Below are 57671 nucleotides of genomic sequence, written 5' to 3'. Positions count from 1 at the left end.
TTCTGAAAGGTTATTGATTGTTATTGTACCTGTGGCAATCGAGACATCTGGCGTGAATATTACATTATCCACTTGGGCCACTATTCTCGATGTGCCGTCAGCACCCACAGCGCTCATAGCGAAAGCCTGGAAGGCCGTTACCATTTGCATAGGAGCGTTTGGTTCGGGCCCAAACCGCGAAAGTATCGCTGTCGGAAGAGATACGTATTCAGTGAGCCGCGCCCGTCCGCGAACGACGACTGCCGCGTTCGTGAGTACGTTCAGCTTGACCTTGTGATCAGCTGTGTCATAACGCTTATACGAGCAATCGAGCTTTACTGTATCGGCTGTGACGATATCGTCCGCGAATAGAGCACTTAGCTCTGCGGGCATTACGTAATCGCATTTGTCATAAATGGCGCACGCTTCAATGCCATTGACGAGCTCAGTGCGTTGCGACCTGAGTGAAATTAAATATTTTGAGTAATAATTTTTATAAATGTCTGGAAAAGAGCTCTTATACCCATCAATTTTATCTAGGGCATAATCGAGCCGCGAGAGTCGAAGATAGTACGTGTTCAATGCATCCAGTTTCGAGGTGTCGGAGAGTTTGTTTTTGACGCCGAATGCCGTGTTGGAGATGAGGAGATACTCGACAGGCGCCGAGTTTTCCTTGGTGAAACTAGCCCCAATCGTACTAATCGCAGCAAGGATTTGATCAATTTTTGTGGGGTCACTCGTTATCGCAAGCTTTGTCGCGTCCGAAATCCCCGCTCCCCCTCTGGATTCGAACGAAACCTTCAATGTACCCATCCTGGCTGCGGCCTCGATGAGGCTATTCCATCGCGTAGAGAAATCTGCGTTTCCTGACACGGTAGCCGCATTGATGGTACCGCTGCCACTAACGCTTGTCTTGTACATGCCTTCGAAGGCTTGCTTCGACGAGGATGTAATGTCGGATAGGGTAATTACGATTGCCACAAGCGCATCGCGATGCTCTGCAACCACTGTGTGAGTTCCACATCGTTGGCGAAATTCGTCAAACTTTCCTTCCGTGATCAGTTCCGCAAGATCCGCTTTGAGGGGGTAGTTGCGAAGGCCCCTTCTACCATAATCACTGGCCGCTTTGATAACGATTGCAGCGGTCCGACTTTCGTCCTTTGCAAAGGAGTCGTATTTCAGATGCAGGTCGAGACTTCCGCCCGCTTTCAGAGCGGCAATACTAACATCCGCTTTTGACTTGTAATCAACTTCAAGCCCTAACGTCCTAGCTAGTGACTTGTAATCGGAAACCAGTTCAATAGAGGCCGAAGTTGATACCGCTCCGTCTGAATCAAGCCACTTTAAGTCCGTATCAACAAAATTAAGGCAACTGAACCTCTGCTGATTGATAAGATCAACGTCAATCCCCGATCCAATTGTGGTCGGAGAACTGTGGCTCCACGGAACGGATAAGGTTCGAAAATCGTCAGATCCTCGGGCATTGACAGTAAGTCCAATCGCGCAAACGACAGCGGCAAGAAGTTTGGCGTTCATTTAGTGGCCCCCTTGCTTTCGTCCACATATCCCCAAACCCAAGTGCCCTTGCGCCCTGCATGTCCGTCTCGGCCGTAGATCCCGGCAGGCCCAGGCTGACCGTCGCGGCCAGTATGCCCAGGTGTCCCTGCTCCGCCGCAACTGCCTGCCCCATTCCACTGCACGGGACCCCAGTTCTTCCCGGCTCCGCCGCAACCTGCGACACCGCCGTTTCCACCCCCCCCTCCGGCACCAGGCGCACCGCCAATTCCTGGCTCTCCGCCTCGACCACCCTCGTTGGCCATTGTCCAGTCGGCAGGAGGATTGCCCGGCTTTGAGGGATCTTTGACAATCAACAGCATCGAGATGTCGCCGCCATCGCCGCCATCGCCGCCGTCACCGCCACGACCGCCATTTCCGCCGTTGCCGCCATCACCTCCATTTCCGCCATCGCCACCACTGCTGGCGGAGTGGACTTCGTTGGCATTTCCCCCATCTCCGCCGGCTCCGCCATTCCCACCTTTCCCGCCGAATCGACCTTGACCGCCACGCTTGCCTGTGCCGCCGTCGCCGCCAGGACTACTAATGGTAACGACGGTTCCCCCGTCGTACGTTCCGGCCTTGAGTGTCACTGTCGCGCCGTTTGTCCCGCGGCGACCGGCGGCGGCATCTGCACCGACTATGCCGTCAGTTCCGCGTCCGCCCGCACCACCGTTTTCGCCGCGGTCGCTACCCCAATCACCTTTGGGATCTGTCTCAGCGTTGCGCCCCTTGCCACCGTTGGAGCCGTTCCCACCATCCGGAGCAATAATAGTGTCGTAAATGCGAGGATCGATCACGCCGTCCGCCCCTTTGGTAGCTCGCGTGGTCTCTATGGTGACGTACCCACTGATGGACGTCTCCGCTCGGATGAACAGAGCAGCCTTCGTGACAATCTTCGAGTCTTTGCTGAACTGGAGCTTGTCGCATCTGATGGAAATCTCTGGCGGAGAAGATGCCGTATCGGAATCGGCCGGATGTCGCAGTTCTATTTGGCCTTGAACCAAAATTAGGGCGACGTTATTCTTGGAACAATCGTAAGACGAGAGCACGTAGGGAGAGCCTTCAGGCCCCCAAGTGATAATGGCTTGTGGCGCTTGGGCGAGGGCGGATGCCGAGATAAGTGACCCACTAAGGCTTGCGAGGGCCGCAATTGCTGATAGCCTGCCTATCGTCTTCATGTCTCGCTCCGGGACGCAGTTGACGCACAAATTCCGCAAGAGCCTCGTGCACAGTTATCCTCTTGGACGTATACCTCCTAACCACGCCTCTGGAAGTCGATTTCGCCTACTGTCCGCTCTCATGGCATGCCACGGCATCGTACGGTCGGCGGCAACATTGCCCAAGATGTCCTCGCTCGTTCACGGGAACCGAGGCTGCAATCTGGAATGGCACTCCCGCTGACCTTGTTCTTTTTGATTGCTCGTGCCGGCTTAGCCATAGCAAAGCCACGACAGGGAAGTGCAGTAGTCTGTCTGAGGAAACCGTCAGACGGATCATGGGATTCCGCTGCACACGTGACTGTGCGCTACCTAACACTTTCTGTTGCAGATTGCCCATGACGTACGGCTGCCACGCGGGGCTGACACGAGGGACGCACAACGTCAACTTATCGCTGTTCGAGGTCCGTGCCGGTTCGAGCAAGACGTGGCATAGCACGCCCGCCACTCATGCCGCCGCACCCTGAGTTCGCTTGTGGCCGCGCAGGAGCCGTTGATGCGCCGACGTTGAAGGTCTAAAAGTGGCCGCACTCAGCCGATTTGGTGACTTCTTCGAGGCCTAGCTACCCTGTCAAGAACACGGTCCAGTAGCGAAGCTCACCGGTGCGCACCCAGAACGATGTATTTCGATGTAGTGATACGTCGAAATACAAACCTACACGAAAGTCTTGCCGCACGAGGCTTTTGCACGTGCAAGCCACAAACTATGCATCGTCAGGGTATAGGTCCACAGCGCGGGGTGAATGTCTTCGGGGTGACGCGGTAGGGCGCTCATGGGGCAAGACAACTGTATAGATATACAGTGTCTAGTGTAGCGCTTATCCCGGAAAAATGTAAAAGGGGCGGTCCGGCGGCCACGGCCGGTTACCGGTCAGCCGTTCCACGCGGTCCGAGCAAGCGAGTGCAGTATCAGATTTCTGCGCTTCCGGTGACAGTTCAGACTGTGTCGACAGGATTGTTCCGGAGCGCCTCGCCAAGCACGCTTCTTAAACTATCGACCCGCACGGGTTTCATCAAGAAATGATGAAGGCTAGCGGTCGCTGATGCCATAGCCGTCTCCGGCACCATGGCGCTGACCCATATGATTGGCGTAAGCTGATTGGGTCCCGGCCTCGCGCGAAGCCTCCGTGCAAGCTCAGGTCCATCCATGCCGGGCATCTGGACATCAAGCAGAAGGACATCGTGGCGAATCTGGGCAAGATTACTCAAAGCCTCATTGCCATCGGCAGCAACGCTGCATTCATAGTCCAGCATCACAAGTAAATCACGGATACCCTCACGAGCGAATTCCTGATCGTCTACGATCATGGCGCGGAGCCGCTTGCCGCCGGTGGTCATCGGAGGGCTACGGTATGGTGTGCTGAGTGTTGGCCCGGCGGGCATGACAGGGAGCGACGCGACAAACGCAGTGCCTCGCCCGACTTCGCTACTTACTCTGATCTCTCCACCCATCAGGTCGACTAGACCCTTGACGATCGCGAGACCCATACCGACACCCTCCTGACGGGCTGCGCCATCAGGCTTGATCTGTGTAAAAGCCTTGAATATGTCCTCAATGCTATCGGCGGGAATACCGACGCCACTGTCGCTGACGCTCACATTTAGGATCGCGCGGCCCCGAGTCGAACTCGATGTCATTGCAACGTCGACAATTCCTTCGTGCGTGTATTTGATGGCATTGGAAATCAGATTAACGATAATTTGGCGCAGGCGTGCCGCATCCGCGATGTACTCGTCTGCGTCAATGTCGACACCAACTGTCAGCTCAAGCCCCTTGCCGGTGGCCAGTGGCAGCATGTCATCGCAGACACTGTAGAGAACTTCGGCCGCATCAAACGTTGCCGGACGAAGCGCCAGTTTTCCCGAATCAAGTCGAGCGTAGTCGGTCAGGTCACGCATCTGTGACTCCAGCTGTCTGGCGGCTCGATCAAGACGGTTCATTACCCGTGCAACCGCCTCATCCTTGTTACTGGCTACCAGCAGTTCTATAGATGACGTGATGGACTGAAGCGGGGTCCGCAACTCATGTCCCACAGCGCCCAGAAAGGCGTTTTTTGCGTTGATGGATTCGGCTGCCGCGTGGTTCGCCCGCTGCTCTGCCGCAAGCGCCGCGGCCTGTTGTGCGACAAACGCGCGGCGTCTCCTGTCGTAGACGAAGACGAGCACACCCATTATTGACGCGAGCACGGATACACCCACGCTGGCGATAAAAATGTTTCGTCGTTTGCGGACGAAGTCCGCGTAGATGCTATCGCGATTCGCGACTTCGAGATCCCCGATTTCGAATGCCAGTTGTCTACTGTCCGCCTTCATGTTTTCGAACAACGGTATAGGGGTCCTCTCAGAATTCGGAAAAAATCGTACGCTAAGCTGCTTGCAGGGGCGTAGCTGTGATCTTCGGCGATAAATGGCGGGAAAATTTCAGCGCTATTTGACGCATAACGTCAGACCGGCTCTGCCTTTCGCCTTACTCGCATGATGGATTGCCGCGTTGTGGCGTAATCGCGCGCGAGCTGAGAGACGGATTCGCCCGCTGCCAAACGCTGCATGACTTCGGCCTGCTGCATAGCCGTCAATGCCGGAGGGCGTCCCATCACCGTTCCTTCTGCACGGGCGCGCGCGATCCCGGCGTGAGTACGTTCGATTAGCAAGTCACGCTCGAACTCTGCAACCGCGATGAGAACGCTCATGGTCATCTTCCCGGCGGCACTTGTTAGGTCCACGCCTCCAAGAGCGAGACAATGGACGCGAACGTCATCAATCGCGAGGCGCTCCACCGTCGAGCGTACGTCCATCGCATTACGGCCGAGGCGATCAAGCTTCGTGACAATGAGCACATCGCCTGGTTCAAGTCGATCCAGCAGACGAGCGAATTGTGGACGCTCGCTGGCCGTGACGCTGCCGCTAATGTTTTCGGTGACGATGCGTCGCTTATCTACCGCAAAGCCAGCCGCCGCTATTTCGCGTACTTGGTTTTCGGTGTTTTGATCTGCGGTGCTGACGCGGGCATAAATGAAATTTCGCGACATCCGGCTCTCTAAGGTGTACGAAACCGACGTACGATTATTGAATGCCGTACGATACTACGAAACACTTACTTTCGTACATATGTGACAAGGGATGTACCGAATCGATCGGTTTCGTACATGTTCACGGGACCGAATTCGGCCACGAAGAGACAATCGTCCGGTGCCACCGAATGGCCGGTCGTGGCGCCACTACAGCCATTTAGAGCGCGATAGCCGATGCCTCTATCGCCGTGTTCGCCCCGCTGCGTCTTGGCGAGTCCCGATAAGTCGAGGTCAGGCATCTAAACCCGTGTTTTCGAGGCTGGTGCGAGCAGCAGCCAGCACGGCCTTTCGCGAAATCCGTTCCTCCTTGACCGGGGCTTCTGGCAGATTTTTCATTCGGAGATCTTGCCCCATCGCGTTATCGCGACAGAACCCGACCGGGCGATCTATTTGGTGGAGAAGTTCGCTCTTTCGAAGTCGGACGTGGATCGCTTGCGCCTCTGCCTGCGCTGTGTTATAACAGACAACATGCAACGGAAAAGGGAATCCAAATGCGTGATCGTGTACTGAATCGAAGGCGTCTCATCCAGCTCGGTGTGCTCGGTGTGCTCGGGCCAATGCTCCCGAGCTATGCGCAAGACCGCGCGACGCTCCTGCGCATCATTGTCCCGTTCAACGCGGGCTCGGGCGCGGATGCGGCGGCGCGTGCGCTCGGCAATGCGTTGACCGAGGCGGCTGGGCTGACGGTCATCGTCGAGAACAGGGCCGGTGGTGCGACCGTGATCGGGTCGCAGGAAGTTGCACGCGCGGCAGCAGACGGCAACACCATCCTATACACAACGGGTGGCCACACCACTAACGCCGTACTCATGAAGAAGCTGCCGTACGACTCGCTCAACGGCTTCACGCCCCTAGCGATGCTCACGCGCACGCCAGGTTGGGTGCTCGTCGTGGGGCCCAACTCGCGGTTCAAGACGCTCAAGCAGTTCTTGGACGCAGCGAAGAAGGATCCGGGGAAGCTGACTTTCGGATCGTCGGGTGTTGGCGGCAGCAGCCACGTCATGGGATCTCTGTTCTGCAAGGCAGCCAACATCGACCTCACGCACGTCCCTTACAAGGGAACGCCTTTCACCGACCTTTTTGCTGGGGTCATCGACTCGTCCTTCCAAGGATCAGGCACCGTCATGCAGTACCTGAAGGACGGTCGGTTGCGCGCACTGGGAATTTCTTCGGCAAAGAGAGTCGCTCAGTTGCCGGACGTCCCCACTTTTGGCGAGTTCGGTATCAATGCAGATCTGCCTGCCTGGAGCGGCATTTTCGGGCCACCGAATCTGCCACCGGCGGTTGTGCAGCGGTTGTCAGAGAGCTTGCACAAGGCGCAACAGGTCCCAAGTTACGTGAAGTTCGTGACCGACAACGGAAGCGAAGTCGTCAACATGGGTCCGCAGCAGTTCCGCACCTACGTCGCCGAGGAGATCGCGCAGTACAGACGTACGCTTCCACCTCTCGGAATTCACATCGAATGAGCTCGGCTGCCAAGAAGACGATTCTCACGGTTGCGGTCACTGGCAACATCACGAAGCTCGAGCAGCATCCGGGCTTGCCGTGTACGCCCCGGCAGATTGCGAAGGAGGTAGTTGCCTCCGCTCGCGCTGGCGCAGCCATTGCACACATCCACGTGCGGCACCCGGATGGGCGCCCAAGCATGGAAGTCGAGCACTACCGTGAGGTGATGGATCGTGTGCGTGACTCTGGATGCGACATCATCATCAACCTGACCACTGGTCCAGGGCAGCGCTACGTGCCAGGTCTTGAAGACCCGGCGATAGCTGGCCCGGGAACAACGCTGATGCTGCCGGAGCGTCGCGTGGAGCACATCCTCGAGTTGCGTCCCGAGGTCTGCACACTCGATCTCAACACCATGTGGTCAGGGGATTCCGCTGTGATCAACGCGCCCGCGAGCGTGGCACGCATGGCGGAGCTCATCCGTTCCGTGGGAACGCGAGCAGAGCTTGAGCTCTTCGACAGCGGCGACATTCACCTGGCCAGCTCCCTCATCCGGTCCGGGGCGATTCCCGAGGACTGCATGGTGCAGATCGTGCTGGGCAGTCGGTGGGGCTTTGATTCGAGCGCACGGACTCTGCTGTATGCACTTGGCATGCTCCCGACGAACGTTGCGTGGGCAGCTTTCGGTATTGGCCGGCACTCGTTCCCGATCGTTGCCCAGTCGTTCCTTCTGGGAGGGCACGTGCGCGTGGGCATGGAAGACAACATCTACGTGGCCAAGGGTGAGTTGACGCGTGGCAATGAAGAACTGGTGGAGAAGGCCGCGCGGATAGTACGTGAGCTCGGCGGACAACTGGCTTCGCCGGACGAAGCGCGAGAAATCATTGGCTTGGGCGTAGTGAGCACGGCCAACTAAATGGGCTAGTCAGAGATACCTATGATCGAATACTTCGAAAGCAACTATGCCTGGAACCTCGCAGCGACCACGCTAGCAGAGGAGGCAGGCAACTTCCCCGAGTTCGAACCAACACTGCGCAGGCTCAAGCCCTATCAGTCCATCGAGGCTGTGGAGGCAAGTCAACGGTGGCACTGCGCGTTCGCCGAACTCGGCGACCACATGGTGGGCCTGGCGCAGACGGAAGAAGCAAAGGGGCACTACTTTTCAGCAGCGCGCCGCTATCACCGGGCGTCGATGTACTATTTGAAAGCGGAGCGGATGCTCAGTCACCGCGATCCACAGCGTCTCGCCACCTACGGTAAGTCGCTGGTCGCCTACAAAAAGGCACGGGTGCTCAACCGAGACCCGGTCGAGTTTGTGGACATCCCCTACAAGGCCAGCTCGATGCCGGCACTCTTCGTGCCTGGCGAGGGGCCGGGACCGCGTCCGATGGTCATTCATCTGCAGGGCTTCGACTCGGTCAAGGAGTCACAGTATCCCTACCTGGAGGGCTACTCGCGCAGGGGGCTGTCGGTATTGATTGTCGACCAGCCTGGCGCAGGGCAGGCGATCCGAGAGCGCGGGCTCACCGCAGAAGTCGAAACGGAGAACTACGTGAGGGCTATCGTCGACTACGCCTGCACGCGTAGCGACGTTGACGCCAATCGTATCGGCCTCGCCGGCATCAGTATGGGCGGCTACTTCGCACCGCGCGCCGCCGCGTACGAGCCTCGCATCCGCGCCGTGGCATGCTGGGGTGCGCTCTACGATTTTGGCGAGCTGTCTGCCAGGCGCGCGAACGCGACGGATGGAGCCGACTCAGTTCCTGCCGTACTCGAGCACGCCCTGTGGTGCTTCGGCGTCCAGACGCCGGAGGAGTGCTTGGCTATTGCCAGGCGCATGAACCTCCGTGACGTGATGCCCCGCGTGACTTGCCCGCTGCTTGTCACCCACGGCGCCGACGACAGGCAAGTGCCGCTGGACCATGCTCAGCGTACGTACGACGAAGCTGCGTCGAAGGTCAAGACGCTCAAGATCTTCACCAAGGAAGACGGTGGCGCTGCTCACTGTCAGTTGGACAACCGCTATCTCGGCTCGGACGTCTTTGGTGACTGGTTCGCCGAGCAACTTGGAGGAACCTGCCGATGAGTATGCGCGGCGGCGATGGATTGAAGGGAAAGGTTGCGCTCGTGACCGGGGGATCGTCCGGCATCGGCCGTGCCATTGCGGAGCGATTCTTGTCGGAAGGCGCGTCGGTCGCGATCGTCGGCAACCAGAACCTGGAGAAGGCCCGCGCGGTTGCGCGCGAGATTGGCACGGCGCAGGCTGCATGTGAAGGCTTCGTGGTGGACGTCAAGTCCGCGAAGGCCGTGGCCTCTCTCGTGGCAGATGTGGGGCAGCGCATGGGACCCGTCGACATCCTGGTCAACTCCGCTGGTGTCTGGTACCCGACACCAATCGGCTCGCTGACACCCGAGCAGATCGACGACATGATCGACGTGAATCTCAAAGGTGTCATTCACACAGTTTCGGCGGTTGTGCCGGGAATGATCGCTCGCAGGTCAGGCCGGATTGTCAACATCGCTTCGATTGCGGCACTTGTCCCAACTGCAGGTTATTCGCTGTATTCGACTACTAAGGCCGCTGTCGTGGCGTTCACCAAGTCCGCTGGCCTGGAGCTCGCTCAGTTCAACGTGGCGATGAACGCGATAGCACCGGGCAATACGGCAACTCCCATGAACGCGGCAATCCGGACCGCGTCCGAGCATCAGGGTCGCCGGGATTGGATTCAGTCAATCACACCGAGCGCCCGGGCGTTCACGCCACCGGAAGAAATCGCCGAGACCGCGTTGTTCCTGTCCGATGGCCGCGTTAGGGGCATCTTCGGCGCAGTGATCTCAGTTGACGAAGGGCGTGCCGCTGGCATCGCCATGAAGGAGGAGTAACACATGAATCAGGGCGAGCTCAGTCGGAAGCGATTCGTCATCTCGACCGATACGGGAGGGACCTTCACAGACCTGGTTATCGAGGAACAAGCAAGCGATGTCCGCATGTTCAAGGCACCGACGGTACCGTCGGATCCAGCGGCGGGGGTGCTGGCGGCGATAGAGCTGGCCGCCAGGAGCTACGAATGCAGCAGCGCACAGCTTCTTCAGGAAACCGAGCTGTTCGTTCACGGAACGACCCATGCAATCAACGCAATCATCACCAGACGCACTGCATTGACGGCAATGCTGACAAGCGCGGGTCACCCTGACGTCCTCACGCTGAGGGAAGGAGGCCGCGCCGACCCCTTTGACCACAACACTCCGTTTCCAGCGCCGTATGTACCGCGTCACCTGACGTTCGAGATTCCCGGTCGCATCGATTGGCGGGGCAGTGAGATCGCGCCCTTCGACGAGGCGCGCGTGCATGAGGTGATTGCCGACCTGCGTGCCGCAGGCGTTGAGGCCGTGGCAGTCTGCCTTCTTTGGTCCGTTGCCAACCCGGCGCATGAGCTGCGGGTCGGAGCCATGTTAAAGGAGATGCTGCCTGGCGTGGCGGTGACACTCTCGCACGAGCTCAATCCGACGATCCGCGAGTTCAGGCGAGCAACCTCCGCCTGCATCGACGCGTCGCTCAAGCCAGTGATGAGCCGGTATCTCGGCGGGATGGAGGAAAGACTGCGAGGAGGCGGCTACACAGGGCCGCTCATGGTGGTGACGTCGCAGGGCGCAATGTGTTCTGCCGAGGAGGTGGCGCAGGCGCCAATTCGGGCAATCAACTCAGGACCCGCGATGGCCCCGGTCGCGGGGCGCTACTTTACCCAGGGCCTTAGCGCCGGGCGCGACGTCATCGTGGCCGACACCGGCGGCACGACCTACGACGTCAGCCTGGTTCGCAAAGGCGAGGTACCGTTTACGCGCGAGGCCTGGATCGGTAAGCCGTTCAGTGGCTTCATGTCGGGCTTTCCGTCGGTCGACGTCAAGAGCGTTGGCGCTGGTGGAGGAAGCGTCGCCTGGGTAGACGAGGGCGGTTTGCTGCATGTCGGTCCGATGAGCGTGGGTGCAGACCCTGGTCCCGTCTGCTACGGACATCAGCAGCACAGCGCCACAGTCACTGACGCAGCACTTGTGCTTGGCTACATCGATGCCAAGTACTTTCTTGGCGGGACGATCGCGCTCGATGAAGCGCGTGCCCGTGAGGTCATCGAGGCTCGCGTGGCCCGGTTGCTGGGTTGCAATGTGGTCGAGGCTGCTTTGGCGATTATGGACGTCGCCACCGAGAACATGGTGCAGGCCATTGCAGACATCAGCGTAGACCAGGGGATTGATCCGGCCGCAGCCATACTCATTGGGGGCGGCGGCGCGGCGGGCCTGAACTCGATCTATATTGCGAAGCGGCTGGGCTGCCGCACGTTGGTGGTTCCGGCGCTTGGCGCGGCGCTCAGCGCGTCGGGTGGTCTGCTGTCAGAGGTTGCCTCCGAGTACCGTGCGGCCTGCTATCTGCGCAGCGACGCGTTCAGCGAGGCTGCCAGCACGAGCGTCTTTGAGCGGCTTCGCAAGCAAGCATCGGCATTCTCCAAGTCCGCGCCGAAGCCCATCAAGTTGCAGTTTTACGCCGAAGTGCGCTACCCGAGCCAGGCTTGGGAACTCGAAGTCCCGGTGTCCTCGCAGACCCTGGATGGCGAGGCCGTGGCTCGTCTCGCGGATGATTTTCACGCGGCCCACATGCGCGTGTACGCGGTCAACGATCCAGGCTCTCCTGTCGAGATTGTTGGGCTGTCAATACGCGCGAGCTACGAGACGCGAACCGCACCGCTGCCGCAGGCACGTTGGCTCGGGCAAGGTGCGCCGCTGGAATGGCGCGACATTGGGCTGATCGGCGTAGGTCGTGTACGTGCTCGCGTCCATCGCATCGAGCAACTCTCAGTGGGGGTCTGCTGCAGCGGCCCTGCCATTGTCGAGTCTCCCTTCACATCTATCGTCGTGGATGACGTCTCGGAGTTCGAACTCCGGGAAGACGGAAATCTTGTGATCCACGTCGACGGCAAAACCGCGACGACAGGAAATCTATGAAAGAAGCACAACTCAACGGCGCGCAGCTGAGTGTCATCAACAGCCGACTCGAAGGAGTCTGCAAGAAGATGGCCAACACACTGTTGCGAACCGGACGTTCAGGCGTCCTCAACCGTGCACGCGACTTTTCCTGCTGCATTGTCACGAGAGACTGTGAGCTCCTGACAGCGGCGGACTGCCTGCCCATCCACGTGCTCTCAGGCCCCGACCTGATGGCGCGTAGCGTGCACGACTTTCACCCGGCTCTGCATCGTGGTGACGCCTTCCTGCACAACTCGCCCTACCACGGCTGCTCTCACCCTGCGGACCACACCATCGTGATGCCGGTAATCGACGGAGACGGCCTGCATCGGTTCACCGTACTCGCCAAGGCGCACCAGGCCGATATCGGCAACGCGGTTCCGACGACCTACTCGGCGACGGCGCGCGATGTCTACGAGGAGGGCGCGCTCATCTTCCCGGCGGTGAAGGTTCAGGACCGGGGCGTCGTCGTAGAGGACATCGTGCGCATGTGTCGTATGCGCATTCGTGTGCCAGACCAATGGTATGGCGACTTCCTGGCGATGCTCGGCGCGGCGCGCATTGGGGCACAGGAGATCGAGAGGCTGGCTGCCGACTTGGGCTGGGCAACGTTGGATGCCTTTTCCAGGCAGTGGCTGGACTACTCAGAGGCGCGAATGGCGGCGGCAGTGCGTCGCCTCGTTACAGGCAATGGCCGAGCGACGACAGTGCACGACCCCATGCCCGGGACGCCACCCAATGGCATCTCGCTGCCCGCCAGCGTGTCCGTGGACTCGTTGAACGGGCGAATCAGCGTTGACCTGACCGAGGCGCCTGATGCGCTGCCGTGTGGGCTCAATCTGTCGGAGGCGTGCTCTCGCACAGCGGCCCTTGCGGGGGTATTCAACTGCCTGCAGGAGAACGTCCCCAAGAACGCGGGAAGCTTCCGGCGGATCGATGTTCGGTTGCGCGAGGGGTCGGTTGCAGGGATTCCACGTCACCCAACGAGTTGCTCCATGGCCACGACCAACGTTGCGGATCGACTGACCGCTGCGGTGCAACTTGCCTTTGCTGATGCTTGTCCTGAGGTAGGCATGGCGGAGGTTGGACCAAACCTGCCGGCCTGCAAGTCGGTCATCGCAGGATTCGATGAGCGATTTGGGCGCTCCTTCGTCAATCAGCTGTTTCTAGGCGCCACTGGTGGTGCGGCGATGGGTTGGGGCGATGCGTGGCTCACATACGGGCACGTCGGCAATGGCGGCATGGCCTTCATCGATAGCGTGGAGCAGGACGAGTTGCTGTATCCGATTCAAGTCTTGGAGAGGCGACTCGTACCGGACACAGAGGGAGCGGGCGAATGGACGGGAGCGAGCAGCCTGCGAGTCGAGTTTCGTGCGACATCGCCGTTCACCGCCACTTACTCGGCCGACGGGTGTGTGAACGCGCCGCAGGGCGTGCGGGGTGGGCTACCCGGAGGACTGGCCGCTCAGTTCCGACGCACTCAACTTGGCCATATTGAGCCATTGCCGCCAAGTGCCTCCATTCGCCTGGACGTGGGCGAGAGCGTCGTCGCGATTACACCGGGCGGAGGGGGATTCAGCTCGCCGCTAGGCCGTGACCCGGAGCGAGTCGCCGAGCAAGTGCGCAGCGGATTGGTCAGCCCCGAACGAGCACGTGACGTCTATGGCGTTTGCATCGACGGGGATGGCCGTGTAGACGTGGAAGAGACCCGTGCAACGCGTCGATGGGCCGCATCGTCATGACTGCAGCGATAGGCCGGGGGGTGTCAAAGCCTACTCTCTTCTTGCAAAGCCTGCACGAGCTCTTGCAAGCCAGTGCGAAGGTCAGCCTCAACGGCCTTGCGCGCAAGGCCGGCATTGCGCTTGCGCATTGCCGAGACGATCTCCTCGTGGTGCGTGACGCCCTGCCGCGTCTGCACGTACTTTGGATAGAGGAGATTGAGCGAGGGGCCAAGCTTGAGCCATACGCCTCGGATGATCTCCAGCAGAAGCTCGTTGTTGGCGCGCTCGTAGATATGAAAGTGAAAGCTCTCGTTGGCCGCGAGCGCCGCCCGGTAGTTCCTGCCATTGACGGCCTTGACGTGGCCCTTGTGGATCGCTTCAAGCTCAGCCACGTCGGTGTCGGTGTAGCGCGGCGCGGCAAGGCTGGCGGCCAGTCCTTCGAGGCTGAGGCGCACTTCGTACGCGTCGCCCAAGCTCTCCTTGGTGAGCTTTGGAACCAGGACCGTCCGAAAAGGCCCGCTTTGCAGTCCACGCTCCCAAAGCAATCGACTGATTGCGTCACGCGCAGGCGTCGCGCTGATGCCAAGGGTGTCAGCCAAGCCGCGAATGCTCAAGGCGTCTCCAGGCTTGTAGGCGCCGGACATCAGGGCTTCACGTAGGCGCTCATACGCCTTGTCCGACAGGGTGTCGCTTCTTTCGATGGGATCCATGGGAGTCATTGTCGCATGTTACCTGTTATTTCGTACAACACGCATAATATCATGAACAACACAACGGCCATCGAGGTGGCTCACGACCTCGAGCGCGCAATCTCCTCTGCTCGCCAACGTCTGATAGACAGCCGTCCGGCCAGCGCCGCGGCTTTCCGACGCGCACAAGCGTCGATGCCTGGTGGCAACACGCGGACTGTCCTGCACTTTGACCCCTTCCCGCTGACCTTCAAGAGGGGAGCTGGCAGCGACCTCTGGGACGTGGATGACGCCTGCTACTCCGACTTCGTGGGCGAATTCTCGGCTGGGCTCTATGGACACTCCGACCCGATCATCAAGCAGGCGATTCGCGACGCGCTTGACCAAGGCATCGTGATGGGCGGGCCTGGTGACCGGGAGGTCGCGCTCGCCGACCTGGTCACCTCGCGCTTCCCGAGCATTGAGCAGCTGCGCTTCTGCAACTCGGGCACGGAAGCAAACATCCTCGCCCTCTCCGCTGCGATCGCGCTGTCGGGCAAGCGCAAGATCCTGGTGTTCGAGGGCGCGTATCACGGGGGCGTACTGGCGTTCTCCACGCCTCCCAGCGTGCTCAACATCCCCTGGGAGTACGTGTACGTCCCCTACAACGACACGCAAGGGGCGATAGAAACTATCGGTCGCCACGCAGACTCGCTCGCTGCAGTGATTGTCGAGCCGATCCTGGGCGCTGCAGGCAACATTCCAGGTACCGCCAGCTTCCTGCGGGCGCTGAGGGAGGCCACCGCGTCCGCAGGCGTGCTCCTCATCTTCGACGAGGTCAAGACCTCGCGCTGCGGCGCCGGCGGCATCCAGGGACGTCTGGGCATCTCGGCCGACTTCACGACCTTGGGAAAGTACCTCGGCGGCGGGCTGCCCTGCGGTGCGCTCGGCGGCCGACAGCACTTCATGCAGAGGTTCGATCCTTCCGCGCCGAACGCTTTCAGGCACGCTGGCACCTTTAACAACAATCCCTGCACGATGTCAGCGGGCCTCGCCGGCCTGTCGCAAATATTCACCGCGAGCCGCGCGGATAAGTTCGACGCCGCCTGCGAGGAAATCAGGCTGGAGTTCAATGCCATGTTTTCCTCGCTTGACGTGCCCATGCGGTGCGTCGGTCAGGGCTCGATGTTCAGCGTCCACTTCGTCCGCTCCGAACCGGCGAACCCTTCAGACATCCCCAGGATCAGCGCGCGCCTGATGCGTCTACTGCATCTGGAACTGTTGCTAGAGGGTGTTGTCGTGGCCAGTAGAGGTGACATCTTCGTATCGCTGCCGGTGGAACAGCGTCATATCGCGGCCTTGAAGTCGGCGCTCAACGGCTTCGCCGCCAGGTGGGCGCCTCTTCTTCGGGCCGCGGTGTGACGGCATTGTGCCGCCGAGGAGTCTCGGGCGGCCGGGGCCTGTCAATGTCCTGATTCGGCTCTGCGCAGGTCGGACCAACTCGGACCGGCGGCGGTCGCCCCCTGCCGTCCGGCATTGAGTTCGATGCGTGGCCGAAAGCCTTTCGTTTCCGATCGAACGCCGGGTGGCGCACGCAAGAGTGCGTAGTTACCTGACTTGCAAGAGCCCACCCAAGACAGTCGATCATAGCCTCCGCAACAATGCTGTTGCATTCTACATGTAATGTGTTATAACAGAGACTCAGCACCGATTGTCTCCAGGTAAAACCATGCACGGACTGCTATCTCGTTGTCGATCGTTGTGTCGCATCCTGGCGTTGGTCCTTGGACCAATGGTGCCACTCACGGGCTGGGCGCAAAGCAACACGCTCCAACCAACCGTTATCTCTTCCTCTCAACCTGGAGAATCCGCGATGAAGAAACTCATCACAAATGTCGCCGTTGCCGCAGTCACCGCTGGTGCCGCCGCCAGCGCCGTGGCGGCCGGCGAGGCGGCGCCTGCGCTGCCTCAACTGCAGTACGAAGCCGAGACACCGGTAACACCGCAGCTTCTGAAGCTGATGAATGCCTACATCTTCTTGTTGGCTCAGAACAAGCTCGATGATTGGATCAAGATATGGGCCGACGACGCAGTACTGGAGTTCCCGTATTCGCCGAAGGGCCGCCAGTCAGTCTACGTGGGCAAGCCCGCCATCCTGGAGTATCACCAGCAGACTACGGGCAAGATCAAGATCACCAGAATCGTGTCTGCAAGGATTCATCAACTGGCCGACCCCAACACCGCGATATCGGAGTTGGAGATCGAGGGGTCCATCATTGGAACGAATGCACCATACGACCAGAAGTACGTGACATTCTTCCAAATGAAGGACGGGAAGCTGTGGCGGTATCGCGAGTACTGGAACCCGCTGATCACGATTGCGGCGTTCGGTGGCGACATCAAGGCCTGGACCGAGGCGTACGGAAAGAAGGAGTAGTGGGCCCGCGCGACCTCGTGCGAATCACCTTCAATCCGAGGGTGCCGCAAGGATAGATCTCGCCTCGTGGGCTGAACGCCCGCGAGGTGCCGCCGCGCGCTGACGGCGGGACGAGCTCGCACGTGTGCTTTGCGCAGCCATGCTAAGCGCATGTTTGTCGAGCTAGTGTCCCGAGTTAGAAGTTCGCAGCAAAACGTTGGGTGCAAAGCCTTCGCGCCGTCGCGGTTCACCAAGGCGCATTCGGATGATTTTGCCGAAGCAGGGCAAACGCTTTTGGGCCAGGCCGTCGCTTGCAAATGGGCATGGCAGAACCGGGGGAACGTAGTCGAAGGAAAGTCAGATGAACACTGCTGAGATGTCCTTACGTTTGATGGTTGAAAAATGGTTTGCCGCAAATTGGACCACAACGCTGCGGGTAACACGGTTCAGCCACGCACGCTGCGCTTACGGACGATACGTGCGGGTCGAAGCGTCGCGGCGGGAGGGTGGTACGTTTGCGCTCTGCTTCTTTCGACACGCAGATGGTGCGTGGCGGGTATTTCCGCCTGATCGAGGCCATGCAAACCCTATGCCTTCTTTAGGTCTATTCAACCAGTACGTCGCCAATTGGTGAAGAGAAATATTGAATCGAATTTCTACCTCGGGACACCAGTGTGGTGCGCCAATCAGCCCTGTACTTATCCCACAGTGCGGCCATGACCGCCCTGGCGCGGGTGACCTTTTCCATGTGAGGGAATGTGTATGAACGACCGAAACCTCGTCCGGGGCCTGTGCCTCGCGGCAGTCTCCCTGGCCTTTGGCCTGGGCTCACTGCGCTACCCAACAGGCGACCTCAGTCATGCGGGAGCGGGTCTGTTTCCCCTGCTGGTGAGCAGTCTTCTATTCGTTATCGCGGTGATCACGATCGTGCGCTCTCGCTTCGTTGGGGTCGAGCCCTTGAACTTCAACCTCAAGAGCATTGCGTTGATCCTGCTTGCGCTGTGCGGCTTCGCGTTGGTCTCCAAGCTGATCAACATGACGGTCGGGATCGTCTTCATGGTCCTCGTCGCGTCGCTGGCGGCAACGTCGTACTCGTGGAAGCGCAACCTGCAGATCTCGGCGGGCCTGATCGCGGTCGCGTTCGGGTTCCAGAAGCTGCTCGGCTTGAACCTGCCGCTGTACTGAACGGAGCCGCCGCCATGATGGAAGTCCTTCACAACCTCTCGTTCGGCTTCGAGCATGCGCTGACCTGGCAGAACCTGATGTTCTGCGCGCTCGGCTGCACGGTGGGCACGCTGGTGGGCCTGCTCCCCGGCCTCGGGCCGCTGGCCACGATCAGCCTGCTCCTGCCGCTGACCTACTCGATCCCCACGACCGGCGCGCTCATCATGCTGGCGGGCATCTACTACGGGGCGCAGTACGGCGACAGCGTCAGCGCCATCACGATGAAGATCCCGCACGCCAGCAGCATCGTGGCCTGCATCGACGGCTACCAAATGACGCTCAAGGGCAAGACCGGCCTGGCGCTGTTCACCGCGGGGGTGTCCAGCTTCATCGGCGGCACGGTGGGCATCGTGGTGCTGTCCTTCCTGGCGCCCAGCCTCGGCGAAGTGGCGTTCCTGTTCGGCCCGGCCGACTACTGCGCTCTGATGCTGGTGGGCTTCGTGTGCGTGAGCTTCGTGACCACCGGTAGCCTGCTCAACGGCATGGCGATGTGCCTGATCGGCGTGCTGCTCGGCCAGATCGGGACCGACGTCACCAGCGGCGTGCAACGCTTCACCTTCGATCTGCCGTTCCTCGCCGATGGCGTCGGGCTGGTGAGCGTGGCACTCGGCTGCTTCGGCATCGCCGAGATCACGAAGAACCTCGACGCCCACGAGGAGCGCTCGCCCTTCAACGGCAAGATCCACCTGATCCCGAGCTGGGCGGAGTTCAAGCGCATCATCCCGAGCGCCCTGCGCGGTAGCGCGATTGGCTCGTTCCTGGGCATCCTGCCCGGCGGCGGCCCGGTGATCGCGCAGTTCGTCGCCTACGCGGTGGACAAGAAGGTCAGCAAGTACAAGGACGAGATCGGCAGCGGCGCGATTGAGGGCGTGGCCGGCCAGGCGGCCGCCGACGAGGCTGCCGCGCGCACCAGCTTCATCCCGCTGATGAGCATCGGCATCCCGGAGAACCCGGTGATGGCGCTGATGATGGCGGCCTTCATCATCAAGGGCATCCAGCCGGGGCCTAACATGATCGCCGGACACCCGGACCTGTTCTGGGGGCTGGTGGCCAGCATGTGGATCGGCAACTGCTTCCTGATCACGCTCAACGTGCCGCTGGTGCGCTACTGGCTGTCGGTGTTCAAGATCCCGTACAACGTGCTATTCCCGGCGATCCTGTTCTTCTGCTGCATCGGCACCTACAGCATCAACAACAACCTCGATGACATCTACATCACGGCCGCGTTCGGCCTGCTGGGCTACGTGTTCATGCGGCTGGACATGGACCCGGCGCCACTGATGCTGGGGTTCATCCTCGGGCCCATGCTGGAAGAGAACTTCCGTCGCGCAATGCTCCTGAGCCGGGGCCACTTCTCAGCGTTCGTCACGCGGCCAATCAGCGGAACGCTGCTCGCCCTGATCGGCCTGTTCGTCGCGTGGCAGGTACTGACCTTCTTCCTCAAGTCGGGCGAGGCGACTCGGAAGACAAAGCCCACTTGAAAGGCGAACTCGCCCGGTCAGGGCACCCGTACGGTGTGAGCGGCTCCCGGATGACAGTTCATATCCTGATCGAGGGTCGTCGCCGTGGCACCAGGCATGTCGTGGTCACCATGTGTGTAGGCGCCGGTCAGGGTGCTGCGGCATTGTTCGAAGTCGTATCGTGAAAGGAATGAGGGAGAACATGATGATGAAGGCCATCGACGGAGAGGGCACGCTCGACATCGACTTGAGGTTGCGCAAGACGGCGTTGTCCAGTCCCGACCGTACAGCTATAGCGGACACATATCGCTCGGTCACGTGGGGCGAACTCGACAGGCGTGTGAACCGGATAGCCCAGGCGTTGTTGACGCGAGGAGTCGCCTTCCAGGACAAGGTCGCGTTGCTCGCGCCGAACTCCGCCGCCTATGTCGAACTCATGTTGGGAATACTGCGCGCGGGCGCCTGCGTCGTGCCGCTTTCGACTTATACGTCCGCCTCCACCTGCGCGAGCATGGTGAGAGACAGCGGCGCGCGCCTGCTGTTCGTCGCGAACGATTACGCGGCGGACGCACTTGCACTTGCCGACGAAATGCGTTTGTGCACTTCGGATATCGTACGGTTCGACGATGCGGCGCTCGACGGCTTCATCGAAGGAGCACCCGATACCCCTCCGCCTGTGTCGATGTCGCTGGACCATGGATTTAACCTGATTTACTCGTCGGGTACGACGGGAACACCGAAGGGGATTTTGCAAAGCCGGGGCTTTCGCGCGCGTGAAGCTGAAGTAATCGAGAACCGCTACGCACTCAACGAGCAAACTCGCACGATCATTTCGACCCCGCTTTGCTCCAACACGACGTTGTTCCTGTTGTTCACGGTGCTGGCATGTGGCGGGACCGTCAAGGTGATGGAAAAATTCGATGCAACCGGGTGGCTGACGCTCGCGCAAACCTGGCGGCCGACGGACGTCATCCTGGTTCCGGTGCAGTACACGAGACTCCTCCGCCATCCGGATTTCTCGCGTTTCGATCTCTCGTCGTTGCGTAACAAATTCTCCACCAGCGCGCCGTTGTCCGCTGTGATAAAACGCGACATTCTCACCCGCTGGCCAGCGGGCGGCCTGACTGAGTTTTATGGCATGACCGAAGGTGGCGTCACCTGCGAGTTGCGTGCGCATGAACGCCTCGACAAACTCGACACGGTTGGCATCCCGCCTGCATATGTCGATTTGCGCGTCATCGACGATGACAAGGTGCTTCCTCAAGGACAAGTCGGCGAGATCGTCGGGCGATCGCCGTCGATGATGTCCGGCTATCACAATCGCGAACAGGCGACGCTGGACGCCAGCTGGTTCGACGGCGAAGGCAGGCGCTTCCAGCGCAGCGGCGATATCGGTTGGATTGACGAAGACGGTTTCGTCCACCTGCTCGATCGCAAGAAGGACGTAATCATTTCAGGAGGCTTCAACGTCTATGCGTCGGATCTCGAGAACGTCATCTTGCAGCATCGCGAAGTGGTCGACGTCGCCGTTGTCGCCGCTCCCAGCATCAGCTGGGGCGAAACGCCTGTGGCTTGCGTGGTCCTGAGCAGCGACGTGGACCCGGAAATCATCCAGCAGTGGGCCAACGAGAAGCTCGGCAAGGTTCAGCGGATCGCAAAGGTCGTTGTGTTCGACGAGCTTCCGCGCAACCCGATCGGCAAGGTTCTGAAACGCGAGTTGCGCGAACGGATCGCGGAGAATCACGGTGAGACGCTGGCATGAGATCCAGCCGGTGAGTTCCGAATCATTTTTTATACATTAATTAGTAATACTACATACAACAACATTAATCATTGATGTTAGAGAGGAGATCCATGAAAAAAATACTCGTGATCACAGTCTTAACTGTTCTCGCAGGTGCAGCGAACGCGCAATCGAGCGTCACCTTGTTCGGCCGAATTGGTGGCGGCGTCCGATGGGTCAATGGTGTCAAAGGCGGCTCGGTACTGGGATTCGACAGCAATATCATTGCTGGCAATGAGTTCGCTCTTCAGGGAACAGAGGACCTCGGCAGCAATCTGAAGGCAATCTTCAAGCTTGAAAATGATTTCGTGAGCGGCAACGGTGCATTGTCCTATAGAGAAACCTATGTGGGTCTAACGGGGGATGCCGGACGTATCACGCTGGGTCGTCAGAAAAGTGCGTTCGAAGATATGGGGATTGTCCTCGATCCAAGCTATGCTCGCGGAGTGTCGCTGGCGATCGTGCCTGGCGTGGTGTATGGAGCAAATTTCTTCACGTTGGACATCGATTTCAACAACACCATCAAGTATCGAAACAAGATAGGTGGGCTGACGTTCAGCGGCAGCTATTCTTTTGGAGGGGTGGCCGGCAGCACGCGTGCGGGATCCAGTTATTCGGCGGCTAGCTTGTATCAATACCAGACACTGCTTGCCGGCGTCGGATATCAGAAAATCTACAACGCCGATGCAACGCAGTCCGCTGCGGTTCTGCAGGGCGGCGGTGCATGGCAATTAGGAGCCGCCCGTCTTTACCTCACCTATTCCGATTTTAGAGTGACCGGTGCATCCGGGAAAACGCCGGAGCGGCACGACAAGATTCCGGCTGGAGGCATTGTCTACCAAGTCACGCCACAATTTCAGATAACAGTTGCGCTCTACGATGACATTGCGAGCAACCTGCGTAACGTAGGCGGTGCAAGCGGCCGAAAGATTACGACATACGCGATCGCAGAATATTATCTTTCCAAGCGAACCGAACTCTATGCGGAAGTTGATCGAAACGGTTTCTCCGGTGCATACAAAACGGATCCGATCAATGTCGCTGTATTCAATCTAAGACCCGGGGCAAGCTCGACAACAGGTGTCTCCATCGGCATCATGACGCAGTTTTGATTGCGCCACTCTGCGGTGATTCTCTATTGAAGAAGTCAATCTATGCCTATTTCGACCAGGCGGCCCCTGAGTTCGCCAGGCGGTCGGCAAGTTTGCAGAATTCTTGACAACAGGATGGTTAGGATATGAACCAAACAAAAGGTCGTGCACTCGCTTTTATAGCGGCATCTATAGCAATCTCGTCAAGTGTAATGGCACAGCCGGGCGAGGCGAGCGGTAGTAGCGCGTCCACATCGGTTCCTGAAGCGGCCAGCGTGCCGTCTCAAAAGGCCATCAGGGCCGCGGACCGCAAGTTAGTCAGGAAAGTCAGTCAGGCCCTTGCCCGCACAAAGGGACTGAACTCAACGCGCCTGATAGTTAGAGCCAGAAGCGGTGACATTACGCTATTAGGTTCTGTGACTGACGCTGGGCAAATTCCGATCGCAGTTGATGCCGCGCAGCGAGTCGACGGCGTGAAGTCGGTTCGAAATGAGATCCGCGTAGATGAACAAAGGCTTTGACTCAAGTTGCCTCGGATTTAGGGATGGGATCCCAATGCAAACCGAAGTTTTAGTGGTTGCCTAGCGGTTTAACGAGGGATGGGAGTCACCGCTAGATCGGCATGAAGGTCGACGCGGGCCGATTCTAACGTATGCGACGGTTTGGCCGGACTCACTGGCCAAACCGCACTCTGGAGAAGTATTCGAATGACCATTTACAGACTGGACGACCTGACACCGTCCATCGCATCCGATGCCTGGATCTCGGGCGAGAGCACGGTCATTGGCGACGTGACGGTTGCTAGCGAGGTCAGCGTCTGGCCTGGCGCCGCAATCCGTGGCGACAACGACAGGATCACGATCGGAAACCGCGTGAACATTCAGGAAGGCGCAATCCTTCACACTGATCCCGGTTTTGTATTGGAGATCGAAGATAACGTCAGCGTCGGACACCAGGCCATGCTGCACGGATGCAAGGTGGGAAAAGGCTCGCTCATCGGCATCCAGGCCGTCGTACTCAACGGGGTAGTGATCGGTCGCGAGTGTCTGATTGGCGCGGGCGCACTTGTGACGTCGGGAACCGTAGTGCCGGACCGCTCGATGGTGTTGGGCGCGCCTGCGAAGGTTACCCGCCAGCTTGCCGATGAAGAAGTTGCCAGGCTCGCCAAGGTTGCCGATGACTATGCAAAACGTGCCGCGCACTACCGCAACGGACTACGTGCCGTTCAGGCGGTGCCTGCCGTCCTTCCAGAATCCGATCAGGCTCGATAATCAAGGCGTGCGAAGATCGCGGACGCCGTGTTCAGTACGGCGTCTAGATAGAAGGACTCAGGTTTGTTGGGATCGAACGCCGATTCCGGACCTGACACATCGATGGTCGCGACGATTCTGCCTGTGCTTTCGTAGACAGGGGCGTTCACTGACGACCCACCCTGCTCGACTATCCCGTGATTGCAACACCAGGCCGCAACATTAAATCAATCTAATTATTGCCAGAATTGCGCGTTACCAGGTGCATATTCAATTTAAACCGGAACAGGAAAAACTTTAGTATGAACATGGATTTCAGCAGGCGGGTCGCAATCGTCACCGGTGCCGGTGGCGGTCTCGGCCGTCAGTACGCGCTGGCGCTCGCGGCACGTGGCGCGAAAGTGGTCGTCAATGATCTGGGTGGGACGGTCGACGGCTCCGGCTTTTCTCCGGCGGCAGCGCAAATGGTCGTCGACGAGATTCGTAGCGCGGGGGGTGATGCAATTGCCAGCGGCGCGTCCGTCACCGATTTCGACGCGATGCAAACGATGGTTGCTGAGGCCGTCGACAAATGGGGGCGCGTCGACATCCTGATCAACAACGCCGGAGTCTTGCGCGACAGTTCATTTGCGAAAATGGCCCTGGAGGATTTCCGATTGGTGATGGACGTACACCTGATGGGAGCAGTGAACTGCACGAAAGCGGTATGGGACATCATGCGGCACAACAGCTACGGAAGGATCGTGATGACCACCTCCTCGTCCGGGCTGTACGGCAACTTCGGACAATCCGGATATAGCGCGGCAAAAATGGCGCTGGTCGGCTTGATGCAGACGCTGTCGATCGAAGGAAGCAAATACAATATCCACGTGAACTCCATCGCACCGACCGCATTTACACGAATGACCGACGGGCTGATGCCCGATATGGAGAAGTTGCTGACGCCCGAATCCGTCGTGCCCGCGATGCTGGTGCTGGCTCACGAAACCGCACCGACGCGAACGATACTTTGCGCGGGTGCCGGCACGTTCGAGGCTGCGCACATTACGATGACGGACGGCATGCACATTGGTGCGGATGTCGACGCGCCCGAACGACTCGCCGGATTGCTCGCCCAGGTGATGGACCGCACGGGTTCGACGGTTCCATTGGCCGCCATCGAACAAGGACGCAATGAAATCGAAAAGGCCAGTGCCGCGATCCGTCGATAGCGCGAACCGGCTGTCCGGCGGCGGGCCCAATCCGGCCAGCTCCCCGGCGGAGCCAACAAAGATCGTCGCGAGCCGACGGCCGCGGGAGGATCGCGGCGTCAGGCTCGCGGCGCCGGTAACAGGGAGGCCCCCGTTACCGGCTGCGAGTCCCCACAAACTCGTTCTTCAAGAACCTTCCAGGCATAACATGAACGCCGGAATCAAAGGTTTCGGTGAAACCCATCTGGTTGTCGCCGATTTTTCGACTTGTCGCGCCACTCGAGCCTTGCCGTCATGGATTGACGCCCAGACCGGATCAGCAGTTCTCTATGTCTGATCTCAGCCTTACGCTTTCATCGTGCTTCCTCCGCGAGTTCCTTGCCGAAACAGAAGTGGAGCCGTCGAGACAACGACGCCTGCTGAAACTTGCCGGTATTTCATCGGTCACGCTGACTGCCGCAAATGGGCGCATCACGGAGGATCAGTTTTCAACGCTCTATCGACTGATTGCTCGCCAGATGAACGACGAAATGCTGAACCTGCTTTCTTCGCCCGTACCCGGCGGCACGAAATGGATGTGGTGGCGCGACCAGGTTCAGATCACATCGAGGTCGTCATTGGCCGTCTCGAGCATTCGGACAACGTTGACGCGACAGTGCAGCCGTGTGTCGCGATGCAGCCGGAGTACTGGCGAAAACGCCTACGCGCGGTGCCGGCACGTCCTGATACATCACGTCAGACCTCACGTCGACGCACGGCATTGCCAAGCCGGCTGGACCGGATCTCACAGAGCGCATTAAAGTTGTTGCCTATTGAAAGGCTTCCCCACACGCCTATCGGGCAACGTATGTTAGTGGACGAGCTGTGGTAGCCGCCTTTTGAGTCCGTCGTCTTGAATCTCCGTGTTGCTTTCGACACCGGTCGTTGCCTGCACGATGCCTCGATTGGCCGCTACAGGGTCGATCACGGTCCTTGGGGACGTCACCCCGAGAACGCATCGCGCAAAGCCGTCAGCACCGTCCATTCGCACCAAATAGCGCTGAAATTTTCCCGCCATCTATCGCTGAAGATAATACGCCTGGATGAGACGGTGGATCTTCTCGAAAACCTAAGTTTTCAAGAAAAAGGAGACTGCATGCCACGCCGTTCGATCCTGTCCGCCGCCGAGCGGGAAAGCCTGCTGACATTGCCCGATACCGAAGTCGAATTGATCCGGCATTACACGTTCAGCGAGACTGACCTGTCGTTGATTCGCCTGCGGCGCGGCAATGCGAACCGGCTGGGGGTTGCTGTGCAATTGTGCTTGCTGCGCTTTCCAGGCCAAGGGCTGCTGCCCGATACCACGGTGCCGGCGTCCCTGCTGCAATGGATTGGCCGGCAACTGCGTACCGATCCGGCGTGCTGGTCAAAGTATGCCGGGCGCGAGGAAACCCGGCGTGAGCATCTGCTTGAGTTGCGCGCATACCTTGGCATGGAACCGTTCGGCTTGACACACTACCGGCAGACCGTCCATGCTGCCACCGAACAGGCCTTGCAGACGGACAAAGGTATCGTGCTGGCTGCCAGTGTCCTCGACTCGCTTCGCCACCGGCACATTATGATCCCGGCGCTGGATGTCATCGAGCGCATTTGCTCCGAAGCCATCACCCGTGCCAATCGGCGCATCTATGCGTCGTTGTCCGAGCCTTTGTTGGACGCGCACCGCCGTCGCCTCGACGACCTGCTGAAACGTCGCGAAAACGGCAAGACGACCTGGCTGGCCTGGCTGCGTCAGTCACCCGTCAAACCGAATTCGCGCCACATGCTCGAACACATCGAACGCCTCAAAGCTTGGCAGGCACTCGAACTGCCCGCCGGCATCGAGCGGCTGGTTCACCAGAACCGGCTGCTCAAGATCGCCCGAGAGGGCGGCCAGATGACGCCTGCCGACCTAGCTAAGTTCGAGCCGCAGCGACGCTACGCCACTCTCGTGGCGCTGACCATCGAGGGCATGGCTACCGTAACCGACGAAATCATCGACCTGCACGACCGCATCCTGGGCAAGCTGTTCAACGCCGCCAAGAACAAGCATCAGCAGCAATTCCAGGCGTCCGGCAAAGCCATCAACGCCAAGGTGCGCCTGTATGGGCGCATCGGCCAGGCGCTGATAGATGCCAAGCAATCTGGCCGTGACCCGTTCGCCGCCATCGAGGCTGTCATGTCCTGGGATGCCTTCGCCGAGAGCGTCACAGAGGCACAGAAGCTCGCTCAGCCCGAGGACTTCGATTTTCTGCACCGTATCGGCGAGAGCTATGCCACCTTGCGCCGCTATGCGCCGGAATTCCTCGACGTGCTCAAGCTGCGGGCCGCGCCCGCCGCCAAAGACGTGCTCGATGGCATTGAGGTGCTCCGCAGCATGAATGCCGACAACGCCCGCAAGGTGCCCGCCGATGCAACGACCGGCTTCATCAAGAAGCGCTGGGAAAAGTTGGTGAAGACCGATACCGGTATCGACCGGCGCTACTACGAGCTGTGTGCCCTGTCTGAGTTGAAAAACTCGCTGCGCTCAGGTGACATCTGGGTGCAAGGGTCGCGCCAGTTCAAGGACTTCGAGGACTACCTGCTGCCAACCGAGAAGTTCGCCAGCCTCAAGCAGTCCAGCGAATTGCCGCTGGCCGTTGCCACCGACTGCGACCAGTACCTGCATGACCGGCTGGCGCTGCTGAAAGCGCAGCTTGCCACGGTCAACCGCATGGCACTGGCCAACGAACTGCCGGACGCCATCATCACCGAGTCCGGCTTGAAGATCACGCCGCTGGATGCCGCGGTGCCCGACAACGCACAGGCGCTGATCGACCAGACGGCCATGATCCTGCCGCACGTCAAGATCACCGAATTGTTGCTCGAAGTCGATGAGTGGACGGGCTTCACCCGTCACTTTCCGCACCTGAAATCGGGCGACTTGGCCAAGGACAAAAATCTCTTGCTGACCACCATTCTGGCCGATGCGATCAATCTGGGCCTGACTAAAATGGCTGAATCGTGCCCCGGCACGACCTACGCCAAGCTCGCGTGGCTGCAAGGCTGGCACATCCGCGACGAAACCTATTCAACGGCGCTGGCGGAGCTGGTGAATGCCCAATTCCGGCACCCGTTCGCCGGGCACTGGGGTGACGGCACTGCGTCCTCATCGGACGGCCAGAACTTCAGAGCAGGTGGCAAAGCAGAAAGCACTGGTCATATCAACCCGAAGTATGGAAGCAGCCCAGGACGGACTTTCTACACCCACATCTCCGACCAGTACGCGCCGTTTCACACCAAGGTGGTCAATGTCGGCGTGCGCGACTCGACCTATGTGCTCGACGGCCTGCTGTACCACGAGTCCGACTTGCGCATTGAGGAACACTACACCGACACGGCTGGCTTCACCGATCATGTCTTCGCCTTGATGCATCTGCTGGGCTTCCGCTTCGCACCGCGCATCCGTGATCTGGGCGACACCAAGCTCTACATCCCCAAGGGCGAAGCCACCTATGACGCCCTCAAGCCGATGATCGGCGGCACGATCAACATCAAGCACGTCCGCACCCATTGGGACGAAATCCTGCGGCTGGCCACCTCGATCAAGCAGGGCACGGTGACGGCCTCGCTGATGCTGCGCAAGCTCGGCAGCTACCCACGCCAGAACGGCCTGGCTGTCGCCTTGCGCGAGCTGGGCCGCATCGAGCGCACGCTGTTCATCTTGGACTGGCTACAAAGCGTGGAACTGCGCCGCCGCGTCCATGCCGGGCTGAACAAGGGCGAGGCCCGCAACGCGCTAGCCCGCGCCGTGTTCTTCAACCGCCTAGGCGAAATCCGTGATCGCAGTTTCGAGCAGCAGCGCTACCGGGCGAGCGGCCTCAATCTGGTGACGGCGGCCATCGTGTTGTGGAACACGGTCTACTTGGAGCGGGCGGCGAATGCGTTGCGTGGTAACGGCAACGGTGTCGATGACGGACTGTTGCAATACCTGTCACCGCTGGGTTGGGAGCACATCAACCTGACCGGCGATTACCTCTGGCGCGGAAGCATCAGGATCGGAGCGGGCAAGTTCAGGCCGCTACGCCCCCTGCAAGCAGCTTAGCGTACGATTTTTTCCGAATTCTGAGCCGACCCCTGAGTCACCAAGCAGATCCATCAGCGTTTTAGCGTTGCGCTGCCCCTGATCTTCCCAGTTGTTATTAAAAATGCACTGTGTGTGCGCGGCGATCGCCGCAAGCGCATTGATCTGATCCGCCAGTTCAGCGAGTTCTTGTTCCGTGTAGTCGTAGTTGAAGCGATCACTGGCGGCACTCGCGCCCTTGATGTTCCATGTCTCATGATTGCGCCCGTGGAGCCTGACGAGCGCCAACTGGTCATTGGTTACTTCCCATACCGAAGGAATGCTGTTGGCGGAGCCTTGTGGCTCGTCGACGACGACATTTACGAGACCGCGTTCGCGTTCGAAGGCGAGGGTTGACGCAGCATGTCTTTCGTCAAACCAGGATTTGTTGCGGAACTCGACGGCCATCGTGTAGCCGGCCATGACGTCAGCGCAGTGCGCGACGTGTTCCAGATCTTTCGGCGCGCTCGTTATCCACGGCGCGAACTGGAAGTGAACTGCACCCAGTTTCCCTGCTGCGCGTAGCGGTTCAATAGCTCCCAGATAACGACGCCAAAGCTCGGCTCGAATGTCGTCCAGCACATCCTTGTAGTAGAGGTTCTTCTTACCATTCTGTGGCAGGGCGGCCTGCATGTGCTTGGGGAACATGTCGCGGCTCGTCTGGTGACCAGTAAAGAGTCTGAACGCCTTTATATTGAAAAGAAAGTCTGCGGGTGTACGCTCGACCCACAGAGCGGAGTTCGAACCGCTAGGCATCGCGTAGTAGCTCGAGTCAACCTCGACGATCGGAAACTGGCTCGCATAAAATCGAAGCCTCGCCTCGGCGCTTGTGCACCCAGGCGGATAGAAGCGCTTGCTCTTGATCAGCGTCGGGTCTGTCCAGGAAGCCGTACCTACACGAATGTTCATCAGAGTCTCCTTGTTCTTCGGTTCAGCAAAAGTCGCGGCTAGCTGTCCGCAGTTCGCCAAGCAGATCCGAGACATCAACCAGGCGTTGAGCTATGAGGTGACGGACCTCTCCCTCTCGTTGCCACACGCCGTACACGGCGAGCAACGATGCGCCGAGCGCCTCGCGCCGGAATTTCTCCAGCACCGATTCCCAAACGATGATGTTGACGGATCCGCTCTCGTCCTCGAGTGTCATGAACATAACGCCGTTGGCCGTGCCCGGCCGCTGCCGCGCGGTCACGATTCCACACGCACGCGCGAGTTGCCCACTACGATATCGCATCAGAGCGCTCGCTGGCATCAGCCGTTTTTCCAGAAGCCGCGGCCGCAGCAGTGCAAGCGGGTGACGGTTCAGCGTCAGTCCGGTGGAGCGGTAGTCACTGACGATGTCTTCTCCTTCGGTCGGAGCCGTGAGCTCCGGCACGTCTTCATCCCGCTCTGTACCGCGCAGCAGGTCACGATCCGGCACGGCAGCTACAGCACTCCATAGCGCCTGCCGGCGGTTCCTGGCGAATGCGGCGAGCGCATTGGCGTCGGCCAGCACCTGCAGATCGTGTCGATCGAGCTGGGCACGGTTAGCGAGATCTGCCACTGTCGCGAACGCCCGAACAGCCCGAGCCACTTCAATACGCGCGGCCACGTCACATCGCATGCCCCGCACCAGCGACAGGCCAAGGCGAACTGGTGCTCGCGTCCCCTCACCCTCGAGCGTCGAATCCCACCCGCTTACTGTGACGTCGACCGGGAGCACGCGGACCTTGTGCCGTTTTGCGTCCTGCACCAGCTGTGACGCCGAGTAGAATCCCATCGGCTGACTGTTGAGCATCGCGCAGAGAAACGCCGCGGGCTCATGCCGCTTCAGCCAGGCGCTGGCGTAGACCAGTAGCGCGAAACTGGCCGCGTGACTCTCTGGGAATCCGTACTCGCCGAAGCCCTGAATCTGCGCAAAGATCGCTTCAGCGAATTCACGGTCGTATCCCCGCTCAAGCATTCCGGTCACGATCCGGTCGTAGTAGTGCTGCAGGCCTCCCTTGCGTTTCCATGCGGCCATTGCTCGCCGCAGCTGATCGGCCTCGCCGGCAGAGAATCCCGCTGCAAGCATGGCGACCTGCATGACCTGTTCCTGGAAGATCGGCACACCAAGCGTGCGCGCTAGTGCTTTCTCGACATCCCGGCTGGGAAACGACACCGGCTCAAGTCCCTGGCGTCGACGCAGATACGGGTGCACCATGCCGCCTTGTACCGGGCCCGGTCGCACAATTGCGACCTCGATCACCAGATCGTAAAACACACGCGGCTGCAGTCGCGGCAGCATGCTCATCTGCGCGCGCGATTCGATCTGGAAAACGCCAACCGTGTCGGCCCGGCAGATCATCTCGTACGTCGCCGGATCCTCGGCCGGTATGTCCTGCAATTCGAACGGCTCGCCGCGTTGTTGCGCGACCAGATCCAGTGTGCGGCGTATGGCCGAGAGCATGCCGAGCGCCAGAATATCGATTTTCAGGAGCCCAAGCGCATCAAGATCGTCTTTGTCCCACTGGACCACACTCCGATCGGCCATCGACGCGTTTTCAATCGGCACCAGCCGCGAGAGCTTGCCGCGCGCGATCACGAAGCCGCCGCTGTGTTGCGAAAGATGTCGGGGAAAGCCCAGCAACTGCATCGCCAGCGTTGCCCACTGCTGGATCAGTGGGGTGGTAGGATCCAGCCCGCTCTCCGCGAAGCGTTTGAGGAGATCCTGACTGGAATCGAACCAGTGGTGAGCCTTCGCCACGCGATCGACGATCAGCGAATCTACGCCGAGGGCTTTGCCCGATTCGCGGATCGCGCTGCGGGGGCGGTAGGTCGTGACGGCCGCTGCGATCGCAGCGCGCGTGCGCGTGTATTTTGTGTAGATGTACTGGATGACTTCTTCGCGCCGCTGGTGTTCGAAATCGACGTCGATGTCGGGAGGCTCACCACGCTCTTTCGAGATAAAGCGCTCGAACAGCATGCTGCTGCGTGCAGGATCGACTTCAGTCACACCAAGGCAATAGCACACTGCCGAGTTGGCGGCCGAACCACGGCCCTGACAGAGAATTCCTGCGTTGCGAGCGAAACGCACGATGTCATACACCGTGAGAAAATACGGTTCGTATTTCAGGTCGCCGATGAGCGCAAGTTCGTGCTCGAGCTGCGCCTGCACATTGTGTGGAATACCCGCTGGGAACCGTCGATGGGCACCGATGTACGTCTCCTTGCGCAAATAGGCCGCGGGTGTGACGCCGTCGGGTACCAGTTCGTCAGGGTATTCGTAGCGCAATTCATCAAGGGAGAACGAACACCTCCCCGCGATATTCAGTGTTTCAGCAAGCGCCTCGCGTGGGTAGAGATTGGCGAGCCGCAGCCTCGACCGCAGGTGCTGTTCCGCGTTTGGAGCGAGATCAAACCCGCAGTCCGCTATCGGGCGGCCAACGCGGATCGCCGTAAGCGTGTCCTGGAGCGGCTTGCGCGAGCGCACATGCATCACGACGTTGCCAGTGGCGACGACCGGCACGTCACAACGACCGGCAACCCTCTCTACACGGTCGCGATGGATATCGTCCATAGCACGCGCAAGCAATGTCAACCCGACCCATGCACGCCCTGGAAACGTCGCTGCAGCCCACTCTGCCTGAGCGCTGAGTCGGCTCTCGTCGGCTGGGAAGTCTGGTAGCACGATCACCAGACAATCCGGAAGACCGCGCAGATGAGAATAGGGCGGATCAGGATGGTCGAAGTCCCGCGGCGTCAGCAAGTACGTGCCCTTGACGGTTCGTGTGCGTCCGAGGGTGATCAGTTCAGACAGGTTGCCGTAGCCTTCGCGATTCTGGGCAATTGCAATCAGGCTGACGGCGCGGGAGCCGTCGGCGTTCGTGAGGTGGAAATGAGCACCAACAAGCAACCTGATTCCCGTCTCTTTCGCCGCGACGTGCGCGCGTACTACACCTGCCAACGAGCATTCGTCTGTGACCGCGATCGCTGTGTAGCCGAGTTGCGCGGCGCGTGTCGCAAGTTCTTCGGCGTGCGAGGCACCACGGAGAAATGAGAAGTTCGAAGAGCACTGCAGCTCGGCATAACCGGGCAGGCCGAATGACATGGTGTCCATGGTCCCTTAGCCGAACAATCCATGCAGATACCAGCGCGCATCCTCGTCATCGCGGCTGCCGACCCTTTCGCGGTAGATCCAGTAGCAAACGAAGTCGTCCGACTCAGCGACAAAATAATCACGCGTGACGAGCTCGCCCGCAAACCACCCTGCCTCGACACGTTCCCCGGGCGATACCATCCGCAGCGGAGTGCCGTAGAAAGGGCGGTGCGCGCGCATGAGCAGTTTCACCGGTTCATCAAGCAGCCACGAAGGCCGCGGCGTGTCCGCGGGTGGAGGCACCCACTTTGCCGCGTCCGCCAACGGCACCCAGCGGGCGGCCGCCTCGGGGCGATGATCGGCGGCCGGAGCCGGGCGCAGCACGTTCTCTGCGCCCAGTCGCGCGACGAGCAGTTCCATCAGCCTCGCGTGGTCGCCTGGCAATCCGCCAGGTTCTGGGAACAGAGAATCGGATGCCGGTGCTGCCACCCGCACGTCGCGCGCTTCAACCCTGATCGCAATCACCGCGGCCGCCAATTCGACGCGAGATAGTCGCTCACGCAGCAGGCGAACGAGATGTTCCTCGCGCCACGTCGGTTCGCCGAGTGCAATGTCGATGGTCGTCGGCGCCATCGCCGAGCGGCCGCGTTCGTGTTCAAGTTGCACCATGAACCGCACGATCGCCAGTTGCTGATTGACCAGCCAGCCTGTCATCTGCACGATCAGCCTACGCGCAGCAAACAGACATGCCTCTGCGTGTTCAATCCTGTCGGGCATCTCGATACGCGCATCAAATGTCGGCGGCAATTCAAGCCACTCGTATAGTTCCGGCGCCGCGCCGGTCGCCCGATCTATCATGTCCAGCAACGAAGCGCCGCACCGCTTTTTGAGGCCAGCGCGAGGCAGACGCATCAGTTCTCCGATCGTCTGGCACCCTATGCCGGTTAGCCAGTCCGCGTATTTGCGAGCCGGCGGCAACATCAGAGCCGGTAGCCTGGACAAGCCACGCAACAGCGATTGTTGGGAAAGAGCGCGGCCGCCCCTTCGGCGCGCCAGCAACCAAGCCCCTTCGCCGGTCGGTGCGACGCTGATGGTCGTCGTCACGCCGATCGCTTCGCCGGCACGCTTCATCCCTCGAATCACCGCGCGAACGCCTCCGAAGAGCCGTAAGCTGGCGGACACGTCGACAAGTACCGTGCTTTCCTCGCCGAGCGTGACTAGCGGCGAAAATTGCATAAGGGCCGTAGCCAAGGCAATGACCGCTTCGTGCTCACGACCGGCATCGCGCTCGAACATTTGCGTGTTAGGCGCAAGGGAAATAACGCCGCCACGCCGCATGCCCGGACGTATGCCGGCCTCGCGCGCCGTCTGGTCGAGCGCAACCACGCGCTCGCGCTCGATGATCGCGAGGCCGTCCCCGGAATCAGGCGACCACTTCGGTCGATACACTTCGAGGCACAGCAGCGGGAGATGGACGCCGATCCACAATTGCATGGCGATTCACGTTCAGGATGGGCGAAGGGAAAAGCGGTACGAAAAGCGGTTCGTCGCGCCGCGGACCACGCCGTTTGACGAACTCAACGCTCACTCCGTGGCGGACAGGGCGCACGCCGAGCCTGAGCGGCGCTGGTGAGGCGTCGTTCGCTGCAGCCAGCGGCCGAATCATGAAAAAAACCGTGTCCGAGTTCTGCGCAGCAAGATGGAGCCGTCGCAGTGATTCCGGCCGAACGTGGCTCTGCCAGAAAATTAACGCCGAGCAAGTCCCCGCCCGCAGCACTTGCTCCGCAGCCCACAGGGCGTCGGCGGTTTGCTTCGTGCGCACTACGGCCATATGCTCGGCTGAGACGCCCCACCAGGCGAGCGCGGACGGCTGCAGCCGGTGTGGAGGCTGAATGAGCATCACCGGGCGGCCGGCGACCGCGTCAAGAGCTGGCTTGAGTAGCCGGACTTCGCCGCAACCCGGTTGCTGGACCAATAAATCGGTCAGTGCTCCACGTGGCCATCCGCCGCCAGGCAGTTCATTTGCCAAAGCGACGTCGCCGCATGGGACGACTCGCGTGTGGCCAGCAGCCAATTGCGAGCCGCGCCACAAGCCAGGATGAATCGACTCTACGTTCTGACAAATCGCCGTCATCGTGCCCTCAGATACTGTATGGATATACAGGCATTGTAGGCGATAACTGGGTGAAGGTGCGGGTCGGCAGGCGACCGTGATGCGGCCCTTTTCAAGAAGGGAACTGCGTGCCCGCGACGATTCACTCCAAGGAGACCGTTGAGGGGACGCAGGATGCCCCCGTGGTCCGATCCCCGGACCGCTGCATGGGCCACTGTGTCCGCCGACACAAGGAAGTGAGGCGACGGTGAATAAATTCACTAGCTATCTAATTGCAGGACCGGAAGCGATTGGTCCAGGCGCCGCGCCAGCGGCACATCAACCTTAATTACGGGTAATACGCATGAAACTGCAATTCCTCCTTCCCATCCTCGCTGCATTCAGCTTGACTTCTGCATCGGCGGCCTTGCAATGTGGCCATGGTGAATCCAAGGTGGTGGTCAAGTACGACACGCTTGGCGGCCTCACGCGTCAGGCGTTCAAGGACATCAGCTTCGACTCGGCCGATTCACGCTCCAACGCTCTTTCTCGCCAGACCGCTCGCCCTATCCCGGCTGGAACTGTCGCTTGCAAGGTCGACGGCGATGGTTTTTTTGACGATGCCGCGCATCTGAACGTGGCCGGTCAGCCGGTCGACTATTGGGTACAGGACCGGGCCGTAACTCCGGCGGATTAAGGTTGTCCGGCGGCTCCACAAAACCGGAAGGACCATCGCAAGGTGGTCCTTTTTTAGTCCGGGCTTGACAGAAAGCTCACCTCCCGCACGGCCGAGGTGCTGCTCCCAGTCAACGGCCAGAAAAAACTACAAATGAGGTGTCGTGTCTGGACCATATCCTGATAGGTCCAGACTTGAACTTAAGGCGCTTTTCCAGAAAGAGGGTCCCGGGACGGAGCAGCACACACCGCGGAAACTGAAATATTCCCGGCGCTCCGCCGGGGTAATGAAAACCCCCGAACGCGCGTGAGCGAAGTCAACAACGAGGCGTAGACAAAGAGGGGCGTCCGGTATCCACAGCGCGTGTGTGCTGCACGAGAGAAACAACTCCATGATGGCACCCCAATCCGTAGAAAAGTGGCGTACTTTCGTGTCAGTTCGGCGAATCACCCCGGGGGCAGACTGGGTTATCCTGCAAGCCTTTCAGGTTCTGGCCTCTACCTCGAGATTTTGCCAGGACACTCAGCCGACGCTCCCTTTCGGACGCGCCGGCTTTTTTTTACGCGTCGTCACTCGTGTGGTGGCAACACGCTTCCATGCCGCGTCATTCGCGTCTAGTGCAAACTCCGTCGCTCGTGAGGGCACCGGAGCATCACCGCCTCGTGCAGCACGGATCGTGGCAGCGCCCTTGCGGTCGTTGCATCGACCACGCCGTGCGCGCGCGTCGTCATCCTCGATCGAAGCCGCCGCCCACCGCGACGACTTGCCGCCAATGCATGCGAGGCTCAGCGAATGCTTTTGCGATCCGGTATTCACTTTTATATCCATTCCGCATTAATTCAATTTCCGTTTTCAATTCCTGACAATTATCTGATTGCTTTGGCCGTATCGTCATACGTAAAATCGCGCGAGAAAACAGAAATAATCGAGAGGCGGTATGAGCACGCAGGACATAATCGGGGCAATAACGGGCGGACTGTCGCAGCAGGGCCGTCTTTTAAAACTGGATACTCCGGCTGGCAACAACGTATTGTTGCCCCACCGTGTCACCGGGCGCTCGCGGATCGGCCGCGATTATTTCTTGCTGCTCGACTGCGTATCTACCTCGGGCGACGTGCAGCTCAAAACGCTGATCTCCCAAGCCGTTACCCTCTGGATCCAACAGACTGATGGGTCTTATCTGCCACATCACGGCTATGTGCACACCGCTCGCCGGCTGGGAGCAGACGGAAATCTTGCAAGCTACCAGTTGGGCTTTTCCTCGTGGATGCACTTCCTGAAGTTCCGCCGCGACCAGCGACACTGGCAGGACAAGGCAGTGGACGAGGTCATCTCGGACGTGTTCAACCAGCACCCGCAGGCCAAGGGAATGTACCGTTTCGCGCTGTCGAAGCCGCTGCCGACGCGCTCATATTGCAGGCAGGACGAGACCGACTGGAACTTCGTGCACAGGCTCCTGGAGTCTGAAGGCCTGTTTGGAATCTGGCAGCAGGCAGCCGACGGCAAATCGCACACACTGGTCATCACTGACCGCCTCGAAACGCTCGAACCGCTCTCGCCCGCAATGGTCACGTTTTATCGTGCAGGCGTGAGCAATGAGGCCGACGCACTCACCCAGTGGTCAGGCACACGGACACTGCAATCCGTGATGCTGTCGACGCGTACTTTCGACTATAAGAGTCCTTCGACGCCCTCCAATCCGAAAGGGACGTCGGTTCCCACGATGGAGAATCAGGGAGCGTTGCCCTCGCAAACAGAAGTCTATGAATACACCGGCGGCTATACGTATCCGGAACAGGAACGTGGTGATCACCTGTCGAAGATTCGCATGGAGGAATGGGAGTCGCAGGCCAAGCGCTTTCACGGCGTGGGCAGCCTGCGCGCGATGGACGCGGGCCGTCGCTTCACGCTGACCGGCCATCCGGAGCACGATCAGGACGCCGCGGACCAGCGCGAATTCGCAACCATCGAGGTTGAGTGGGCCATCGAGAACAATCTTCCGCTCTCCGGGCACGACGCGAATTACCCGCACAGCCTGAACAATCAGATCGCACAGGCCCGCGCCGACGATCCTGGCCAGGTGTTCTCCGTGAAGCAAGCGGACGGCTCCACGGGGTTCTATCGGGTCACCATCGAAGCGCAGCGTACGAAGGTGCCCTATCGCAGCCCGTTCGATCATCGCAAGCCCGAAGCGAAGCTGGAATCGGCGATCGTTGCGGGCCCGAAGGGCGAGGAATGCTACACCGATGAACTGAACCGGGTGAAGGTGCTCTTCATCTGGGACCGGCAAAGCGAAGGCGACGAGCGTGCATCGTGCTGGGTGCGCGTCGCGCAGTCCGATACCGGCGATGGATGTGGTGGCGTCCACATGCCGCGCGCGGGCGAAGAACTCCTGATCGGTCACATCGGCAATGACATCGACCGCCCGATTGCGCTTCATCGCGTGTACAACGGCGCGGCGAAACCGCAGTGGCATTCGAACGGCCTGCTTTCCGGCTATCAGTCCCGGGAGTACGGCGGTGGCGGCGGCTATAACCAGCACGTCATGGATGATTCCACGGGGCAGCCTCGCATGCGGATCATGAGCAGCCACGGCATGAGCGGTCTCCATCTCGGCTACCAGATCGTCCAGGACGGTAATTCACGCGGCGCGTACACCGGCAGCGGGTTCACCCTGCGCACCGACAATGCAGGTGCCGTCCATGCGGGCGAGGGACTGTATTTCAGCACACATCAAATCAGCGCCGACGGTCAGCCGCTCGATACCACCGCGCCGCGCGAGATCCTGGCGCGTGCGGATCTGCTGGTCGAGTCGTTGTCCTCCGCAAGTTCGACCGCCAAGGCCGAGGATATGAAGCCTGGCCGCGAAGCGCTTTCACAGTTTGCGAAGGCGACTCAGCACAGCAAGGCGGGCGTGGCCAAAGGCGGTAATACGGCAGGCGGTGGGACAGGAAACGCCAATGCCTTTGCCAAACCTGTCATGCTCGCATCGAGTCCAGAGAGCATGGGCTTTACCACGCACGCGTCGGCGCAGATGGTAGCGGACGAGCATCTGAATTTCGTCAGCGGCAAGGACACGTACTGGGCCGTGGGCAAATCGCTGGTTGCGAGCGTCGCAGAAAAAATCAGCGTGTTCGTCCAAAGTGCCGGTATGAAACTGATCGCCGGGAAAGGTGCGATCGACATCCAGGCGCTCACAGATCAGCTGCGATTACTCTCCGAACTCGGCCTGACGCTCAAGAGCAATAACGGCAGCATCGAGATCGACGCGAAGACCGAGTTGATGCTCAAGTGCGGGGGCTCATACATCCGTATTACCCCCGAAGGAATTGAGGACGGCACGCGCGGTGCACGCACGATCAAGTCGGCGTCGTTCAGCCGGCAGGGCCCGAGTTCGGTGGCGGAGCATATGAATAGCCTCGAGAAGCCGGCGTTCAACGATAAGTATCTCTTGCGCGACCGGATCACCGGCGACCCGCTCAAGAACCACCCTTACGAGATCGTGCGTGGGGATGGCACACGCCTGAGCGGAGTCACGGACGAGCTGGGCCATACGGTCGAGCAGAAAAGCAACGATATCGAAACCGTGGTGATCCGGGCGCTGCGGCCTGGCACGAGCAAAGCATAAGCGAGAATCCATGAGCGAAAATCAGCCCGACAATTCGGGTACGCAGGGCCAGACGTCCGGCGACGACGATGCCGAACAGGAAGTCGTCCGCCTCGCGTCGCAGACCGATGAGGACGGCCACTCTTCCGCCCAGGCGCCCTTGACGCCGGCCGACGACACCCGCGCCAAGGAGACCTTGCACGATCTGCGCCCCATCATTCCCGTCATTTTCATACCGGGCGTGATGGGCTCGCCACTGGCCGCCAAGGACAGTGGCGACGCGGCATGGTCCGCACCAAATACAGACACGATAGGTGCATCACTCGGCGCGTTGTGTTCACTCATCGCTGGATGGTTTCGCAGCGCGTCGTCGCGCGAAACACTTTTCGATCCCGAGAGTGTCATGGTGACGCCGCTCGGTCCGATCGTCGACCTTGGGGAGAAAGACCCGATTACCGAGAAGGAGGCGCGACGCCGCGGCTGGGGTTCGGTCTATAGGACCGGCTATCAACCTGTCCTGCTTTGGCTCGAGCAACAGTTGAACAACCCGATGCTGCTCGGCAAGCCAGAAGGCGCGTGGATCGACCCCGATCCCGAGGGCGAGAAATGGGCACTCCATCCCGTGCTAGGCACCGATCCGAAAACCTACGGCGCCATTGCTGCAGCAGGAAAAGGCCAGGTGATCGCACCGGACTCCGCGGAATTCAAGAAATTCGCCAAGTTTCGCTATCGCGTCTATGCGATTGGATACAACTGGCTGCAGTCGAACGACCTTTCGGGGCGTGATGTGGTGAATGGTCTGGACGTCCCCGATCCGCAGACAAAGAAGACGACACGGCTGATGGGCGTCACCGAGATCTGCAAGGAAAACGATACGGGCAAGGCCATTATTCTGACGCACTCGATGGGTGGACTGGTGGCCCGCTTCGCGGTGTTAAACCATGAGCTCGAAGGTCTTGCGCACGGCGTATTTCATGGATGTCAACCGGCCACCGGTGCTCCTCTGGCCGCAAAGCGTTTCAAGACAGGCGGCAGTCCCGAAGGCGGTATGAATGGTTTCATCAATGGCAGTCTGCTGGGGCGCGATGCGGACGAGTTCATGGCGGTGATGGCGAACGCGCCGGGACCGATGGAGCTGACGCCGATGCCGGATTATCACAATGGCGCGCCGTGGTGGATTTTTGCGCGGCCCGACGGACAGGTGGTCATGCAGTTCCCGGAGCACGGCGATCCGTATAACGATTTGTATGTGAATTCCAAGTGGTACGGTTTGCAGCCGCCCGACAAACAGCTCGATCCGGCTGGGATCGTCAAGACGCGGCTCAATGCAGGCGGGCTTCAGACAAGCCTATCGGATTACTATCGATCGACTATGGAGACCGTTGTAAAAAACCAGAGCCATTTGAAGAATCATTACCATGGCAAGACATATGTAGCCTACGGCGAGGGTGGCCTCGACTTCAGGTCACCACAGTCGGGCACGACGACAGAGGCCAACGACACGAGCAAGCCTGGCATCGAAAAAGGAGACCCGACGAAGAATCTGTTGACGTGGGGTAACGCAATCTGGACTGGAGATGTGCCTTCGGACGTGCAGGCGCCTGAACTTCAGGCCGCAAAGTTGCTGCACGACTCGGGCAAGGGCGAAATCCGCGTGCTTCTGGAACAACGCAATCTGAGTGTCACGTTCAGCGTCCAGAAGACAAATACGTTGCCGGACGTGAATGCCAAGACTGACTGGTCACAGGTGGCAACCAAGACGGGAATCATCCGTGGCGACGGTACGGTGCCGGTGTGGTCGGCCGATGCGCAGGCGCGCGGGTTGAAGCCTGAGGTGCCTGGCGATCCGGCCAAAGGAGTTCAGATGGCGTTCGTGCAGGGCGGATACCAGCACATGACCAGCTACGCGCACCCATGGACTCACTGGGCGATACTTTACAGTGTGGTCCAGATCGTCAACGACATCTAGGTGCCGGGAACATGTTAATGGTTCGCCTCTTTCGCTCCCTCATTCTGCTGGCAGGTCTTTGCGCCTGCTCTCTTGCGCTTTCCGTGGAACCAACGATGAACAATCCGCTGCTGTCCAAAGTGCGCCCGTGGTGCATCGGCCGCCTCGTATTCGACCGGCCCGCGTCGAGCGAGATTTCGAATCAACATTATGCGTACAGGGGAGACAAACTCGAAACAACTCACAATGTCTCACTTGATGTCTATCGCACCCAAGTCGAGGCCCGGGAGAACGAGTTGCGTACGAAGCAACGCTATAACCCCGTCAACCTGGATGAGAAAACCGGGAAGGCCTGGCTCGAGAAGGCATTTTCTCCGGTCAACGATTCGCGGTTTTTTATCTACCAGGAAGGCGTGGCGAAAGTCGAGATGCCTTTCAGAACGGATGGCTACCTCTTTGCGGACCACACACTCTTTCATACCGCCGGCCTCATGGGAGCGTCTGCTCTTGGCAACTCGGAGAATATCTACAGCGACACCTACAGGCGCATCAAGGCGCGAGACAACTGGACAGTGCCGACGGAGTCCGGGTTTTGCTTCGACGGCGGGATCGTCACCGGATCGTCGACCTACACGGAAGAAGTCAGCCAGTCGTTTGCGCTGATGCCGGGCCGACCTGCGCTGCTCCTGATCAAGATGCGAGATGCGGTCGAGCAGGATCAAGGTCAACCGCTCACCAAGAATCTGTCCGAGCTTCGCGCACAACTCGATCGAATGCCTGGCAGCTATCGCATCGTGCGCAAGGGCAAGCGCGTGGTGGCCGGCATGGACGCCGAAGAGGTCCTGTTTGCGCTTCAGGACGGCCCGATTACGGTCTACCGTTTCTATCTGCTGGCACCGGGCAATCCTGCCACGCTTGCGCAACCGCATACCTCGGTTGAACTGCTGCTTGGCACGTCTTCACGGAGCGACCTGCCGCCTGATCAGGCAACGTCGCCGGTCGATGAGGCGGGAGCGCTGCAGGTATGGGACGCCCTGCTGAATAGCCTGCGGCAGCGACCGGGTGCAGTGTAGGAGCGCACGATGCGGCGTTACGACATTGTGAAAGGCGACAAAACGACGGTGGGTGGCATCGTGCAGGGTGGTGACGGTAACGACCTGCTCGGCGGGCGCGAGCAGGCCTACGAAACTGATCCCGTCCTGTGCCCGGTCTGCAAGACCGTTGGGTTGATCAAGTGCGAGGGCGCGCGCATTTCAACGACAGGACCGGACGGCCGGCAGGCGGCTCTGAGCGACGATCTGTGTGTCTGTCTGTGCACACCGCATCCGCGTCTTGTGCCGTCGCAAACGACGTCTTACGTTGACGTGTAGGCGCCGCTGCACGCTGACGCAGCGAGCCGATAACGAATACCAAGGAGGGTGATGTGATGAGGAAGCGAATATTCAGTCTGATGCTGCTGCTGGCGATCGTGGCAACTATGGCGGGTTGCGCGTCGCTAAAATGCATTCCGACGTGCTGACTGATGGCCACGAAAGTGATTCGGGTTGCGGTGCTGCTACTGGTGGCCAGCGTGTCGGGTTGTGCGATGTTTACCTGTAATGCCCCTCCGGTGTGTTGATTGCGCGCGAGACCCCCGGAATTCGATTATGGAACCGGACGTCGTCGCAGCGCCATTTCCCCGACGCATGTCGCCCCCGTACCCCCTGCAGCCTATACCGGAACCGGGACTGATCGGTTGACCTCGTGTCGCAACCCTGTCACGTGGCGGGCTGATCTTCACGGTTGGGGGATGCGCGCTTTTAGCCTTCTGGTTGTTTCGCTGCGGTATCAAGTGGTGTATAGTTAGGCATCGATTGATACCTTTCGGAGCATTCCATGGTTATCGTTTCACCCGCCAGAATTGCGTCAGTCATGGCGTTGACGCCATTGCCGACATCGTTTGCGGAGCTGGATGACCGAGTCCGGGGTGGGCTCCCGAAGTCGGCGTTGCGCGCCAGTGTCGAGCATGTCACCCGAACGTCTGACGAGCGTCGCAGCCTGCTTTTTCGCATCGTCCCGGAAGCCACTTTCAAGCGCCGGCGCGAACTGCTGAGCCCGGATGAATCCGAGAAGGCAGAGCGGCTTGCACGCATCTTCGCCACCGCGGAATACGTGTGGGATTCGGAGGCTGACGCCCGCGAATTCCTGAACGCCCCGCATCCGCTGCTGGACGGCCGTACACCGCTCGACGTGTCGATGACGGAATTGGGTGCGCGGCGAGTCGAAGAACTGCTCTGGAAGCTGTTCTACGGGATTCCTGCGTAATGCGGATTTACCGAATCGCAGACCGTCGCCATCCCATCTGGAACGGCACCGGCGCCATGCTGGTCGGTGGCCGGTTCAACAGCCCCGGCCGCGCTGTGATCTACGGGGCAACCACGTTCGCCGGGGCAATGCTTGAGGTGCTCGTCCACGCGCGGATCGGCAAGGTGCCACGTACGCACGTCGTTGTCGCAGCAGACGTTCCGGACGAAATTCCGGTAGAGCGAGCACTGGAGGCCGTCCTGCCGGCAGGATGGGACGGGCCGAATATCGATCTGGCACGAGACTTTGGTGATCGCTGGATCGCAGAAGCACGCAGCGCTATCCTGCTTGTGCCATCGGTCGTCGCGCGGGAAGAATGGAACGTGCTAGTCAATCCTGCGCATCCGCAGGCTGCGCGCATCGCCGTGGGTGAGGCTCGTCCCGTGGTGTGGGACGAACGACTCTTCAAGAGTCCAGGATAGCCCTAGGCCGAGGGACCGCGAGCAGGGCAAAAAGTTAGCGCTCGACTACACAGAAAACAGAAGCAGGACTCGACTATGGAACGCGAAGAAGCCAGGGAAATTCTCAGCATGTTGGCCAAGGGTATCTCGCCGGTGACCGGAGAAATCCTCGCCACTGAGAGCCCGTTCAACGAGCCGAAGGTGATCCGCGCGCTAATCGTCGCACTTGAGCAGTTCCCCGCAGCATCGCGCGCAGCGGCATCCGAACGCAAGCTGCCAGCACAAGCCGGGAAGTCGTGGCCTCCGGAAGAGGATAAGCGGTTGCTCGAGGCGTTTGACGCAGGGGTGAAGCCGAACGCGCTCGCCGAGATACACGGCCGAACACGGGGAGCAATTGACTCGCGGCTAACGAAGCTCGGCCGCCTGACATCCGGGAAGGCTTTGCCAGTGGCTGCGAAGTAGAGGAGCTGGGGCCACGCACGAGAGCGCGTGCGGAATAGGGCATCGGGAAACTAACGGAAATTAAGTGATGCGCGAAGCCCGTGAACTGTTCGTCGAACTCATACCAGCAAGCGCATGGTTCTCAAACCTTCGCTCGGAGTTGACTCCGGACGAATGGAAGATGGTAAAGACGGCCGCGTATCGCGCCGCGAACTATCGGTGCCAGAAATGCGGGGGCCGTGGGCCCAAACATCCGGTCGAATGTCATGAAAGGTGGCATTTCGACAGGCACTCTGGCCTGCAAACACTGCTCGGTACAATCGCCCTGTGTCCGGATTGTCACGAGGCAACCCATTTCGGGTTTGCGCGGGTCAGGGGCCGCGCTGCGGCCGCGCGCGCGACGCTGATGCGGGTGAACGGATGGGGGCGGCTGGAAACGGATGCCCATATCGGCGAGTCAATGGAAGCCTGGAAACAGCTCAGTGCGATCAGTTGGAGACTGGATGCCCGTTGGCTGCTTGAAAAATTTCCTGATCTGTCGACAGCCACACGCACCAAGATTCTGGATCACGCCGCGGGAAGCATGCTCGCCGAAGGATTGAGCGTTCGCACAGGAGCGCGAGTGCGAGTGAGAGACGAGCCCACCTCGGGCCCCACGCTGTCGATAGCAGCTCGTCTGTGTCGGTTTCTTTATGGGCTGTGGGGAGTCAGTAATGACCACGCGGATCCAGCCTGAGAGGTCAGCTTTTCGTATGTAATATCTGACGGAGTCCTGATATCTCGTGGCATACCCCCCGCGTGCTTCAACATCGATTGCAGGGGTTTCAGTGAACACCGCTGCTGCGATATACTAACAAGGCACCCCAAACAAAGGGTGCCGGGTTTGGCGACCCGATTCATACAAGCGCACGGCCGCGCATGCGGCTTTTTTTTGTGCGTATTGCCTCTGCGCGCCGCTTTCTATGGGCGGGCCCTGGTAGGGAGACCTCACGGTCTGCCGGCTGCTTGTGTGACCGGTTCGCCAACCCTGCCATGCGCCCGCTCACCTCGTTTGGCGATGAGAAGCCGGGTAACGCTCACACAAGAGGCCGCACCGTGCACCCAAATTCAACCAGGTTTCCCCACTCCCTTTTTCCGTCTCCTGCCCTGTGCCTCGTTCCGGCCAGTATCGCGTCAGATCGGGTACATCCCGCGGCTCTACATGGCGATTCGATCGGTTGTCCGTCGACCGCACAGCGCGCGGCCTCATCGCTGCGGTGGTGGGCGACGGGACTGGCATTAACGGCGACGGCCACGTCTGCCTGCGTTTCGATGATTTCAGCCTGGGAGCGTGGCGGACAGCTTGCCGAACGCCTGGTCTGGGTGGGTATTGGAATGGTTCTTCTTCTGAGCGCTCATCTGCTGCCAGCTCTGGCCAGATCCGTCTCGGTTGCGCTGCGCATCCCGACGCTATTGCTGTGGCTCTGTGCGATGCTCGCAACCGGGTACGGTCACGCGACGTTCTTCATTTCAGCGCAGCACCACGCGGGCGAGATCCGGGCAGCAAGAATCGACGCGCCGACTCCGCCCGCCATGGCTACCACCGGGTCCGGCGCTAACCCCGCGTCGATCGCGGCTGAACGTGCGAAGGCTATAGCAGAGCTGGCCACGGCCAGGGCGCAGAAATGTGTCGATCGCTGCAACGCGCTGTCGTTGCGGCGAGTGCTGCTGTCGAGCCGTCTCGATTCGCTGAACGTCGCATTCGGTGAAGCCCGGCGTCTTGAGCAATCGGCCGATCGGCTGAATGCGGCCCGGGACCGCCTGGCGTTGTCACGTACGGAAGCGCTGACCGATCCGGTGACCGCGCGCGTTGCGCAACTGCTCGGCACCTCGCCGGACAAAGTCGACGTCGCGGTCGCGATGGCGTTCGGAGCCATGCTGGAGTTTGTCGCCTGCCTGAGCTGGCTACTCGCACTTCAGGAAAACCAGAGCAGCAATCAGCCGGTAGCGACAGCTAGTAACGCCATAGTAGCGAAGGGTAACGGTGCAGGTCGCGACAGTAGTGGCCAGATTGTTGCGCCGAATAAGGCGGGTTTGCCGAGTCATGCCGGCGATACTGCCAGTCACGCGACGGTAGCAGCACGTAACAATGACAGCCTTCTGCCGCAAACCCGTGACCAGAATGTAACGATGCTCGTAGCCAGAACCGTAAGCGCCGATCTCGCGCGGCTAGCAGAAGAATTTGCAGCGGGTCGCAATCGCGGGACGGTTGCCGAGATCCGGAAGCTCTTTCGTTGCTCACAGGCTAAGGCGATGACACTGCGCAAGCAGCTGGCCGAAGCAACGCGGCAGGAACCGCACGCAGCCTGATCGGCGCCTTCGTACTGTCTGATTGACCACCACACGACCGGGGGTGAGCCTATCGGTGCGTTTCGCGCGGCCGGCACGCGGTTAGGGGTCTCGGCAGCAGGCGGCCTGTACTTCGCGATTGCGTTCGCAACCACCTGGCTGGTCATCGCTGCTCCGCGCCGGCACGAGTGTCGCACCCGCGTCCGCCTCTTTCCCGTGACGCAAAAACCGGGCGCCGACCCTCAGTCGGCTGGTTCAGCTGGCGGTGCATCGAGCGCCCACGTCTGCAGCGACGGCCGAAGCGTGAAACGGGGCTGATGAAACCAGTCCTCCAGATTTTCCTCGAGCTGACCGACGAACCACTGGTCGACGGCAAACGGCTGATCGAGTCCGTCAGGTTCATCGGCGTTCAGGAAAACGCCGCGTAACTCGTTGCCGGCGAGATACAGGACCGCCCCATCCGCCACGTCGGCCGTCGTTGAGGGTGGCTGATCGCGCAGCAGCATGCGCAGATCGGATACGGTCTGCTCGAAGGTCCGTTCCATGCGGTTTCTCCTGGGTGCAGGTAGTCGGGCGCATCGTTCGTGCCATGCCGGGGCCGGCGCGCTGGCCAGGTGGCCGCGCTGGGGCTCCAGCCCGACTTGCCCCGTATTCTGACTCTTTCGACGTGCAGGGTGCGGTTTTTCCGCTCCGTTTCACCTGTCGATACTGGCGGGTGGCATGCACTGTGCCGGATTCCGTGACCGTCACCCGGCGCGCCTGGGCCGGAGTCACCCGCGTCGCGGCGTTTGCCTATACGACTGGTCTGGTCCGCACGCGGTGCGGGGACACACTGGAATCTGACCATGCTCTATCTCCTCTACATCGTCACCACCTCTGTACTGCTGGCTCTCGCCGTCTACCGGCGCAACGCCGTCCTGTACGTGGCCGCCGCGGTTGCGTGCGGGATGCTGGGCAGGCTCTGCCTGGACCTCTGTATCGCGCACGGCGCGGGCGTGCTGCACGCCGGCTGGGCATTCGTGTTCGGCGTGCAGCCCTGATGACCGGGCGGGCCCGAAATAGCCGCACCCCGCCCGCCCGTTTCCCGAGGAAGCCAGCGTTGACGCGCCTCTCAGAGCGGTTTTGCCGCTCTGGTCCGTAAACCTCCTCGTAACAGGCTGCTAAAACGCAGTCATTACACGGCGGTCGCATGAGATGGCCGCTCAAGGTTAGAAGCGGAAAGCCGTTATATGGAAGCAGGTCGTGTGTGCGCTATCATGGTACGCAGCGCGTATCAAACTTAAAGGCAATGTTGAACTCCAATCAGCAGGATTTCTTGAAGGCGGCGAAGGATCAACTCGGGATGACGTGGGATGAGCTTGCAACGGCATCCGGCATCAATCCGCGCGCGCTGAAAACGTACCGAATGCCAGACACGTCAAAAGACTTTCGGCCGCTTCCTGACTTGGCGCGAGCGGCTGTTGTTCGGCTTCTTGAAGTACCAACAAAAAGGCAAAAGTAAGGTTTGACATGGTACGCAGCGCGTACCATACTGCCCGTATATTTCAATATCGGAAAAGCGGTTTCATTCAAAACAAGAAAGCACGGGAGCAAACGATGATGACTTTTACTTTTGTAGTTTTTGCGGTTGTCGCAATGGCCTATTTCATGGGCTATCCACGGGTCAGCGCGGCTATCGCTGGCGTCTCTGCTGTCGGACTGGTCGCCTATCGCACCGTCGTTCTCAGCGAGCCGCTGCGCGACTTTGGAACAGACTTGCTGGTCGCGATTGTCTCGGGCGTCATGGCGTTTGCGGTCGCCGTTAGGTCAGGCCGCAGCAAACGCACTGCATAACGCAACGGAAAAGCAATGAAAATTCTCTTGCTCGGTCGAGGATGGACGCGTCTCGGGATTGTTTGTTCGCTTTCGTGGGTTCTCGCTGTCGCGGTCTTCGCGGCTTTTCAGTACTTCACATTGGCCCATCAACATGCCGGGTGGGAGGATGCCGTGCCTGGGTGGTGGCAAGTACGAAATCTGCTGGCGGTATGCAGTGCTACTCCCGAAGTACGAATCTCTTCTTGTTCACTGGACGTTGGTCGTGTCGCTGCGCTGACCATCGGACCAGTTGTATTGGGGTGGACGATCACCATCGTGTCGACGGTCGCCTTTCGTTGGGTTAGGGGTGGTTTCCTTTCGGACAAGACTCGGGTATAGCGTCACGAACGTATTGGAAAAGCGGCGGTTGCCGCGCGACAAGGAAAACAATGGACCTTAGAGGCTACATAGAATTGATCGCCGCGGCCACGATTCCACTAGGATTCGGTGCCGTGATGGCGCATCGTTTCGTCGGGAAGAAGTCAATCGGTGCGCGTGTGATTCAGTTGACTGCTGTAGTGATGCTGATACCGGTGATTCTAATTCTCGCGCTCGAAAAGATTCTTGATGGGGCGACACTCGGTACGTTGATCGGCGGAATTGTCGGCTATCTGCTTTCTGGCATCTCGGAGTACGATCGCGGTCGCGGTAACGATGGACCGTAGCATTGCAAAGGAAAAGAAAACCACATGCGGAAGAACGTGGCTACAAAGACAATCGGGCTGTGCAGCATAGCTTTGGCGCTAGCTGCTTGCACCGACACCGGCCCGATCAAAATTGGCCCGGACACTTACACTATCTCGACGCGGGTGCCACTCGGCGGACCGGCGTCGGCGAAGGGGCAAGCGCTGCAGGAAGCCACCGCATACTGCTCTACGCAAGGCAGAGAAATACTGCTCCAACATGAGCAATCGAGCGAATGTGCGCTGCATGGCGGCTGTGGCGAGGCCGAAATCGAGTTCTATTGCCTTCAGGCCGGAGACCCAATGCTTAAGCGCCCGGCATTAAGGGCCGAGCCCAATCAGCGTATCGAGGTCGATCAGAAGTAGAAGGCCACGAATAGGAAAAGGCAGACGGACATGAGCAAGTTGAAAACACTTTTCTTGGCCGCTGTTGTCGGGACGAGTGTATCCGTTAGCGCACACGCGGCACCTGGCGAACGCGGCACTCAAATCGGGTGGAAGGTGCATCAACCGGCGCGGTTCATGGTATCCGGCATTCTGCGGAAAGATGGATCGACCGAGGAACAGTTGTATCACGTGATTGTGGAAGCGCCGACCGAAAAGGTCGCTGTCGATACCTACATCGCGTCCGCTTTGGCCTCGCACCCTGGTTACAAGCTCGTTGGCACACTGGCGACGCCCGTTCCGCCCGCTGGATCGTGCGAAAACAACATCTGAAACGGAAAAGAGCTCGCGCGGGTCGCGCGGGCCAAACAGGAAACCAAAGAAAATCATGCTCTCTCGTAAATCGAAGTTTTGGGCTCGTGTGGGCGCAATTAGCGTGGTTTTAGCAATCGCGACTGCGATCATTACCGGTTGGCTGGTGTTCCTTGGCGCGGATCAACTGCTTGCGGTTTTTATGCTCCCAGCCTTCGTCTTCGCCTGTGCGCTAGTTGCATTTTCAATCGTTTCGCGGGGCGCTCTCTACGGGTGGTTCGAGCGCGTCTCGGGGCTCTCTGAGACAACGGAAAAGTTTGTTCGTTGAACGCGGGAAAATAAACAAATGAAGCTACGGGACTTGTTTGATAGCAGCGGCAAAGAGTTTGTCGCCAAAATCTCCATCAACATGGATGACGTTGAACCGGAGGATCGAAATGAAATTGCAGGCATGCTTCGCGGATTGATGTGTGCGGTTGATGGCTGGGGACGCATCAGCGGTCTCACAAACGATCTCTTTGAGGATGATGGTTCGGTGATCGTGACGTTCTCAAGCGTCGAAAAGGCCCAGTACTTCAGAGAGTGCGTTCACCGCTACTTTGACGAAACCATCCTCGAAGCTCTGCGCGTGAGGCGTCTTGTTCGCAAGGCCAATCGATAGGAAAAGATCATGGGCGAAGCAGCAGCCATTTCGGCTGAATCGAATCATGTGAACGAACAATAGAGTTCGACACAAGACAATAGACCTTGACACACAACAATAGAGTTTGACACAAGCTCGGTGGCCCTGGCAGATGGGAGGCGCCGGGCACGACCGGCGACAACCGGCAGCACGCGGCCAGGAGCGGACCTTAAGCAACAATTACGCGTGCATACCGCCTGACCATACGACGGCCAACGAAATGCAACAGATATGAATGGAAACGGCAATGCGATCTGAACAAACGATCTTCGATGAGCTGGCAGGTATTTGCACATCGCCGGGCTACGTGCATGCCGTTGCCTACCTCTGCTCGCGCGACAACCTGATCCGGTACTCAGGCGAGATGAAGGCGGAGGACATGCAGCACCTCTTTTCGAAGAGTCGCCTCATCCGCACCGAGACTTCGACCCTCATCGGACTCATGCTCAAGAGCGAGATCGACTACGCTATTCCGGCGCCGCAAGTCCTTGAGAAGTACATCGAATCTACGGAATCCCTGCTGGAGGAGATCCACCACGCGATGTCGGCTTCCGTCTGGCAGGACATTGATCCGGCAAAGATCGCCGAGACAGACTTCAACCCTTTCACCAACGGCGCCGCGCTGCGCGAGCCGATCTTCTATGGCGGCGAATCCGCGTACAGCTTTCAGTACCGCGACTTTTCCCCAGCAAAGTACGCGATCGACGATCCTTGGCTCGTCGCGAACAAGGGGTTCTCGATCCAAGATGCTCGCAACGTGTGCTTTGCTGTTTCGCGCTTGCAGGAAGAAAAGGCAATCAATGTCCTTCAGGCCATGCGCGGCGCGCCCCAAGGGTCTTGGACATTCCTGCCCGGCAATACGTTCTCAGCGCAGGAGATTGCAGACTACGGGCACATCGACCCGGGAATCGTTGACAAGGTCCTGTCGGCGTTCGCTGTCCCAAAGGGCGAACGCAACGGGCAGTTCAAGGCGCTGCACGATTTCAACATCGCCAACGCCAGTCCGCTTATCCGTACACCCGATGGCAAATACCTTCTCTTCCACATCTACAGTCTGGCTGAAGCACTCTACGAAGCGCCGTTCTACTGGATGGGCGCAGACAAGGCGTATGTCAGCACGGCAATGCAGAACCGTGGTCTCTTCACCGAGCGATTTGCCGTAGAACGCCTGAGGCAGGTCTTCGGACCGGAGAACGTCCTCGCCAACATCGACATCTTCGAATCGAAAGGCACGAGGCTTGCCGAAATCGATGTGCTGGTGCTGTTCGGTAATCGCGCACTGATTCTGCAAGCGAAGTCCAAGCGCCTAACGCTTGAAGCCAGACGCGGCAATGATCTGCAGATCAAGGATGACTTCAAGAAGAGCATTCAAGACTCCAGCGATCAGGCTTATCGCTGCGCGAAATTGCTTGAAGAGGGTACGTGCTATTTCAAGGATGCTGCCGGCAACGCTGTGACCCTGCCAACGAGTCTGAAGCAGATCTATGTGATCTGCCTGATCTCAGACCACTATCCGGCGCTGAGCTTCCAAGCGCGGCAATTCTTGAGGTTCGCGGCGACGGACACAATTTCGCCGCCATTCGTCATGGATGTTTTTGCGCTCGATGCGATGACCGAGATGCTCAGTAGTCCGCTTCAGCTTCTAAGCTACGTAGATCGCCGAACCGGGTACATCGACAAGCTGATGGCATCGCATGAGCTGACCATCCTGTCCTATCACCTGAAGCAGAATCTCTGGCTGGACGAAGAGCATGACATGGTAATGCTTGACGACGATATCTCCGCCGACCTGGACCTGGCGATGTTGGTTCGACGCGAGGGCATTCCTGGCAAAGCGACGCCTGATGGCATCCTGACGCGGTTCTCCGCTACTGCACTGGGGCGCATGGTCAAGGCAATCGAAGCGCAGCCAGACCCTGCGACCATCGACCTTGGTTTTGCGCTCCTCACACTTGGCGAGGACACTCTCTTTGACGTGAGCGCAGGCATTGATCAACTTGCAAAGCAGGGCGTCGCAGATGGCAAGAACCATGATCTAAGCGTGGGCTTGGGCAGCGGCAGCACCGGTCTCACGATTCATTGCAACGATGACCCGATTGACGTTGCTGGCCCGGCGCTGCAAAGACACTGCCACGCGAGGAAATACACCGAGCATGCGCAGACTTGGTTCGGTGTCTGCGTGCGGCCCAGTGATAAGGCTCTGCGCTTCGGGCTCAATCTGGACTTCCCTTGGGAACAGAGCGACACCATGGACGCACTCACGAAAGCCATGGGCAAGCCAGGCAAGCTGACTGCCCTGTTGAGAGAGGCCGCCAAGGCGCGAACCAAAGTTGGTCGCAACGACCCCTGCCCATGTGGCAGCGGCAAGAAGTACAAGAAATGTTGTCTAGCATAGTGCCGACAGCGCATAGACGCTGACGAGCTCGGCGTGTGTTCATCTGTCGGGTCTCGCATGTGCCTGCGAATTACGGTATCAACGCTGTCAAGCAGGCAGATCAAAGTCCCGCTTGGAGTCGATCTCGGCCGGTCGCGTCAGACGCGACAGCAATTGAACGGGTCGACGCAAGCCGGGGCATGCGATGACGCCCTGCCGATGGCAGGTTGTGTCAAACTATTTTGTCGCAAGATTTCTGCTCCAATCGCGTTGAAGTGCGTTTGTGTCGAACTCTATTACTTTGGAGGGAGTGCGCGTGTGTCGCTAGGCTTCCGATTTGATAGGGCATCATGTGTCGAACTCTATTGTTCCTTCACAAATCAACGTACTCTGTTTTACAAGCCGCCTCTGCTGGCCGGCGAGTTGGCGAGGATTTTGGCGGGTAATGGCTTGTTTCTGAAGCCATGCGGCGGCATGCACGCAGAGTTGGAGTTGCTGGGCAGGCTTCGCCACGAAATCGACTACCAAGCGGTTAGCGACGCTGCAATGTCAGCGGGCGATGACCAGCGTGCGCGATGGAAGGCGGCAGAACTCCAAGTTGTCTGCCAATTGCGGCAAAAAGGGCTTCTGCGGGACAGGAACGGATAGGAAAAGCCGGGGCTCCCGGCGCAAGTAAAAGGAGTAGTCGTGTTTCTTAGTAGCCTCCAAAAAGACCGTGTTGTCGTGATCAAGCAAAACGGTGATAGGTTTGAAGACCAACCTGCTAGCGTGCAGAAAAATTCAATCATTATGAATGGCTCGAAGCTGCTGATCGAGCCGGGTGACCTTATTGAGCGGAATATGTCGAACGGTGGCAAAGAGACCTTCAAAGTCATCGAGCCTGGCTGGCACGAACGCCATGGCTCGATTCCCGCAGGCTATCAGATGACAGTTGAACGGCTTGGGTTGCCGAAGCCGGCCGCTGCGCCGCAACCTGTTATCTACAACATTACTGGTCATAACGCGCGCATTAATAACCACTCTGTCGACAACTCCACGAACATGGTTGGCGTGACGGATGAGGTTGCCGAGCTGCTGACGAAGCTGAAAGCGGAGATTCAGACACTGGGATTGGAGGCCAATGAGCGCACTGACGCACTTGAGGTGGTGGATGCAGCGGAAGCTCAGTTTGCCCACGGCAAGCCCAAGAAAAGCGTGCTGACAGCACTTCTCTCGGCACTGCCTGCGGCAGGCAATATCGCTTCGATCGTAGGCGCAGTCGCAGCGCTGTGTCAGTAATTGATATCGGAAAAGCTTATGGCGTGAACCGCGCCCCGCACCGGCCGGTCGTCGGAGTCTAAGGAAGAAGGAATGAACGAACATCAGATGACGCCGGTGAGAACGATTGACAATCTTGCCGAACAGGGGAAGCTTCATGCAGTTGCTAAGGGACTGCTGGCAACGTGGATGGAAAGACAGACTTGGGAAACCGCGAAACCCGGATTGCCGTTCCTCGCGAAGAAAGAAAGCTTCGGCCCGGAGATGCCGTTCCACGTCGAAGTAGCGGTTCTGAATGAACGATTCGACCTCGAGGTTCGGTATGTTTGGCTAAGTTCGTCAAGTCAGCTTGGAATCCAGCTGTACGTGTGCGAAATTCGCGACCAAGCGCCAGTTGCGGCAATCACAATTCGAAGCGACCGCGTTGCTTCTATCACACCCGGAAGTCAGGCAATGGCTTTCGACGTCTCAGATGCCGGAGGCGCGGAGAAGGCTAGGTCCGCTTTCGGCGAGGCGTTGGGTGCTTGGGCACTGGCGGCTTTGCCCGAGTTGGACTTCTAGTGTCGAACAGCCGCGCGCAGGCGAGCGACTAGGCATTCAACTAACGCGACGGAAAAGCACCATGATTCAACTTAGTGACCGTGATTACAAAAGCCTCTTGGAAGCGCGTAACGCAATGGCCGCAGCGTTGAGGCAGCTGGTGGACGCGACCGACTCGCCAGGCGATGACGCTTTGCCGAAGCAAGCGCAGAGCGTGATCGAAAATGAACGGTCCGAAGCCGTAGCGGTCGCCCGTGGCTTGCTCGAAAAGTACGGCGAGCATCAAGCGTTCATCCTGTCAGAGCAACCCGAACCCCAAGGCTTCTTTCGTCGGTTGCTCTCCAATTAACCCATCGGAAAAGCGGCACTCCCTGTCGCACGACGCGGAAGACGCGAAAACAGGACACTACTACCTTGAAGATCTACGCTCTAGCTGTTGTTGCTGCGCTCAGCGCGCTAGTAACGGGTTGCAGCACCACGCCGGTCCCTGATGCACGTGCTGAACAAGTTCGTCCGTTGCAGGCGATGCTCGGCGACGCCGAATTGATTGTTACCCGAGACTCAGGTTTGACGGGCGCAATGTACGACGCAAGATTGTTCCTCGATGGAGTGCGGATAGCAAATCTGCGGCCTTCAGAACAAGTGCACTTGCCTGTTCAGGCTGGTTACCATCAAATCGGTGTGGCGACCGCCGTCGATCCTAATCCGCAGAGTGCGGTCGAACTAGACCTCCGCTCGGGAGAGACTCGGCGGTACAGAGTGGTCGTCCTTGCAGATCACTTTGCCGTAGTGCCGACAAGATAGATCAACACGCACCAATAGGATCGGTAAAGCGGCATGGAACAGCACGAACTATTGTCGGTGATTGCTACGCTGGGATGCGCGTCAGTAGCTATCATCGGCACAGCGCTCGCGGGATTTGCAGGCGCTCGCGCTCGATCTGCCCGAACAGCCGACATGAGGAAGGCGTGGCTGCTGGTTGCCGTCCTGATTGTCGCGTCGGTGTTGGGAATTTCCCTTGCCTGCTTCGGCGTTTTGGGTCAGCGCGCGCTACCGGCGTTCAGCGGCGTCGCAATCTTTAGTGTTGCCTTGCTCGCGATGGTGAACGACCGGTTCCGTAGCTTCTTAGTCCGGGCCGCGCGCGACGAAGGTAATGCCCAACCCTAACAACAGAAAACATGGCGAAGCTCACTCAGGTGGCGGTCAAGATGCTCGAAGCCGCTGGATGCAACGAGATTAGCGATGACCTTATCGTCATCGGTACGACGGACGTGCGTGTGTTGCTCTCGCATCGTGCAGTCGCGGACCTTAACGAACAGGCCCGCGAGTGGGCGGAAGCACAACACGATTGACCACGGAAAAGCGATACCGAGAGAGGGCCAGCCATGAAGGCACACGACAATGCAACAAAGCTCATGCAGTGGTTGCGTCAGCATCAACCAGCGACGGTTGCTCAAATTGCGGCCAACGGCGTGTTGAACTCGCGCGATGCTTCTGATGCGGTCCAATACGGTGTACGGCACGGCGTGCTTGAGCGCCTGAAACGTCCCGGAGCGAGCGGCAACGCTAGAGTCCAATATCGTTTGACCGGGCAGGCGCTGCCGGTCCTCAAGGCCGTGGCGGCTCCCTCGTTCGACGGGCTACTTCAAGCATGGGGGATTGCGCGGACACCTCCAAACATTCAGGCGCACACGTCGCGCAAGCTCGAACTGACCGATTAAGAGGAAAACGTATGCTGACTGAGACAACAACCGCGAAGACCTACGGACTTCTGCCTATCGTCGATGGTCCGTGGGAGGGTGGTCGAATGGCTCATGCAGTTGGGACATTTGAAACCGAGGGCGTCGAGATAGCGATGCCGTGGACTGCACCGCCGCTTGGGGTAGAGCGGGTTCGCTACTATCGGCAGCAAAGCGAAACCGGCTTTGTTTGGAGTGTCACGATTCCGCCCAACGTGCGGGAATTGATGCTTGAAGAAGAATCCGACATTCGACGCATCGTCGGTTAAGCGGATTACACGGAAAAGCGGGTTGGGCCGGGTGACGGGCGAAACGATGAAGAAGGAAATCAAATGAAAATCGGTTTTAAAGAGAGCTTGCCGAAGCCGGTTGGCGAGGAAACGGGAAAACGTCGCACTGTCGTGACGTTTTCGGTTCTCTGTGCGCTCGGCTTGGTCGCCCTGGTTGTCGTGATCTGGTTTCCTGAGCGGTGCCAATCCGTCGCTGCGATTGTCTTTCTGATGGCGGGAGGCTATGGAGCGCTGGCTGTTGAGGCTTATGAGGGAACGCTCAAAATCTTCCCCCGAAAGCGTAGCGACGCCGCTAAAGGCGACTAAACCCTCGGAAAAGACCATGCAAGCTATTCGCGCCACCCTCGGTAAGATTGAGGAACACGCCCGCGCCGTTGCGGTAGGTGTCACTGCTGTGATTGTGCTAGGGAAACGCTGATTAATGTACTGCCCGTTCGGTTTGCAGATGAAGCGGCGG

At 59.4% G+C, this 57671-nt stretch carries 52 protein-coding genes and 2 pseudogenes (1 of these 54 running past the window's edge); 43 read left to right on the top strand and 11 right to left on the bottom strand.

The window, feature by feature from the left end; all coding sequences use genetic code 11:
* From M0D67_RS30435 to M0D67_RS30420, 4 genes are all read right to left on the bottom strand, one after another.
* Positions 1–1515, bottom strand: the 5' portion of a protein-coding gene (locus M0D67_RS30435; protein ID WP_266240805.1) for a hypothetical protein. 135 nt of this gene lie to the left of the window's left edge; 1515 of the gene's 1650 nt are visible here — the first part of the coding sequence; it begins with the start codon at positions 1513–1515; its stop codon lies beyond the left edge, outside the window.
* A 331-nt stretch (positions 1516–1846) separates the two neighbouring features.
* The gene (locus M0D67_RS30430) at positions 1847–1981 is read right to left on the bottom strand and encodes a hypothetical protein (RefSeq protein WP_266240804.1); all 135 of its coding nucleotides are present in this window, start codon (positions 1979–1981) and stop codon (positions 1847–1849) included.
* Positions 1982–3689: 1708 nt separating this feature from the next.
* Positions 3690–5078, bottom strand: a complete 1389-nt coding sequence (locus M0D67_RS30425) for an ATP-binding protein (RefSeq protein ID WP_266240803.1) — start codon at positions 5076–5078, stop codon at positions 3690–3692.
* Positions 5079–5197: 119 nt separating this feature from the next.
* Positions 5198–5782 (bottom strand): recombinase family protein, encoded by a 585-nt coding sequence (locus M0D67_RS30420; RefSeq protein ID WP_266240802.1) that lies wholly within the window; start codon positions 5780–5782, stop codon positions 5198–5200.
* Positions 5783–6360: 578 nt separating this feature from the next.
* Between M0D67_RS30420 and M0D67_RS30415 the strand changes: the two genes are divergently transcribed.
* The 6 genes from M0D67_RS30415 to M0D67_RS30390 are packed head-to-tail and all read left to right on the top strand — an operon-like array spanning position 6361 to position 14028.
* Complete coding sequence (locus M0D67_RS30415) at positions 6361–7290, top strand: tripartite tricarboxylate transporter substrate binding protein (RefSeq protein WP_266240801.1); 930 nt, start codon at positions 6361–6363, stop codon at positions 7288–7290.
* Entirely contained in the window at positions 7287–8186 is a 900-nt protein-coding gene (locus M0D67_RS30410; protein ID WP_266240800.1) for a 3-keto-5-aminohexanoate cleavage protein, read from the top strand. Before M0D67_RS30415 ends, M0D67_RS30410 begins: the two co-directional genes overlap by 4 nt.
* Before the next feature lie 21 nt (positions 8187–8207).
* Positions 8208–9356, top strand: a complete 1149-nt coding sequence (locus M0D67_RS30405) for a S9 family peptidase (RefSeq protein ID WP_266240799.1) — start codon at positions 8208–8210, stop codon at positions 9354–9356.
* 2 nt (positions 9357–9358) lie between these two features.
* Complete coding sequence (locus tag M0D67_RS30400; protein ID WP_266240798.1) at positions 9359–10153, top strand: SDR family NAD(P)-dependent oxidoreductase; 795 nt, start codon at positions 9359–9361, stop codon at positions 10151–10153.
* A gap of 3 nt (positions 10154–10156) precedes the next feature.
* On the top strand, positions 10157–12265 hold the full coding sequence (locus tag M0D67_RS30395) for a hydantoinase/oxoprolinase family protein (RefSeq protein WP_266240797.1): 2109 nt from the start codon (positions 10157–10159) through the stop codon (positions 12263–12265).
* Positions 12262–14028 carry a hydantoinase B/oxoprolinase family protein gene (locus tag M0D67_RS30390; protein WP_266240796.1) on the top strand — a complete coding sequence of 589 codons (1767 nt, stop codon included), beginning with the start codon at positions 12262–12264 and terminating at the stop codon, positions 14026–14028. Before M0D67_RS30395 ends, M0D67_RS30390 begins: the two co-directional genes overlap by 4 nt.
* Before the next feature lie 23 nt (positions 14029–14051).
* Here the strand turns inward: M0D67_RS30390 and M0D67_RS30385 are convergent, their stop codons facing one another.
* On the bottom strand, positions 14052–14717 hold the full coding sequence (locus M0D67_RS30385) for a GntR family transcriptional regulator (protein ID WP_266240795.1): 666 nt from the start codon (positions 14715–14717) through the stop codon (positions 14052–14054).
* A 51-nt stretch (positions 14718–14768) separates the two neighbouring features.
* On the opposite strand from M0D67_RS30385, the gene M0D67_RS30380 reads away from it, so the two are divergent.
* From M0D67_RS30380 to M0D67_RS30335, 9 genes and pseudogenes are all read left to right on the top strand, one after another.
* Positions 14769–16097: an aspartate aminotransferase family protein gene (locus tag M0D67_RS30380; protein WP_266240794.1), complete on the top strand. Its 1329-nt coding sequence runs from the start codon at positions 14769–14771 to the stop codon at positions 16095–16097.
* A gap of 451 nt (positions 16098–16548) precedes the next feature.
* Entirely contained in the window at positions 16549–17112 is a 564-nt protein-coding gene (locus M0D67_RS30375) for a nuclear transport factor 2 family protein (RefSeq protein ID WP_266240793.1), read from the top strand.
* Positions 17113–17853: 741 nt separating this feature from the next.
* A complete protein-coding gene (locus tag M0D67_RS30365) occupies positions 17854–18276 on the top strand; it encodes a tripartite tricarboxylate transporter TctB family protein (RefSeq protein ID WP_266240791.1) in 423 nt (140 codons plus the stop codon).
* A gap of 17 nt (positions 18277–18293) precedes the next feature.
* Positions 18294–19796, top strand: a complete 1503-nt coding sequence (locus tag M0D67_RS30360; RefSeq protein WP_266240860.1) for a tripartite tricarboxylate transporter permease — start codon at positions 18294–18296, stop codon at positions 19794–19796.
* Positions 19797–19816: 20 nt separating this feature from the next.
* Positions 19817–19960 (top strand): annotated as a pseudogene (locus tag M0D67_RS30355) (acetyl-CoA C-acyltransferase); the annotation flags it as partial.
* 17 nt (positions 19961–19977) lie between these two features.
* Positions 19978–21537, top strand: coding sequence for a class I adenylate-forming enzyme family protein (locus tag M0D67_RS30350; protein ID WP_266240790.1), 1560 nt, complete (start codon positions 19978–19980; stop codon positions 21535–21537).
* Positions 21538–21629: 92 nt separating this feature from the next.
* Positions 21630–22670, top strand: coding sequence for a porin (locus M0D67_RS30345; RefSeq protein ID WP_266240789.1), 1041 nt, complete (start codon positions 21630–21632; stop codon positions 22668–22670).
* A 125-nt stretch (positions 22671–22795) separates the two neighbouring features.
* Positions 22796–23170 (top strand): BON domain-containing protein, encoded by a 375-nt coding sequence (locus M0D67_RS30340; RefSeq protein ID WP_308112612.1) that lies wholly within the window; start codon positions 22796–22798, stop codon positions 23168–23170.
* 186 nt (positions 23171–23356) lie between these two features.
* Complete coding sequence (locus tag M0D67_RS30335; protein WP_266240788.1) at positions 23357–23920, top strand: gamma carbonic anhydrase family protein; 564 nt, start codon at positions 23357–23359, stop codon at positions 23918–23920.
* On the opposite strand, the pseudogene M0D67_RS42150 reads toward M0D67_RS30335, so the two are convergent.
* A pseudogene (locus tag M0D67_RS42150) lies at positions 23908–24102 on the bottom strand (IclR family transcriptional regulator C-terminal domain-containing protein); the annotation flags it as partial. The gene M0D67_RS30335 and the pseudogene M0D67_RS42150 overlap by 13 nt on opposite strands.
* A 99-nt stretch (positions 24103–24201) precedes the next feature.
* Between M0D67_RS42150 and M0D67_RS30330 the strand changes: the two are divergent.
* On the top strand, positions 24202–25110 hold the full coding sequence (locus M0D67_RS30330; protein WP_266240858.1) for an SDR family NAD(P)-dependent oxidoreductase: 909 nt from the start codon (positions 24202–24204) through the stop codon (positions 25108–25110).
* 1114 nt (positions 25111–26224) lie between these two features.
* On the top strand, positions 26225–29191 hold the full coding sequence (locus tag M0D67_RS30325) for a Tn3 family transposase (RefSeq protein WP_266240857.1): 2967 nt from the start codon (positions 26225–26227) through the stop codon (positions 29189–29191).
* Here the strand turns inward: M0D67_RS30325 and M0D67_RS30320 are convergent.
* Genes M0D67_RS30320 through imuA form a run of 4 tightly spaced genes read right to left on the bottom strand, consistent with a single transcriptional unit; the run spans position 29168 to position 35397 of the window.
* Positions 29168–30118: a DUF72 domain-containing protein gene (locus tag M0D67_RS30320; RefSeq protein ID WP_266240787.1), complete on the bottom strand. Its 951-nt coding sequence runs from the start codon at positions 30116–30118 to the stop codon at positions 29168–29170. The genes M0D67_RS30325 and M0D67_RS30320 overlap by 24 nt on opposite strands.
* A gap of 22 nt (positions 30119–30140) precedes the next feature.
* Positions 30141–33284 carry an error-prone DNA polymerase gene (locus M0D67_RS30315; RefSeq protein WP_266240786.1) on the bottom strand — a complete coding sequence of 1048 codons (3144 nt, stop codon included), beginning with the start codon at positions 33282–33284 and terminating at the stop codon, positions 30141–30143.
* Positions 33285–33290: 6 nt separating this feature from the next.
* Positions 33291–34757 (bottom strand): DNA polymerase Y family protein, encoded by a 1467-nt coding sequence (locus tag M0D67_RS30310; RefSeq protein WP_266240785.1) that lies wholly within the window; start codon positions 34755–34757, stop codon positions 33291–33293.
* Positions 34687–35397: a translesion DNA synthesis-associated protein ImuA gene (imuA, locus tag M0D67_RS30305; protein ID WP_266240784.1), complete on the bottom strand. Its 711-nt coding sequence runs from the start codon at positions 35395–35397 to the stop codon at positions 34687–34689. The genes M0D67_RS30310 and imuA overlap by 71 nt, the downstream gene beginning before the upstream one ends.
* Before the next feature lie 322 nt (positions 35398–35719).
* Between imuA and M0D67_RS30300 the strand changes: the two genes are divergently transcribed.
* The 10 genes from M0D67_RS30300 to M0D67_RS30255 all read left to right on the top strand — a co-directional run bounded on the left by M0D67_RS30300 (position 35720) and on the right by M0D67_RS30255 (position 47120).
* On the top strand, positions 35720–36052 hold the full coding sequence (locus M0D67_RS30300; RefSeq protein WP_266240783.1) for a hypothetical protein: 333 nt from the start codon (positions 35720–35722) through the stop codon (positions 36050–36052).
* 916 nt (positions 36053–36968) lie between these two features.
* Positions 36969–39659, top strand: coding sequence for a type VI secretion system Vgr family protein (locus tag M0D67_RS30295; protein ID WP_266240782.1), 2691 nt, complete (start codon positions 36969–36971; stop codon positions 39657–39659).
* 10 nt (positions 39660–39669) lie between these two features.
* Positions 39670–41607 carry an alpha/beta hydrolase gene (locus tag M0D67_RS30290; protein ID WP_266240781.1) on the top strand — a complete coding sequence of 646 codons (1938 nt, stop codon included), beginning with the start codon at positions 39670–39672 and terminating at the stop codon, positions 41605–41607.
* An 11-nt stretch (positions 41608–41618) separates the two neighbouring features.
* Positions 41619–42659 carry a T6SS immunity protein Tli4 family protein gene (locus M0D67_RS30285; protein ID WP_266240856.1) on the top strand — a complete coding sequence of 347 codons (1041 nt, stop codon included), beginning with the start codon at positions 41619–41621 and terminating at the stop codon, positions 42657–42659.
* A gap of 9 nt (positions 42660–42668) precedes the next feature.
* On the top strand, positions 42669–42956 hold the full coding sequence (locus M0D67_RS30280) for a PAAR domain-containing protein (protein ID WP_116117628.1): 288 nt from the start codon (positions 42669–42671) through the stop codon (positions 42954–42956).
* Positions 42957–43461: 505 nt separating this feature from the next.
* A complete protein-coding gene (locus M0D67_RS30275) occupies positions 43462–43890 on the top strand; it encodes an antitoxin Xre/MbcA/ParS toxin-binding domain-containing protein (RefSeq protein WP_266240780.1) in 429 nt (142 codons plus the stop codon).
* Positions 43890–44351, top strand: a complete 462-nt coding sequence (locus M0D67_RS30270; RefSeq protein ID WP_266240779.1) for an RES family NAD+ phosphorylase — start codon at positions 43890–43892, stop codon at positions 44349–44351. Before M0D67_RS30275 ends, M0D67_RS30270 begins: the two co-directional genes overlap by 1 nt.
* A gap of 75 nt (positions 44352–44426) precedes the next feature.
* A complete protein-coding gene (locus M0D67_RS30265; protein WP_266240778.1) occupies positions 44427–44792 on the top strand; it encodes a hypothetical protein in 366 nt (121 codons plus the stop codon).
* A 67-nt stretch (positions 44793–44859) separates the two neighbouring features.
* Positions 44860–45507 carry an HNH endonuclease gene (locus M0D67_RS30260; protein ID WP_266240777.1) on the top strand — a complete coding sequence of 216 codons (648 nt, stop codon included), beginning with the start codon at positions 44860–44862 and terminating at the stop codon, positions 45505–45507.
* Positions 45508–46082: 575 nt separating this feature from the next.
* Positions 46083–47120, top strand: a complete 1038-nt coding sequence (locus M0D67_RS30255) for a hypothetical protein (protein WP_266240776.1) — start codon at positions 46083–46085, stop codon at positions 47118–47120.
* Positions 47121–47341: 221 nt separating this feature from the next.
* On the opposite strand, the gene M0D67_RS30250 is transcribed toward M0D67_RS30255, so the two are convergent.
* Complete coding sequence (locus M0D67_RS30250) at positions 47342–47644, bottom strand: hypothetical protein (RefSeq protein ID WP_266240775.1); 303 nt, start codon at positions 47642–47644, stop codon at positions 47342–47344.
* Between the two features lie 300 nt (positions 47645–47944).
* On the opposite strand from M0D67_RS30250, the gene M0D67_RS30245 reads away from it, so the two are divergent.
* The 16 genes from M0D67_RS30245 to M0D67_RS30170 all read left to right on the top strand — a co-directional run bounded on the left by M0D67_RS30245 (position 47945) and on the right by M0D67_RS30170 (position 57520).
* Entirely contained in the window at positions 47945–48139 is a 195-nt protein-coding gene (locus M0D67_RS30245; RefSeq protein WP_266240774.1) for a hypothetical protein, read from the top strand.
* Between the two features lie 206 nt (positions 48140–48345).
* Positions 48346–48600: a hypothetical protein gene (locus M0D67_RS30240; protein ID WP_266240773.1), complete on the top strand. Its 255-nt coding sequence runs from the start codon at positions 48346–48348 to the stop codon at positions 48598–48600.
* An 8-nt stretch (positions 48601–48608) separates the two neighbouring features.
* Positions 48609–48932: a hypothetical protein gene (locus M0D67_RS30235; RefSeq protein WP_266240772.1), complete on the top strand. Its 324-nt coding sequence runs from the start codon at positions 48609–48611 to the stop codon at positions 48930–48932.
* Between the two features lie 410 nt (positions 48933–49342).
* A complete protein-coding gene (locus M0D67_RS30230) occupies positions 49343–49618 on the top strand; it encodes a hypothetical protein (RefSeq protein ID WP_266240771.1) in 276 nt (91 codons plus the stop codon).
* A 24-nt stretch (positions 49619–49642) separates the two neighbouring features.
* Positions 49643–50002: a hypothetical protein gene (locus M0D67_RS30225; RefSeq protein WP_266240770.1), complete on the top strand. Its 360-nt coding sequence runs from the start codon at positions 49643–49645 to the stop codon at positions 50000–50002.
* A 156-nt stretch (positions 50003–50158) separates the two neighbouring features.
* Positions 50159–50353, top strand: coding sequence for a hypothetical protein (locus M0D67_RS30220; protein WP_266240769.1), 195 nt, complete (start codon positions 50159–50161; stop codon positions 50351–50353).
* A gap of 325 nt (positions 50354–50678) precedes the next feature.
* On the top strand, positions 50679–50993 hold the full coding sequence (locus M0D67_RS30215; protein ID WP_266240768.1) for a hypothetical protein: 315 nt from the start codon (positions 50679–50681) through the stop codon (positions 50991–50993).
* A 268-nt stretch (positions 50994–51261) separates the two neighbouring features.
* Entirely contained in the window at positions 51262–53409 is a 2148-nt protein-coding gene (locus M0D67_RS30210) for an SEC-C metal-binding domain-containing protein (protein WP_266240767.1), read from the top strand.
* Between the two features lie 666 nt (positions 53410–54075).
* Entirely contained in the window at positions 54076–54666 is a 591-nt protein-coding gene (locus M0D67_RS30205; RefSeq protein ID WP_266240766.1) for a hypothetical protein, read from the top strand.
* A gap of 72 nt (positions 54667–54738) precedes the next feature.
* The gene (locus tag M0D67_RS30200) at positions 54739–55206 is read left to right on the top strand and encodes a hypothetical protein (RefSeq protein ID WP_266240765.1); all 468 of its coding nucleotides are present in this window, start codon (positions 54739–54741) and stop codon (positions 55204–55206) included.
* Between the two features lie 61 nt (positions 55207–55267).
* The gene (locus M0D67_RS30195) at positions 55268–55534 is read left to right on the top strand and encodes a hypothetical protein (RefSeq protein ID WP_266240764.1); all 267 of its coding nucleotides are present in this window, start codon (positions 55268–55270) and stop codon (positions 55532–55534) included.
* 488 nt (positions 55535–56022) lie between these two features.
* The gene (locus tag M0D67_RS30190) at positions 56023–56352 is read left to right on the top strand and encodes a hypothetical protein (protein ID WP_266240763.1); all 330 of its coding nucleotides are present in this window, start codon (positions 56023–56025) and stop codon (positions 56350–56352) included.
* A gap of 11 nt (positions 56353–56363) precedes the next feature.
* The gene (locus M0D67_RS30185; protein WP_266240762.1) at positions 56364–56537 is read left to right on the top strand and encodes a hypothetical protein; all 174 of its coding nucleotides are present in this window, start codon (positions 56364–56366) and stop codon (positions 56535–56537) included.
* A gap of 33 nt (positions 56538–56570) precedes the next feature.
* Complete coding sequence (locus M0D67_RS30180; RefSeq protein WP_266240761.1) at positions 56571–56906, top strand: hypothetical protein; 336 nt, start codon at positions 56571–56573, stop codon at positions 56904–56906.
* A gap of 11 nt (positions 56907–56917) precedes the next feature.
* The gene (locus M0D67_RS30175; RefSeq protein WP_266240760.1) at positions 56918–57193 is read left to right on the top strand and encodes a hypothetical protein; all 276 of its coding nucleotides are present in this window, start codon (positions 56918–56920) and stop codon (positions 57191–57193) included.
* 63 nt (positions 57194–57256) lie between these two features.
* Positions 57257–57520 (top strand): hypothetical protein, encoded by a 264-nt coding sequence (locus tag M0D67_RS30170; RefSeq protein WP_266240759.1) that lies wholly within the window; start codon positions 57257–57259, stop codon positions 57518–57520.
* Positions 57521–57671: the final 151 nt, after the last annotated feature.

The organism is Paraburkholderia sp. SECH4, assembly GCF_030511745.1.
Taxonomy (GTDB): Bacteria; Pseudomonadota; Gammaproteobacteria; order Burkholderiales; family Burkholderiaceae; genus Paraburkholderia; species Paraburkholderia madseniana.
This window is presented reverse-complemented; position numbering and strand designations above follow the sequence as displayed.

Bases quoted from the DNA above. Each gene is read 5' to 3' on its own strand.
- M0D67_RS30225 (WP_266240770.1), top strand. From the start codon at position 49,643: ATGCGGAAGAACGTGGCTACAAAGACAATCGGGCTGTGCAGCATAGCT.
- M0D67_RS30230 (WP_266240771.1), top strand. From the start codon at position 49,343: ATGGACCTTAGAGGCTACATAGAATTGATCGCCGCGGCCACGATTCCA.
- M0D67_RS30245 (WP_266240774.1), top strand. From the start codon at position 47,945: ATGCTCTATCTCCTCTACATCGTCACCACCTCTGTACTGCTGGCTCTC.
- M0D67_RS30380 (WP_266240794.1), top strand. From the start codon at position 14,769: ATGAACAACACAACGGCCATCGAGGTGGCTCACGACCTCGAGCGCGCA.
- M0D67_RS30365 (WP_266240791.1), top strand. From the start codon at position 17,854: ATGAACGACCGAAACCTCGTCCGGGGCCTGTGCCTCGCGGCAGTCTCC.
- M0D67_RS30360 (WP_266240860.1), top strand. From the start codon at position 18,294: ATGGAAGTCCTTCACAACCTCTCGTTCGGCTTCGAGCATGCGCTGACC.
- M0D67_RS30180 (WP_266240761.1), top strand. From the start codon at position 56,571: ATGAAGGCACACGACAATGCAACAAAGCTCATGCAGTGGTTGCGTCAG.
- M0D67_RS30220 (WP_266240769.1), top strand. From the start codon at position 50,159: ATGGTATCCGGCATTCTGCGGAAAGATGGATCGACCGAGGAACAGTTG.
- M0D67_RS30345 (WP_266240789.1), top strand. From the start codon at position 21,630: ATGAAAAAAATACTCGTGATCACAGTCTTAACTGTTCTCGCAGGTGCA.
- M0D67_RS30320 (WP_266240787.1), bottom strand. From the start codon at position 30,118: ATGAACATTCGTGTAGGTACGGCTTCCTGGACAGACCCGACGCTGATC.
- M0D67_RS30170 (WP_266240759.1), top strand. From the start codon at position 57,257: ATGAAAATCGGTTTTAAAGAGAGCTTGCCGAAGCCGGTTGGCGAGGAA.
- M0D67_RS30385 (WP_266240795.1), bottom strand. From the start codon at position 14,717: ATGGATCCCATCGAAAGAAGCGACACCCTGTCGGACAAGGCGTATGAG.
- M0D67_RS30330 (WP_266240858.1), top strand. From the start codon at position 24,202: ATGAACATGGATTTCAGCAGGCGGGTCGCAATCGTCACCGGTGCCGGT.
- M0D67_RS30215 (WP_266240768.1), top strand. From the start codon at position 50,679: ATGAAGCTACGGGACTTGTTTGATAGCAGCGGCAAAGAGTTTGTCGCC.
- M0D67_RS30190 (WP_266240763.1), top strand. From the start codon at position 56,023: ATGGAACAGCACGAACTATTGTCGGTGATTGCTACGCTGGGATGCGCG.
- M0D67_RS30295 (WP_266240782.1), top strand. From the start codon at position 36,969: ATGAGCACGCAGGACATAATCGGGGCAATAACGGGCGGACTGTCGCAG.
- M0D67_RS30210 (WP_266240767.1), top strand. From the start codon at position 51,262: ATGCGATCTGAACAAACGATCTTCGATGAGCTGGCAGGTATTTGCACA.
- M0D67_RS30300 (WP_266240783.1), top strand. From the start codon at position 35,720: ATGAAACTGCAATTCCTCCTTCCCATCCTCGCTGCATTCAGCTTGACT.
- M0D67_RS30260 (WP_266240777.1), top strand. From the start codon at position 44,860: ATGCGCGAAGCCCGTGAACTGTTCGTCGAACTCATACCAGCAAGCGCA.
- M0D67_RS30290 (WP_266240781.1), top strand. From the start codon at position 39,670: ATGAGCGAAAATCAGCCCGACAATTCGGGTACGCAGGGCCAGACGTCC.
- M0D67_RS30235 (WP_266240772.1), top strand. From the start codon at position 48,609: ATGGTACGCAGCGCGTACCATACTGCCCGTATATTTCAATATCGGAAA.
- M0D67_RS30280 (WP_116117628.1), top strand. From the start codon at position 42,669: ATGCGGCGTTACGACATTGTGAAAGGCGACAAAACGACGGTGGGTGGC.
- M0D67_RS30395 (WP_266240797.1), top strand. From the start codon at position 10,157: ATGAATCAGGGCGAGCTCAGTCGGAAGCGATTCGTCATCTCGACCGAT.
- M0D67_RS30430 (WP_266240804.1), bottom strand. From the start codon at position 1,981: ATGCCAACGAAGTCCACTCCGCCAGCAGTGGTGGCGATGGCGGAAATG.
- M0D67_RS30375 (WP_266240793.1), top strand. From the start codon at position 16,549: ATGAAGAAACTCATCACAAATGTCGCCGTTGCCGCAGTCACCGCTGGT.
- M0D67_RS30310 (WP_266240785.1), bottom strand. From the start codon at position 34,757: ATGCAATTGTGGATCGGCGTCCATCTCCCGCTGCTGTGCCTCGAAGTG.
- imuA (WP_266240784.1), bottom strand. From the start codon at position 35,397: ATGACGGCGATTTGTCAGAACGTAGAGTCGATTCATCCTGGCTTGTGG.
- M0D67_RS30325 (WP_266240857.1), top strand. From the start codon at position 26,225: ATGCCACGCCGTTCGATCCTGTCCGCCGCCGAGCGGGAAAGCCTGCTG.
- M0D67_RS30315 (WP_266240786.1), bottom strand. From the start codon at position 33,284: ATGGACACCATGTCATTCGGCCTGCCCGGTTATGCCGAGCTGCAGTGC.
- M0D67_RS30340 (WP_308112612.1), top strand. From the start codon at position 22,796: ATGAACCAAACAAAAGGTCGTGCACTCGCTTTTATAGCGGCATCTATA.
- M0D67_RS30175 (WP_266240760.1), top strand. From the start codon at position 56,918: ATGCTGACTGAGACAACAACCGCGAAGACCTACGGACTTCTGCCTATC.
- M0D67_RS30350 (WP_266240790.1), top strand. From the start codon at position 19,978: ATGATGATGAAGGCCATCGACGGAGAGGGCACGCTCGACATCGACTTG.
- M0D67_RS30185 (WP_266240762.1), top strand. From the start codon at position 56,364: ATGGCGAAGCTCACTCAGGTGGCGGTCAAGATGCTCGAAGCCGCTGGA.
- M0D67_RS30275 (WP_266240780.1), top strand. From the start codon at position 43,462: ATGGTTATCGTTTCACCCGCCAGAATTGCGTCAGTCATGGCGTTGACG.
- M0D67_RS30200 (WP_266240765.1), top strand. From the start codon at position 54,739: ATGAACGAACATCAGATGACGCCGGTGAGAACGATTGACAATCTTGCC.
- M0D67_RS30410 (WP_266240800.1), top strand. From the start codon at position 7,287: ATGAGCTCGGCTGCCAAGAAGACGATTCTCACGGTTGCGGTCACTGGC.
- M0D67_RS30335 (WP_266240788.1), top strand. From the start codon at position 23,357: ATGACCATTTACAGACTGGACGACCTGACACCGTCCATCGCATCCGAT.
- M0D67_RS30285 (WP_266240856.1), top strand. From the start codon at position 41,619: ATGTTAATGGTTCGCCTCTTTCGCTCCCTCATTCTGCTGGCAGGTCTT.
- M0D67_RS30250 (WP_266240775.1), bottom strand. From the start codon at position 47,644: ATGGAACGGACCTTCGAGCAGACCGTATCCGATCTGCGCATGCTGCTG.
- M0D67_RS30265 (WP_266240778.1), top strand. From the start codon at position 44,427: ATGGAACGCGAAGAAGCCAGGGAAATTCTCAGCATGTTGGCCAAGGGT.
- M0D67_RS30270 (WP_266240779.1), top strand. From the start codon at position 43,890: ATGCGGATTTACCGAATCGCAGACCGTCGCCATCCCATCTGGAACGGC.
- M0D67_RS30390 (WP_266240796.1), top strand. From the start codon at position 12,262: ATGAAAGAAGCACAACTCAACGGCGCGCAGCTGAGTGTCATCAACAGC.
- M0D67_RS30255 (WP_266240776.1), top strand. From the start codon at position 46,083: ATGATTTCAGCCTGGGAGCGTGGCGGACAGCTTGCCGAACGCCTGGTC.
- M0D67_RS30420 (WP_266240802.1), bottom strand. From the start codon at position 5,782: ATGTCGCGAAATTTCATTTATGCCCGCGTCAGCACCGCAGATCAAAAC.
- M0D67_RS30400 (WP_266240798.1), top strand. From the start codon at position 9,359: ATGCGCGGCGGCGATGGATTGAAGGGAAAGGTTGCGCTCGTGACCGGG.
- M0D67_RS30405 (WP_266240799.1), top strand. From the start codon at position 8,208: ATGATCGAATACTTCGAAAGCAACTATGCCTGGAACCTCGCAGCGACC.
- M0D67_RS30195 (WP_266240764.1), top strand. From the start codon at position 55,268: ATGATTCAACTTAGTGACCGTGATTACAAAAGCCTCTTGGAAGCGCGT.